At 63.4% G+C, this 56,159-nt stretch carries 52 protein-coding genes (2 of these 52 cut by a window edge); 31 read left to right on the forward strand and 21 right to left on the reverse strand.

Translation table 11 applies throughout. The annotated features are described in order from the left end of the window. Positions 1–155 carry the 5' portion of a protein-methionine-sulfoxide reductase catalytic subunit MsrP gene (msrP, locus tag BLW25_RS13735; protein ID WP_092899929.1) on the reverse strand. 757 nt of this gene lie to the left of the window's left edge, so only the first 155 of its 912 coding nucleotides appear in the window; it begins with the start codon at positions 153–155; its stop codon lies beyond the left edge, outside the window. Positions 156–331: 176 nt separating this feature from the next. Then, positions 332–2,947 carry an ATP-dependent chaperone ClpB gene (clpB, locus tag BLW25_RS13740; RefSeq protein ID WP_092902093.1) on the reverse strand — a complete coding sequence of 872 codons (2,616 nt, stop codon included), beginning with the start codon at positions 2,945–2,947 and terminating at the stop codon, positions 332–334. A 276-nt stretch (positions 2,948–3,223) separates the two neighbouring features. On the opposite strand from clpB, the gene BLW25_RS13745 reads away from it, so the two are divergent. Then, positions 3,224–3,658 carry a hypothetical protein gene (locus BLW25_RS13745; protein ID WP_092899931.1) on the forward strand — a complete coding sequence of 145 codons (435 nt, stop codon included), beginning with the start codon at positions 3,224–3,226 and terminating at the stop codon, positions 3,656–3,658. Between the two features lie 41 nt (positions 3,659–3,699). Here the strand turns inward: BLW25_RS13745 and BLW25_RS13750 are convergent, their stop codons facing one another. After that, positions 3,700–4,560: a TolB family protein gene (locus BLW25_RS13750; protein ID WP_092899933.1), complete on the reverse strand. Its 861-nt coding sequence runs from the start codon at positions 4,558–4,560 to the stop codon at positions 3,700–3,702. Continuing rightward, on the reverse strand, positions 4,557–5,330 hold the full coding sequence (locus tag BLW25_RS13755; protein WP_092899935.1) for a hypothetical protein: 774 nt from the start codon (positions 5,328–5,330) through the stop codon (positions 4,557–4,559). The genes BLW25_RS13750 and BLW25_RS13755 overlap by 4 nt, the downstream gene beginning before the upstream one ends. 165 nt (positions 5,331–5,495) lie before the next feature. Between BLW25_RS13755 and pyrF the strand changes: the two genes are divergently transcribed. Next, positions 5,496–6,182 (forward strand): orotidine-5'-phosphate decarboxylase, encoded by a 687-nt coding sequence (gene pyrF, locus BLW25_RS13760; protein ID WP_092899937.1) that lies wholly within the window; start codon positions 5,496–5,498, stop codon positions 6,180–6,182. Here pyrF and BLW25_RS13765 read toward each other — a convergent pair. Beyond that, complete coding sequence (locus BLW25_RS13765) at positions 6,163–6,831, reverse strand: TetR family transcriptional regulator (RefSeq protein WP_092899939.1); 669 nt, start codon at positions 6,829–6,831, stop codon at positions 6,163–6,165. The genes pyrF and BLW25_RS13765 overlap by 20 nt on opposite strands. A 130-nt stretch (positions 6,832–6,961) precedes the next feature. On the opposite strand from BLW25_RS13765, the gene BLW25_RS13770 reads away from it, so the two are divergent. From BLW25_RS13770 to BLW25_RS13860, 19 genes are all read left to right on the forward strand, one after another. Then, the gene (locus tag BLW25_RS13770; RefSeq protein WP_092899941.1) at positions 6,962–8,320 is read left to right on the forward strand and encodes an aspartate aminotransferase family protein; all 1,359 of its coding nucleotides are present in this window, start codon (positions 6,962–6,964) and stop codon (positions 8,318–8,320) included. Continuing rightward, positions 8,317–9,948 (forward strand): phytoene desaturase family protein, encoded by a 1,632-nt coding sequence (locus BLW25_RS13775; protein WP_092899943.1) that lies wholly within the window; start codon positions 8,317–8,319, stop codon positions 9,946–9,948. The genes BLW25_RS13770 and BLW25_RS13775 overlap by 4 nt, the downstream gene beginning before the upstream one ends. Continuing rightward, entirely contained in the window at positions 9,929–11,467 is a 1,539-nt protein-coding gene (locus tag BLW25_RS13780) for a phytoene desaturase family protein (protein ID WP_092899945.1), read from the forward strand. Before BLW25_RS13775 ends, BLW25_RS13780 begins: the two co-directional genes overlap by 20 nt. Further along, a complete protein-coding gene (locus tag BLW25_RS13785; protein ID WP_092899947.1) occupies positions 11,464–12,651 on the forward strand; it encodes an aminomethyl transferase family protein in 1,188 nt (395 codons plus the stop codon). The genes BLW25_RS13780 and BLW25_RS13785 overlap by 4 nt, the downstream gene beginning before the upstream one ends. Further along, positions 12,651–13,817, forward strand: a complete 1,167-nt coding sequence (locus BLW25_RS13790) for an aromatic ring-hydroxylating oxygenase subunit alpha (protein WP_092899949.1) — start codon at positions 12,651–12,653, stop codon at positions 13,815–13,817. The genes BLW25_RS13785 and BLW25_RS13790 overlap by 1 nt, the downstream gene beginning before the upstream one ends. Further along, positions 13,814–15,043, forward strand: coding sequence for an aromatic ring-hydroxylating oxygenase subunit alpha (locus tag BLW25_RS13795; RefSeq protein WP_092899951.1), 1,230 nt, complete (start codon positions 13,814–13,816; stop codon positions 15,041–15,043). The genes BLW25_RS13790 and BLW25_RS13795 overlap by 4 nt, the downstream gene beginning before the upstream one ends. 42 nt (positions 15,044–15,085) lie before the next feature. Continuing rightward, positions 15,086–16,204, forward strand: coding sequence for a polyamine ABC transporter substrate-binding protein (locus BLW25_RS13800; RefSeq protein WP_092899953.1), 1,119 nt, complete (start codon positions 15,086–15,088; stop codon positions 16,202–16,204). 13 nt (positions 16,205–16,217) lie between these two features. Further along, positions 16,218–17,333 (forward strand): ABC transporter ATP-binding protein, encoded by a 1,116-nt coding sequence (locus tag BLW25_RS13805; RefSeq protein ID WP_092899955.1) that lies wholly within the window; start codon positions 16,218–16,220, stop codon positions 17,331–17,333. A 116-nt stretch (positions 17,334–17,449) separates the two neighbouring features. Next, on the forward strand, positions 17,450–18,370 hold the full coding sequence (locus tag BLW25_RS13810) for an ABC transporter permease (RefSeq protein WP_092899957.1): 921 nt from the start codon (positions 17,450–17,452) through the stop codon (positions 18,368–18,370). Beyond that, positions 18,367–19,206 (forward strand): ABC transporter permease subunit, encoded by an 840-nt coding sequence (locus BLW25_RS13815; protein WP_092899959.1) that lies wholly within the window; start codon positions 18,367–18,369, stop codon positions 19,204–19,206. The genes BLW25_RS13810 and BLW25_RS13815 overlap by 4 nt, the downstream gene beginning before the upstream one ends. Continuing rightward, the gene (locus tag BLW25_RS13820; protein ID WP_092902095.1) at positions 19,203–20,063 is read left to right on the forward strand and encodes a dimethylsulfonioproprionate lyase family protein; all 861 of its coding nucleotides are present in this window, start codon (positions 19,203–19,205) and stop codon (positions 20,061–20,063) included. The genes BLW25_RS13815 and BLW25_RS13820 overlap by 4 nt, the downstream gene beginning before the upstream one ends. Further along, positions 20,056–21,678 carry an amidohydrolase gene (locus BLW25_RS13825; protein ID WP_171909557.1) on the forward strand — a complete coding sequence of 541 codons (1,623 nt, stop codon included), beginning with the start codon at positions 20,056–20,058 and terminating at the stop codon, positions 21,676–21,678. Before BLW25_RS13820 ends, BLW25_RS13825 begins: the two co-directional genes overlap by 8 nt. Before the next feature lie 79 nt (positions 21,679–21,757). After that, positions 21,758–21,994, forward strand: coding sequence for a hypothetical protein (locus BLW25_RS13830; RefSeq protein WP_092899963.1), 237 nt, complete (start codon positions 21,758–21,760; stop codon positions 21,992–21,994). Continuing rightward, positions 21,991–22,821 (forward strand): CpaB family protein, encoded by an 831-nt coding sequence (locus tag BLW25_RS13835; RefSeq protein ID WP_092899965.1) that lies wholly within the window; start codon positions 21,991–21,993, stop codon positions 22,819–22,821. The genes BLW25_RS13830 and BLW25_RS13835 overlap by 4 nt, the downstream gene beginning before the upstream one ends. Further along, positions 22,815–24,167, forward strand: a complete 1,353-nt coding sequence (locus tag BLW25_RS13840; protein WP_092899967.1) for a CpaE/TadZ family protein — start codon at positions 22,815–22,817, stop codon at positions 24,165–24,167. The genes BLW25_RS13835 and BLW25_RS13840 overlap by 7 nt, the downstream gene beginning before the upstream one ends. Further along, the gene (locus BLW25_RS13845) at positions 24,167–25,555 is read left to right on the forward strand and encodes a TadA family conjugal transfer-associated ATPase (RefSeq protein ID WP_092899969.1); all 1,389 of its coding nucleotides are present in this window, start codon (positions 24,167–24,169) and stop codon (positions 25,553–25,555) included. The genes BLW25_RS13840 and BLW25_RS13845 overlap by 1 nt, the downstream gene beginning before the upstream one ends. Positions 25,556–25,557: 2 nt before the next feature. After that, positions 25,558–26,508, forward strand: a complete 951-nt coding sequence (locus BLW25_RS13850; protein WP_092899971.1) for a type II secretion system F family protein — start codon at positions 25,558–25,560, stop codon at positions 26,506–26,508. Between the two features lie 37 nt (positions 26,509–26,545). Beyond that, positions 26,546–27,394, forward strand: coding sequence for a type II secretion system F family protein (locus tag BLW25_RS13855; protein ID WP_092899973.1), 849 nt, complete (start codon positions 26,546–26,548; stop codon positions 27,392–27,394). A 16-nt stretch (positions 27,395–27,410) separates the two neighbouring features. Further along, positions 27,411–29,903: an ATP-binding response regulator gene (locus BLW25_RS13860; protein ID WP_092899975.1), complete on the forward strand. Its 2,493-nt coding sequence runs from the start codon at positions 27,411–27,413 to the stop codon at positions 29,901–29,903. Positions 29,904–30,505: 602 nt separating this feature from the next. Here BLW25_RS13860 and BLW25_RS13865 read toward each other — a convergent pair. Beyond that, a complete protein-coding gene (locus BLW25_RS13865; RefSeq protein WP_092899977.1) occupies positions 30,506–32,818 on the reverse strand; it encodes a DEAD/DEAH box helicase in 2,313 nt (770 codons plus the stop codon). A gap of 248 nt (positions 32,819–33,066) precedes the next feature. On the opposite strand from BLW25_RS13865, the gene BLW25_RS13870 reads away from it, so the two are divergent. After that, positions 33,067–34,359, forward strand: coding sequence for a DNA polymerase IV (locus BLW25_RS13870; protein WP_092899979.1), 1,293 nt, complete (start codon positions 33,067–33,069; stop codon positions 34,357–34,359). 276 nt (positions 34,360–34,635) lie between these two features. Here the strand turns inward: BLW25_RS13870 and BLW25_RS13875 are convergent, their stop codons facing one another. Next, positions 34,636–34,977 carry a hypothetical protein gene (locus BLW25_RS13875; RefSeq protein ID WP_092899981.1) on the reverse strand — a complete coding sequence of 114 codons (342 nt, stop codon included), beginning with the start codon at positions 34,975–34,977 and terminating at the stop codon, positions 34,636–34,638. 78 nt (positions 34,978–35,055) lie between these two features. Next, positions 35,056–35,883 (reverse strand): 2,3,4,5-tetrahydropyridine-2,6-dicarboxylate N-succinyltransferase, encoded by an 828-nt coding sequence (dapD, locus tag BLW25_RS13880; RefSeq protein WP_092899983.1) that lies wholly within the window; start codon positions 35,881–35,883, stop codon positions 35,056–35,058. A gap of 139 nt (positions 35,884–36,022) precedes the next feature. Here dapD and BLW25_RS13885 point away from each other — a divergent pair, with 139 nt between their 5' ends. Further along, positions 36,023–36,844, forward strand: a complete 822-nt coding sequence (locus BLW25_RS13885) for an LOG family protein (protein WP_092899985.1) — start codon at positions 36,023–36,025, stop codon at positions 36,842–36,844. 34 nt (positions 36,845–36,878) lie between these two features. On the opposite strand, the gene BLW25_RS13890 is transcribed toward BLW25_RS13885, so the two are convergent. Beyond that, a complete protein-coding gene (locus tag BLW25_RS13890) occupies positions 36,879–37,574 on the reverse strand; it encodes a glutathione S-transferase N-terminal domain-containing protein (protein WP_092899987.1) in 696 nt (231 codons plus the stop codon). A 149-nt stretch (positions 37,575–37,723) separates the two neighbouring features. Here BLW25_RS13890 and mscL point away from each other — a divergent pair, with 149 nt between their 5' ends. Then, positions 37,724–38,110: a large conductance mechanosensitive channel protein MscL gene (mscL, locus tag BLW25_RS13895; RefSeq protein ID WP_092899989.1), complete on the forward strand. Its 387-nt coding sequence runs from the start codon at positions 37,724–37,726 to the stop codon at positions 38,108–38,110. A 455-nt stretch (positions 38,111–38,565) separates the two neighbouring features. Here mscL and rpsU read toward each other — a convergent pair whose 3' ends face one another. Continuing rightward, entirely contained in the window at positions 38,566–38,772 is a 207-nt protein-coding gene (gene rpsU, locus BLW25_RS13900) for a 30S ribosomal protein S21 (RefSeq protein ID WP_082400860.1), read from the reverse strand. A 107-nt stretch (positions 38,773–38,879) separates the two neighbouring features. On the opposite strand from rpsU, the gene BLW25_RS13905 reads away from it, so the two are divergent. Together BLW25_RS13905 and BLW25_RS13910 are read left to right on the forward strand one after the other, a co-directional pair. Further along, positions 38,880–39,578 carry a COQ9 family protein gene (locus BLW25_RS13905; protein ID WP_092899991.1) on the forward strand — a complete coding sequence of 233 codons (699 nt, stop codon included), beginning with the start codon at positions 38,880–38,882 and terminating at the stop codon, positions 39,576–39,578. A gap of 72 nt (positions 39,579–39,650) precedes the next feature. Continuing rightward, positions 39,651–40,658, forward strand: a complete 1,008-nt coding sequence (locus BLW25_RS13910; protein ID WP_092899993.1) for an NAD(P)H-quinone oxidoreductase — start codon at positions 39,651–39,653, stop codon at positions 40,656–40,658. 100 nt (positions 40,659–40,758) lie between these two features. Here the strand turns inward: BLW25_RS13910 and BLW25_RS13915 are convergent, their stop codons facing one another. After that, a complete protein-coding gene (locus BLW25_RS13915; RefSeq protein WP_366268137.1) occupies positions 40,759–41,400 on the reverse strand; it encodes a ribonuclease T2 family protein in 642 nt (213 codons plus the stop codon). Positions 41,401–41,554: 154 nt separating this feature from the next. Between BLW25_RS13915 and BLW25_RS13920 the strand changes: the two genes are divergently transcribed. Together BLW25_RS13920 and BLW25_RS13925 are read left to right on the forward strand one after the other, a co-directional pair. After that, entirely contained in the window at positions 41,555–42,322 is a 768-nt protein-coding gene (locus BLW25_RS13920; RefSeq protein WP_092899995.1) for a DUF1013 domain-containing protein, read from the forward strand. A gap of 168 nt (positions 42,323–42,490) precedes the next feature. Then, positions 42,491–42,973 (forward strand): CAP domain-containing protein, encoded by a 483-nt coding sequence (locus tag BLW25_RS13925; protein ID WP_171909558.1) that lies wholly within the window; start codon positions 42,491–42,493, stop codon positions 42,971–42,973. 3 nt (positions 42,974–42,976) lie between these two features. On the opposite strand, the gene BLW25_RS13930 is transcribed toward BLW25_RS13925, so the two are convergent. Further along, complete coding sequence (locus BLW25_RS13930) at positions 42,977–43,309, reverse strand: hypothetical protein (protein ID WP_143040515.1); 333 nt, start codon at positions 43,307–43,309, stop codon at positions 42,977–42,979. A 123-nt stretch (positions 43,310–43,432) separates the two neighbouring features. On the opposite strand from BLW25_RS13930, the gene rnr reads away from it, so the two are divergent. Together rnr and BLW25_RS13940 are read left to right on the forward strand one after the other, a co-directional pair. After that, positions 43,433–45,694, forward strand: coding sequence for a ribonuclease R (gene rnr / locus BLW25_RS13935; RefSeq protein WP_092900001.1), 2,262 nt, complete (start codon positions 43,433–43,435; stop codon positions 45,692–45,694). Next, a complete protein-coding gene (locus BLW25_RS13940; protein WP_092900003.1) occupies positions 45,691–46,935 on the forward strand; it encodes a lytic murein transglycosylase in 1,245 nt (414 codons plus the stop codon). The genes rnr and BLW25_RS13940 overlap by 4 nt, the downstream gene beginning before the upstream one ends. A gap of 58 nt (positions 46,936–46,993) precedes the next feature. Here BLW25_RS13940 and BLW25_RS13945 read toward each other — a convergent pair whose 3' ends face one another. The 3 genes from BLW25_RS13945 to BLW25_RS13955 all read right to left on the reverse strand — a co-directional run bounded on the left by BLW25_RS13945 (position 46,994) and on the right by BLW25_RS13955 (position 49,527). After that, positions 46,994–47,650, reverse strand: a complete 657-nt coding sequence (locus BLW25_RS13945) for an HAD family hydrolase (RefSeq protein ID WP_092900005.1) — start codon at positions 47,648–47,650, stop codon at positions 46,994–46,996. 114 nt (positions 47,651–47,764) lie between these two features. Continuing rightward, positions 47,765–48,334 (reverse strand): 16S rRNA (guanine(966)-N(2))-methyltransferase RsmD, encoded by a 570-nt coding sequence (gene rsmD, locus BLW25_RS13950; protein WP_092900007.1) that lies wholly within the window; start codon positions 48,332–48,334, stop codon positions 47,765–47,767. Beyond that, the gene (locus tag BLW25_RS13955; protein WP_092900010.1) at positions 48,334–49,527 is read right to left on the reverse strand and encodes an NAD(P)/FAD-dependent oxidoreductase; all 1,194 of its coding nucleotides are present in this window, start codon (positions 49,525–49,527) and stop codon (positions 48,334–48,336) included. Before BLW25_RS13955 ends, rsmD begins: the two co-directional genes overlap by 1 nt. Positions 49,528–49,606: 79 nt before the next feature. Between BLW25_RS13955 and BLW25_RS13960 the strand changes: the two genes are divergently transcribed. Further along, positions 49,607–50,098, forward strand: a complete 492-nt coding sequence (locus BLW25_RS13960; protein ID WP_092900012.1) for a peroxiredoxin — start codon at positions 49,607–49,609, stop codon at positions 50,096–50,098. Between the two features lie 76 nt (positions 50,099–50,174). Here BLW25_RS13960 and BLW25_RS13965 read toward each other — a convergent pair whose 3' ends face one another. From BLW25_RS13965 to BLW25_RS13990, 6 genes are all read right to left on the reverse strand, one after another. Next, positions 50,175–50,540: a 4a-hydroxytetrahydrobiopterin dehydratase gene (locus BLW25_RS13965; protein WP_092900014.1), complete on the reverse strand. Its 366-nt coding sequence runs from the start codon at positions 50,538–50,540 to the stop codon at positions 50,175–50,177. A gap of 42 nt (positions 50,541–50,582) precedes the next feature. Beyond that, positions 50,583–51,740, reverse strand: a complete 1,158-nt coding sequence (locus tag BLW25_RS13970) for a GNAT family N-acetyltransferase (RefSeq protein ID WP_092900016.1) — start codon at positions 51,738–51,740, stop codon at positions 50,583–50,585. Between the two features lie 63 nt (positions 51,741–51,803). Further along, positions 51,804–52,577 (reverse strand): glycerophosphodiester phosphodiesterase family protein, encoded by a 774-nt coding sequence (locus BLW25_RS13975; protein WP_092900018.1) that lies wholly within the window; start codon positions 52,575–52,577, stop codon positions 51,804–51,806. Between the two features lie 2 nt (positions 52,578–52,579). Next, a complete protein-coding gene (locus BLW25_RS13980; protein ID WP_092900020.1) occupies positions 52,580–53,038 on the reverse strand; it encodes a RidA family protein in 459 nt (152 codons plus the stop codon). A gap of 145 nt (positions 53,039–53,183) precedes the next feature. Then, complete coding sequence (locus tag BLW25_RS13985) at positions 53,184–54,509, reverse strand: HlyD family type I secretion periplasmic adaptor subunit (protein WP_253188460.1); 1,326 nt, start codon at positions 54,507–54,509, stop codon at positions 53,184–53,186. Continuing rightward, positions 54,506–56,159 carry the 3' portion of a type I secretion system permease/ATPase gene (locus BLW25_RS13990; protein WP_092900022.1) on the reverse strand. Its footprint extends 104 nt past the window's final position, so the window shows 1,654 of its 1,758 coding nt (coding positions 105–1,758); its start codon lies beyond the right edge, outside the window; the stop codon is at positions 54,506–54,508. The genes BLW25_RS13985 and BLW25_RS13990 overlap by 4 nt, the downstream gene beginning before the upstream one ends.

Here is a 56,159-nt window from a genome sequence, read left to right on the forward strand (position 1 = left end):
GCCGAATCCGTGGAATAGCGCCCAGTCTCCGCCCGCCCTGCCGCCGGCAGCACCAGCCCCGCCGCCGCGCCCGCCAGCAAAGCCCGCCTGTTGATCCAGGTTGCCTTCGGCGTGACATCCGACCAGCGCAGAGATTTCACAAATCGTCCGGCCATGGCACTCCTCCGTCACACCAACATCCGGCCCCACCCTGACACAGAACAGCCGAAGGTCCACACACAGTTAGGCGAGCATGAGACATCCGGCTTTCATCTGTCCCTAAATATCCCCGCCGGAGGCATCCGACAAAAGCAAGGAACGGCAGGGTTCCCCGCCGCCCCCGTCATTTCAATCAGTGAACCTGCGCCTCACTCGGGCGGGTGCGATGCGAGGCAACCACGCGGTCGCCCACCTGCAGGCCTTCATCCCCTGCGGTCACTGCCACCGCCGAGCCGTCAAGGATCTCGCCGCCCAAAAGCATCTCGGCCAGTGGATCCTGCAGCTGCCGCTGGATCACCCGTTTCAGCGGGCGGGCACCAAAGACCGGGTCATAGCCTTCCTCGGCCAGCCATTTCCGCGCCTTGTCGTCCAGCTCCAGCGTGATCTTGCGATCGGCCAGGCGTTTCTCCAGCCGTTTCAGCTGGATCGAGACGATGCCGGACATATCGGCACGGCCCAGGCGGTCAAAGATGATCATCTCATCCAGACGGTTCAGGAATTCCGGCCGGAAATGCGCCCTGACCGCCTCCATCACCTCGGCCTTCGCCCGGGTCGTATCCGCGCCATCTGGCAGTTCCGACAAAGCCCGCGCCCCAAGGTTCGAGGTCAGGATGATCAGCGTCTGTTTGAAATCGACCACACGCCCCTGACCATCGGTCAGCCGCCCGTCATCGAGCACCTGCAACAGCACGTTGAACACATCCGGATGCGCCTTCTCGACCTCGTCGAACAGGACAACCTGATAGGGCCGGCGCCGCACGGCTTCGGTCAGCACACCGCCCTCGTCATAACCGACATAGCCCGGAGGGGCGCCGATCAGCCGCGCGACCGAATGCTTCTCCATGAATTCAGACATATCGATGCGGACCATCGCATTGTCATCGTCAAAGAGATATTCGGCGAGCGCCTTGGTCAGCTCGGTTTTGCCCACGCCGGTCGGGCCAAGGAACAGGAACGAGCCCAAAGGCTTATTCTCATCCGACAGCCCCGCCCGTGCACGGCGCACGGCTTTCGAGACAGCTTCCACCGCCTGTCGCTGGCCGATCACCCGTTTCCCGAGCTCCTCTTCCATCTTCAGGAGTTTCTCTTTCTCGCCCTCGAGCATTTTCGAGGTCGGGATGCCGGTCCAGCGCTCGACCACTTCGGCGATCTGCTCGGGGCGCACCGATTCTGAAACCAGAGCCTCGCCTTCCCGGCCTTCCGCCTCGCCAAGCTGCTTTTCCAGCTCGGGGATGGTGCCATATTGCAGCTCGCCGGCTTTGGCGAAATTGCTTTCGCGCTTGGCCTGGTCAAGCTCGGCCCGGGCGCGGTCAAGCTGTTCCTTGAGATCGCGGGCCTTGTTCAGATTGTCGCGCTCGGCCTGCCATTTGGCAGTCAGCTCGGCGGAATGGTCTTTCAGATTGGCAAGTTCCAGCTCCAGCTTGTCCAGCCGGTCTTTCGACGCCACATCCTCTTCTTTCTTCAGCGCCTCGGCCTCGATGGTCAGCTGCAGGATCTGACGATCCAGCGCATCGAGTTCCTCGGGCTTGCTGTCGACTTCCATCCGCAGCCGCGCCGATGCCTCATCGACAAGGTCGATCGCCTTATCCGGCAGGAAACGGTCGGTGATATAGCGATGCGACAGCTGGGCCGCCGCCACCAGAGCCGAGTCGGTGATCTTCACCCCGTGATGGAGCTCGTATTTCTCCTTGATGCCGCGCAGGATCGAGATCGTATCCTCGACCGTCGGCTCTTTCACCAGCACCGGCTGGAAGCGCCGGGCCAGCGCCGCGTCTTTCTCGATATATTTGCGGTATTCATCAAGCGTGGTCGCGCCGACGCAATGCAGCTCACCCCGGGCAAGCGCAGGCTTGATCAGGTTGGCAGCATCCATCGCGCCGTCAGATTTACCGGCACCAACAAGCACATGCAGCTCGTCGATAAAAAGGATGATCTCACCGGCGGCGGCTTCGATCTCTTTCAGGATGGCTTTCAGCCGCTCCTCAAATTCACCGCGATATTTCGCGCCGGCGATCAGCGCCCCCATATCCAGCGCCATCAGCTTTTTGTTGCGCAGGGATTCGGGCACATCGCCGTCGATGATGCGCAAAGCGAGGCCCTCGGCGATGGCGGTCTTACCGACACCGGGCTCCCCGATCAGCACCGGGTTGTTTTTGGTGCGGCGCGACAGCACCTGCATGGCGCGGCGGATCTCGTCATCGCGACCGATGATCGGATCGATCTTTCCCTGGGCTGCGGCTTCGGTCAGATCCCGGGCATATTTCTTCAGCGCCTCCATCGTATCTTCCGACGAGGCACTGTCAGCCGTCCGGCCCTTGCGAATATCATTGATCGCAGCGTTCAGACCCTGCGCCGTCACGGCACCGGCCGTCAGCGCATCTTTCGCGCGGGTGTTCACCAGCGCAAGCGCGGTCAGCATCCGTTCGACCGGCACGAAACTGTCGCCCGCCTTTTTGGCAACCTCTTCCGCCTCGTCCAGCACGCGGACAAGTTGCGGGTCGATATAGGTCTGGCCGTCGCCGCCGGTCACTTTCGGCAACTTCGCGATGGCGGCATTCACCGCCTCATTGACGCGCTCAGGCGCGCCACCGGCACGGCGGATCAGATTGGATGCAAGGCCCTGGTCATCATCCATCAGGGCTTTCAACAGGTGATCGGGCAGCACACGCTGGTGGCTTTCCCGCATCGCAATGGTCTGGGCGGCCTGGATGAAGCCGCGCGACCGTTCCGTGAACTTTTCAATGTTCATCGGTCTCTCCTTTTCATAAGCGCCGATCTTTGCGGATGCCCTGAAAAGGCACATCCACCCCCGGCCTTCGCCTCTCAATCTGGGGCGGCGCAGGGCTGCGTTCAAGCCGTCCGGGGACATCCCGACGAAAAATTCCCACGCTCTGGCGGGGCCATTTTCCGCCGAAGCGCGGCAGAGATTTCGGCGGCTTTCGTCGCGCACTTCTGCGAGAGCGACGCCAGATCTTGTCCCCATGCGCCCGGCACAGGCACTGTTACAGCAAAAGAGGATAAGAGCATGACCGAGAGACTCGAAGCCATTCTGCCGCAGGTGCCCGTCGAAGGCATCGCCGTTCATATCGGCCGCGCCGGGATCTGCATGGGAGATATGGCCGAAGCGCGGCTTTTGCCCGATGGACGGGTCGGGATTTACGCGATGGTCCGGCGCCGGCTTATGGGGATCATTCCGGTCAGGCGGATGAGCTATCTCGGTCATCTCGGGCCGGTGGCCGAACGTATTCTGGCCCCGGCGCTGATCGAGGGGCTGATGTTGCGGCTGAGGATCGTGGTGCTGACGCCCGAGCACCTTGCCACATCCGGGCCGCCCGAGATCCATGTCTCGGTCTGGGCCGATCCCTACAGGCTCGCGCCCTGCCTGAGCGATGATGCGCTGATCATTCCCGAGCCCCCGCGCGCCTCCGACCGGGATGAAGACGCGCTGAGCCCGGCCTGAATCCCGGCGCGCGACTGTAGCGGCAGCACAGGATCAACCGCTCAGGGCTCGTAGCGGATATAGGCAAAGGCGCTGCCATCCGGCGCCCAGGATGGCACATTGATCGTCCCCTGGCCCCCGGTGATTTCACGCAGGACCCGACGATCCCCGCCACCTGCGTCAGAAATCATCAGCCGCACCGGCAGATCGGCCGGATGACCTTCGGTCCCGGGCGGATATGACAGCCAGCACAGCCAGCGCCCACAGGGCGAGGGATGCGGAAACCAGTTCACCCGGTCATCCCGGAAAAGCTGGCGCTGATCGCCGCCATCCGCCGCCATCACCCAGATCTGCGCATGGCCTGTGCGGTCGCTGTTCCAGTAAATCCGCGCTCCGTCATGGCTGAAATCCGGCCCGTCATTATGGCCTGCGGCTTCGGTCAGCCGGGTCTCGGGCCCGCCTGCCAGCGCGCGGCGATATATGTCGATCTGCCGCTTTTCGCCCCGCGCCGCCGGATAGGTCATGGTCAGACCATCGGGAGAAAGCCCGTGCCACCAGCTCGGGGTCGCGCAGGACACTTTCTCCGGCGCCTGACTGGCACCGATCCCGGCCACCGGCACCGCATAGATCTGTGCGCCTTCGGCCTCGTAATGGCTGCCAAACAGGATCCGGCCATCGCGGGTAAACCCGTGATCATTGTTGCAGCGCCCTGCAATCCCGGTGCTGATCGGTTCCAGCCGCGGCGCCTGCGCAGGCACACGCCAGAGACGCCCCCCGGCATTGACCAGAAACCAGGTTCCGCCAGTTAACCCATCGGGTGACCAGTTGGGCGCCTCCAGACGCTCCTGACCCTCACGGCCCTGATGGCGCAGCACCTCCGTCACCTGTCCGTCAGGGGTGACGGTTTCCAGAACCGAGATCACTCGCGCGCCTTTGGCGTCAGCAGCTTCTTCGGCCTGAGCGCCTCGGCGGCCTTAAACAGGCCAAAGGTCTGGTTGACGTAATTCACCGCGCCGCCGATCTGGTCGATATAAGTATCAAGCTCGGCCGTGCGCTCGGCTGCGATGACCTGCACCGCGCGGGACGGATCCATCCCCTCGAATTGCACATAGAACAGGGGCTCGCCCCGGCGCAGCACGAGGTCTTTCTGCGGTTCATGCCATTCGAACGCCCACATCAGCGGGCGTGGCCAGACCGAGATCGGGAACCGCCCGCCGAAGATCGTGCCCGGCAGCGGATCGGCGCGGTAATGCATGAAGGGGGAAAGCTGTGTCAGATAGACCAGCTCATCCGCGATGAAACAGTAGGGCAGCGAAAGCTGGATCGTCGGGCGGTCCGGATAGCGCCATTCTGCCTCATTCACGAGGGTCAGCATCTCATTAAGCTTGTTCCCCCGGACCGGGCTTGCGCTCCCAAGCCGGTTGATCAGCACCGCGCGGCCATCCTTGTCGCGGCCAAAGCCGATCTGCAGGTCAAACGGGCATTTCACCATGAAATACCGGCTTTCCAGCTGGATCACGCCCGGGCAGCGCGCGGCACTTTTGGCATGGCTGCGGTTTTGTTGGCGAAACATCACCCGCTCTGGCGGATCGTAAAGCACCGCATTCTTGTCTTTGGTCAGGAACCAGCCCACCTGGATCGGGCCCGAGCCCGGCCCGTCCTCGGGCCGCTCGACTGTAATCGTGATTTCCATATGCCTGCCTTCGGATATTTCCGCCAAAGTCGCGCCATTGCCCCGGTCTGTCAATCAACCCCCCGGCGGTGAACCGGGGCCTAACAGCGCCGCCCTTTCTCTTGTCAAACCCGCGCGCGCGTGACTATTGAGGCCAAATCCCTGCCCTGGACCCGGAGAAGCCCGATGGATGACCGCCTGATCGTCGCGATGGATGTGCCGAATGTGGTGGCGGGCCTCGCGCTGGCCGACCGGCTGGGCGAGGCGGTCGATTTCTACAAGATCGGGCTTGGAATGCTGACCGGCGGCGGCCTGGCGCTTGCGCTGGAACTGAAGAACGAGCGCGACAAGCGGGTATTCCTCGACCTCAAGCTTTTTGACATCGGCCAGACCATCGAGAATGCGGTGAAGGGGATTGCCGGGCTTGGCCTCGATTTCCTCACCGTGCATGGCGACCCGCAGGTGGTGCGGGCGGCAGCGGAAGGCAAATCAGGAAGCGATCTGAAGATCCTTGCGGTGACGGTGCTGACCTCGCTCGACCGGGCCGATCTGGATGCGAATATGATCCTGTCCGGCGATATCCATGACATCACTGTCGAACGGGCGGCGCGGGCGCTCGCCGCCGGCGCCGATGGCGTCATCGCCAGCCCGCAGGAGGCGGCGCGGATCCGTGCGCTGCCCGAGGCCGTTGGCAAGCTGATTGTCACCCCCGGCGTGCGTCCGGCAGGGGCTGCGACCGGCGATCAGAAGCGGATCGCCACGCCCGCCGCCGCGATCCGCGACGGTGCCGATCATATCGTGGTGGGTCGCCCGATCTGGGCCAGTGCCGATCCGGCAGCAGCGGCCCGTGCGATCATTGCGGAACTGCCCTGACCAGACCCTCCGCGCCAAAATGGCGGGGGAAGAATGCGGCGACGCAGACCATCAGCGTCGCCAGCGCCTCGCTTGAATCATAAGGTGACTGCATCGTCATCATATCGAGCCAGACGCCCTCGGTCGTGACCCTGAGAACCCGCGCCGTGCGGGTCGGATTGACCGCATAGCCGTGATCTTCATTCATCCGGCGGCAAAGCGCTTCCAGATAGTGGTTATACTGCTCGTCGTTTGACCCGCATTTCTCCTGGTAAAGCGGCCTCCCCGAGGTCTCGCCCCAGAACGAACACCAGGCCGCCAGCCGCCCCGGCGTGCAGATCTCGGGCCGGAAATCGGCGGCCAGCATCGCGTAAAGCTGCTCTGCCGCGCCTGCCCCCGCTGCCTCGACCGCCCCGGTCCAGTTCTGCCGGTATTCCTCGGACAGATAGAGCAGCGTTTCCGACAGCAGGTTCTCCTTGGTCTGGAAGTGGAAATTCACCAGCCCATGCGACAGCCCGGCCATCCGCGCCACCTCGGACATCGTCGTCCTGGAATAGCCGAAACGCGCGATGGTCTCGATCGTCGCCTCGATCAGCTGCACGCGCCGGGCATCGCGCGGCATCTTGCGGGGCTGGGAATCAGGGGTATCGGTCTGCTCGATTGCGGCCATCTGCGTCTCCGTTCGCGGCCAGTCTTGCCTGAAAACCCGCTGCGTTAAAAGCGGTTTCAGATTCTGATTGACAGTTCAGTCAAAATAATTCGACAGTTTGAAGAGCCGCAACAGGAACAGGTTTTACGCCATGACCACCGCGCCGCACCGCAAGCTGGAAAAGTCGAACACCCATTTCAAAAAGGCGCTGACGAAGCTGCCGCTGGGTGTGGCCTCGACCTTCCGATACTGGGGTGACGAGCGGACAATCTATGTCCATCACGGCAAAGGTGGCCGGACCTGGGATATCGACGGCAATAATTACGTCGATTACCGGCTGGGCTACGGTCCGGCGATCCTCGGCTATGCAGACGACCGGGTCGATGCCGCCGCCCGCCGCGGGATGGAGGTCGGCGGCGTCTTTGCCCTCTCGACCGAGCGCGAGCTTGCCGTGGCCGAACGCATCTCGAAAATGGTCCCGGCGGCAGAGCTGGTGCGGTTTTCCAATTCCGGCACCGAGGCGGTGATGTCGGCTTTGCGGCTGGGGCGCGCCTATACGGGGCGCGAGAGCTATCTGCTGGTCGAGGGCGGCTATCACGGGTTGTTCGATGCCGCCATGTGGATGGCGAATATGGATGAATGGGACGCGAAATCGAACAGCGACCCGGAGGTGGTGCCCTATGGTCAGGGCATCCCGAACACCGTCAAACAGCTCGCCCATCTGGTGCCGATGAACGATATGCAGCGGCTGGAGGACACCTTTCGCCGCCATGGCGACGATATGGCCGCGATGCTGATCGAGCCGATTCAAGGGAATTGCTGCGGCATTTCGGCCCGCAAGGATTACGTGCAGCTGGCCCGCAGACTCTGCGACCAATATGGTGTTCTGCTGATCATCGACGAGGTGAAGACCGGCTTTCGTGTGGGCAAGGGTGGCATCCAGGGCATCCTCGGCGTGAAGCCCGATATCACCACCTTCGCGAAAGCCGTCGGCAATGGCTACCCGATCTCGCTGGTCGCAGGCCGCGAGGATATCATGCGCACCTTCCGCTATGGCGGCGCATCGCATGGTGGCACCTATACCGCCCATTCCGTCAGCCTCGCCGCCGCCGAGGAAACGCTGCGCATCCTCGACGAGACCCCCGCGCTTGAGACGCTGGCGACTTACGGCAGCCGGCTGAAGGATGGCATCTCCGAGATCCTTTCGGCGCGCGACATCACGCATAGTTTCTCGGGCCATCCGTCGATGTTCGGCATCTTCTTCGCGCCCGAGCCGCCGGACAATTACCGTGCCTGGAAGACCTCGGATTATTCGTTCTACGACCGGATGGCCTGGTATCTGCACGATCTGAACATCATCGTTGAACCGGACAGCCGCGAGCCCTGGTTCATGTGTGAGGCGCATGGGCTGGATGAAAGCTGCTATACCGACACCATCCGCGCGGTCGAAACAGCGGTCGATCTGACGCTTCGGGACCAGGCCGAAGGCAAGCTGGACGCCGCCGAATGAGCTACGATGCTCTTATCCTCGGCGCGGGGCATAACGGGCTTGTCACCGCCTGCTACCTCGCCCGTGCCGGGATGAAGGTGCTGGTGATCGAGAAAAACGACTGGGTTGGCGGGGCCGCCGTGTCGCGGGAACTGACCCCCGGCTTCGCCTATTCCAACTGCTCATATGTCGCCTCGCTGTTCCGCCCCGAGATCATGCGCGACTTGGAGCTGCCGCGCCACGGCTTGCAGATCCTGCCCTATGAGGGCGGCGCCGTGTTCCAGGAGGGCGGCGGCTATCTCGGCATGTTTCGCGACCATGATGCGAACCGCCGCGAATTTGCCCGCCACGCGCCCCGCGATGCCGAAGCCTATGACACCTATTCCCGCGATGTGCTGCGCTATTGCCGTTTCATCCGCCCGATGCTTTTGCGCACGCCGCCCGATCCGGCGCGGTTCCGCCCGCGTGACATCGGCGAGCTGATATTCATCGGCAAACAGGTCTCGGGCCTGTCGGAACGCCAGATCGCTGAAATGGTCCGTTTCTGGACCATGTCGATCTCTGACTATCTCGACCACTATTTTGAAAGCCCGGTGATCAAGGCCTATCTCGCGGTTTCCGCAATCATCGGCACCGCGCTTGGGCCGATGTCGCCCGGATCGGCCTATGTTCTGCTGCACCATTACATGGGCGATGTGGATGGCAATATCGGCGCCTGGGGCTTTGCGCGCGGCGGTATGGGGTCAATCACCAAAGCACTGTCCTCATCGCTGCAGGCCTCGGGCGGCGAGATCCGCACCGGCGCTCCGGTCGCCCAGGTGCTGGTGAAAAACGGGCGCTCCGTCGGTGTCGTGCTGGAAAACGGCGACGAGATCCGGGCAAAGCGCGTGATTTCGAACATGGATGTCAAACGCACCATGCTGAAACATGTCGCCGAGGCCGAGCTTCCCGGCGACTATGTGGCGTCAGTGAAGAAGTTCAAAACGCGTGGCTCCTCGGGCAAGCTGAACATCGCGCTGGATGGGGTGCCGAAATTCGCCGCCCTGCCCGAGGGATCACCCGCGATCAAAGGCGATCTGCATTTCACCGATTCCATCGAAAAGATGGAGCGCGCCTATGACGACTGGAAGGCGGGTCACTTCAGCCGCGATCCGTTCCAGGATGTGATGATCCCCACCATGATTGATCCGACCATGACGCCGCCGGGCAAGCATTTCATGTCCTGTTTCGTGCAATATGCGCCGCCAAAGATCGGGGGCCTGGCAGAGGGGGGCCGCGACTGGACCGACGCTGACCGTGACGCTTTCGGCGAGGCCTGTCTGAACCAGATCGAACGCTACGCTCCGGGGTTCCGAAACCTCGTCCGTCATGTCGAGATCCGCACCCCGCGCGAGCTGGAGGCCGAGGTTGGTCTGACCGAGGGCAATATCTTCCAGGGGGAACTGACCTTCGACCAGCTTTTGTTCAACCGTCCGGTCCCCGGATATGCCAATTACCGAACGCCCGTTCGTGATCTGTGGATCTGCGGCTCTTCGACCCATCCCGGCGGCGGTGTGATGGGGGCGCCAGGCCGCAATGCGGCGGCGGAAATCCTGCGTGATGCGAAACTCTCACCAAAGGACATGAGCGATGCCTGGCCCGTCCTTTAGTCGCACTTCCTCTGATGTGATCGTCATCGGGGCCGGGCCGAATGGCCTCGCCTGCGCCCACCGCCTGGCCTCGAAAGGCCGCAAGGTGACGCTGATCGAGGCCGATGCCGAGCCCGGCGGCGGTATCCGTGCGCTGCCGGATCTGGCTCCCGGCCTGACGCCCTCGCTCGCGCATCTCGTCTGGCAGCTCGACCCGCGCGTCGAGGCGGCGATGGACCTGACCCGCCACGGGCTCAGCTGGGAGGCGACAGATATCCCGACCACGGTGATCGGGCGCGAGGGAAATCTGGTGATCCGGGGCGCGCTGACCGATGGCCCGGATGCCGCCGCCTGGAAGGCGCTACACCAGCGTCTGATGTCCTTTGCGGCGGCGCTGGAACCCTTCCGGCGCATGGCCCCGCCACGCCTGCAGGCGGGCGGCAATTCCTGGGGCAGGCTTGCGAAGAACCTGATCGGTATCCGCGCGCTTGGTACGAAGGATTTTCGCGAATTGCTGCGGGTCATCCTGATCAACGCCCATGATGTGGCGCAGGATGAACTGTCTGACCCCCGGTTGCGCGCCGCCCTGTGTTTCGATGCCGTGCTGGGCGCCTGGGCGGGCCCGCGCTCTCCCAATACGCTGATTTTGCTTCTGGACCGGCTGGCCGGAGAAATCACAGGACGCAAGGGTGCACTCGGGCTGCCCAAAGGTGGCATGCCCGCGCTGGCCCAGGCCATGACAAATGCTGCGACCGCAGCAGGTGTTTCGCTGCGCAGCAATTCCCGCGTCAGCCGAATCACCGTCGCCGATGACCGCGTCACAGGCGTCGCCCTGGCGAGCGGCGAAACCCTCGTCGCGCCGGTGGTGATCTCGGCGATCGGGCCAAAGGCAACGATCCTGTCCCTGGCTGGCCCGGAGCATTTCGACACCGGCCTTGTCACCGCTTTGCGCCATCAGAAATCGCGGGGCGGCACTGCAAAACTGCATCTCGCACTTTCCGCCCGCCCGGATTTTCAGGGTGCCGACCTGCGTTCCCGCCTGCTGCTGGCCGCAGATGAGCATGAGGTTGAAACCGCCTTCAACCCGGTCAAATATGGCGAGGTGCCTGACCGCCCGGTGATGGAAATCGTGATCCCCACGGCATTTTCCGGCGGCACTGGTCCGCATCTTCTGTCGGCCAATGTGCAATTCGCACCCCATGCGCCAAGGGCGGGCGAAGACGCGGCGCGTGAGGCGATGCTCAAAGCCTGCCTCGCGCGCCTGGAGGAGGCGTCGCCGGGGATCAGCGCACTGATCACCCGCGCCGGGATCCTGATGCCCTATGATATCGAACGACAGTTCGGCATGGCGGGGGGCAACTGGCATCATGGCGAGCTGGCGGTTGAACAGATGCTCTTCAACCGCCCTATCGCGCCGCTGTCGCGCTATGCAACACCGCTGAAAGGGCTCTGGCTTACCGGCGCAGGAACCCATCCGGGCGGCATGTCGGGCGCCGTCGGCTGGAACGCGGCTGACGCAGTACTGGAGGCGAGAACATGAGCGCATTGAGCCATTTCACCACCCCCCTTGCTCAGACCCCGTTCCACCCGCGCACCAAAGCCGCGAACCGCCTGCAGGGCTGGGCGCCCTGGGCCGGGTACATGGCCGCCACCTGTTTCGGCGACAGCACGATGGAGCATACGGCGATCCGCAACGCGGCAACGCTTTATGACATCTCGCCCATGGTGAAATACCGCATCACAGGCGCGGATGCGGTGGCTTATCTCAACCGTCTGACGCTGCGCGATGTGGGGCGGCTGGCAGTGGGTCAGATCCATTACACGGCCTGGAGCGATGATCTGGGCAGGGTGATGGATGATGGCACCGTCTTTCGCCTTGGGCCGGATGATTTCCGGCTGTGCTGCCAGGAACGCCACCTGCCCTGGCTGCTCGACAGTGCCTGGGGGCTGGATGTGCGGCTCCGGGACGAGACCGAAGATCTCGCCGCGCTGGCGCTGCAGGGGCCGGTCTCGGCGACGGTTCTGGCTCAGGCGGGGTTTGACATCCAGGCGCTGAAACCCTTCCGGCTGGCGATTTTCCCGTTCCGATCCGGCGAGGTGATGATTTCGCGCACCGGATTTACCGGCGATCTGGGCTATGAACTCTGGATCAGCCCCGATCTCGCCCTGCCGCTCTGGGATCACCTGATGCAGGCAGGCGCGCTTTACGGGCTGATGCCGGTCGGGTCCGAGGCGGTGATGCTTGCGCGGCTTGAAGCCGGGTTCATCACGACCGGCATGGATTTTGTCCCTGTTCAGCATGCGGTGCGCGAAGACCGGGCGCGTTCGCCCTTCGAAATCGGTCTGGACTGGATGATCGCCTGGGATAAGGGGCATTTCACCGGGCGCCGCGCCCTGATGGCCGAGCGCGACGGCAAATCATCGAAATGGGCGCTGGTCGGGCTCGACATCCCCGGCAATGTCAGTGCCGAGGGCGCGATCCTCTACTTCGACAAGCGCCGCGAGGCGGGGTTCATCACCGCCGCCTGCTGGTCTCCGACATTAAAACGCAACATCGCCATCGCCCAGGTCGAGGCTCGCCATGCCAGCTGCGATCAGCTCTGGGTCGAAATCTACGCGCTGCGCGAGCTTCAATATCAAAAGCTTATGCTGCCGGTCACAAAAACCACCCGGCCGTTTTTCGCCCCCGAACGCCGCCGTACCACCCCGCCGGGGAGGTTCTGATGCCACATGACATCGCCCAAAGCCCCCATCCTGACAGCCCCCGCCTCAGCCACTGCCCCGAAACGCTTCCCCGTGCGGCCTGGATCGCCCCCGAGTGGTTCGCCCGGGAAATGGAAACGATTTTCGCGCGGGAATGGGTGATGGTCGGGCGGCTGGCCGATCTGCCCGCCGGCACTATGCGCGGAACCAGAGTGGGAGCGGCCCCGGTTCTGCTTGCGCGGGCGCCTGACGGCAGCCTTTCGGCCTTTCACAACAGCTGCCGCCATCGCGGGTCTGAACTGTGTCGCGAGGGGGAAGAGCGCAGCCTCGGCAAGCTGATCACCTGCCCCTATCACGCCTGGGCCTTCGCCGCCAAAGACGGGCGGCTGGTCTCGACCGCCCATGCTGTGCCAACCGCTGACTTCCGCAAAGACGATCACGCGCTGAAGCCGGTCGCCACGCGCATCTGGAACGGGTTCATCTTTCTGAACCTTGCCTCTTCCCCCGGCCCGCTGACCGCCGATATGCCGCTGGAAACCTATGACAACTGGCCGATGGCGAGCCTTGTCACAGGGCATCGCTGGATCTCGGACCTCGACTGCAACTGGAAGGCATTCTGGGAGAATTACTCGGAATGCCTGCACTGCCCCGGCATCCATCCCGAACTGTGCGAGATGGTGCCGGTCTACCGGCAGGGCATCATGGGCGAGAATGAGGCGCAAGACTGGACTCCCGATCAGCCCACCGGCCCGAACCTCAAAGCAGGGGCCGAAAGCTGGACTCCTTCGGGTGCGCCCTGCGGTCCGTCCTTTCCCGGGCTGACGCCAGAGGAACGCGCGCGCGGCTATACATTCGTCACGCTCTGGCCTTCGACCTATATCGTCGCGCATGTCGATTATGTCCGCGCCGTCCGGCTGGAGCCGGTCTCGCCCACCCGTACAAGGCTGGTGGCGGAATGGTATTTTTCGCCCGAGACGCTGGCACAGCCCGGCTTTGACGCCGCCACCATCGCGGCCTTCGCGAAACTGGTGATGGAGCAGGACGGCGCCGCCTCCGAGATGAACCAGCGCGGCATCGCCTCGCCTGCCTTCACGCGCGGCACGCTGATGCCCGAAGAATATGAGATCCACCGTTTCCACCAATGGGTGCTGGCGGCCATGGCTGCCAGCAAGGGGGTGCCAGCATGACCATATTTCCCGATACTCCCTTGCGCTCTGACCCGATCCCGACAGGCTGGGACCGGCGCGGATTGCCCGCCTGGACCTATCATTCCCGGGCCCTGTTCGATCTGGAACGTGAAGAGGTTTTTCTGACCCATTGGCAGGTCGCAGGCCATATCTCCGACATTCCGGCGCCGGGCGACTGGCTGTCCTTTGACCTTCTGGGCGAGCGCGCGGTGATCCTCCGGGGCCAGGATGGCGAGATCCGCGCCTTCATGAATCTCTGTCGCCATCGCGGCGCGCGGGTGGTGGATGGCGCCCAGGGCAAATGCCGGGGCGCGCTGGTCTGCCCCTTCCATGGCTGGGTCTATAACCTTGACGGCACGCTTCGCGGCGTCTCGCGCCCTGAAACCTTCGGCGATGGCCTGGAGAAATCCGCCTTCGGGCTGAAACCGCTGGAGCTGGAGATTTTCGCGGGCTTCCTGTTCCTGCGCTTTCGCCCCGGGCCTCAGCCGGCGGTGCGTGACCTCCTTGCGCCCTATGCGCCCGATTTCACCGCCTGGAGCGGCGAGAGGCTGATGCCGCTCGATATCTCCGGCTGGTCGGCGGAGCTTGCAGTGAACTGGAAATCGGTGCGCGATGTGGACAATGAGGGCTATCACGTCGCCCTCGCCCATCCGTCTTTGCAGGATCTGTACGGCCGCGATTACCGCGACCTCTACCTGCCCGGTGGCCTGCATGTCAGCTACGGCTTTTACGGCGACCGCCCGGGGCGGAGCTGGTCGGTGAAGAACTATGTCAGGCATTCGCCGCAGCGCGCAGATCTGCCACCGCATCTGCAACGGAACTGGGCCTATTACGGCCTTTTTCCGAATACGGTGATCGCCTTCACGCCTGAAAGCGCGCAATTCTACCATGACCTGCCGCTGTCACCGGGCAAAACGCTCCTGACCGGCCGCCAGTATCGGCTGGCCGATGAAGACCGCCAGACCCGCGTCGCCCGCTATCTCGCGCAGCGGATCGACCGCGACACCTCGGCCGAAGATCAGCAGCTGTCGATCTGGTCGAACGAATCAATGCGGTCTGAAAATTTCGAAGGCTTCCACCTCTCGGACCTCGAATACGGGTTGCGCCGCCATCATGACCAGCTGCGCAGCCTGCTTCCGGTGATGTCCCGCTGCGCCGCACCCGCAGAGGGTGAAATGCGCGCCCTCAACAAGGATTTGCTTTGTGCAAAGGCAAGCCGGGCATAGGCTTTCTTAAAAATCAGACAATAAAACGCCAGGGAGACTAAGATGAAGCTGACCCGTCGCCACGCACTTACCGCCCTTTCCGGTGCCGTTCTCGCCGGACCGCTGTCTGCGCCCTTCATCCGCCCCGCCCGCGCAAGCGCCGGCTCGGTCAATGTCTATAACTGGTCGGATTATATCGGCGAGACCACAATTGCCGATTTCGAGGCCGAGACCGGAATCTCGGTCATCTATGACCTTTACGCCAGCTCCGAAGAGGTGGATGCCAAAATGCTGGTCAGCGGCACCGGTTATGACCTCGTACTGCAATCGGGCATGTCCTATCCGCGGATGGTGGCGGCTGGTGTCTATCAGAAACTCGATCGCTCCAGATTGCCGGGATGGAGCAATCTCGACCCCGATATCCTGAGGATCGTCGAAGATTATGATCCCGGCTCTGAACATGGCGCCCCCTATATGTGGGGCTCCGTTGGCATGGCCTACAATATGCAGATGGTACGCGCGCGGCTGCCTGATGCTGATCTGAACAGCCTTGATGTTCTGTTCAAGCCCGAGAATGCGTCGAAACTGGCAGATTGCGGGATATCGGTTCTCGATAGCCCGACTGATGCGGGCTATATGATGCTGAAATATCTGGGCCTCGACCCCAATACCGCCGGCGCCGCCGAATATGCGAAAATGGCCGAGGCTTTTGCGCCGATCCGGAAATATATCACCACCTTTGACAATGCGAATTACCTCAACGCGATCCCCAATGGCGAGCTTTGCGTGATCAATTCCTGGTCCGGTGATTACGGCGTCGCCAAGGCCCGCGCCGCTGAGGCCGGGATCGAGATGGAACTGGCCTATTTCGTCCCCGAAACCGGTGCGCCGGCCTGGTTCGATCTCTGGGGCATTCCGGCCGATGCGCCGAATCTGGAAAATGCCTACATATTTCTTGATTATCTGTTGCGGCCAGAAGTGGCAGCGGCCTGCACCAATTTCACCGGCTATGCCAATGCCAATAAGGCGGCGACCCCGCTGGTCGATCCGGAAATTGCCGGCGACCCCGCGATCTATCCCGATGACGAGACTCTGTCGCGTCTTTTCACCACGCGCCCGATGACCGAAGACCAGGAGCGTGACCTGAACCGCGCCTGGCAGGCGATCAAGAGTGGCAGCTGAAGCGAGGCCTGTCATGTCAGAGCCCGTCATGTCGGAAAATGCCTCTTTCATCCGTATCGAGGGCGTCTCCAAACGCTTTGGCCAGTTCGAGGCGGTTCGGGACGTCAACCTGACCATTGGCAAGGGCGAGATCTTCGCCCTGCTCGGCGGCTCAGGCTGCGGCAAGACCACGCTTTTGCGGATGCTGGCGGGCTTCGAGACCCCGACATCGGGGCGGATCTTCATCGACGGCCAGGACATGGCCGATACGCCCCCCTGGGATCGCCCGGTCCATATGATGTTCCAGAGCTATGCGATTTTTCCGCATATGAGCGTCGAGAAGAACATCGCCTATGGGCTGAAACATGAAAAGATGACCGCCGCCCAGCGCCGGGCCCGTGTCGAGGAAATGCTGGCCCTGGTGCAGCTGACCCAGTTCGCCAAAAGGAAACCGCATCAGATTTCCGGCGGGCAACGCCAGCGCGTGGCGCTCGCCCGGGCGCTGGCCCGGCAACCCAAGGTGCTGCTGCTGGACGAACCGCTTGCGGCGCTCGACAAGAAACTGCGCGAACATACCCAGTTCGAACTGATGTCCATTCAACAGCGCACCGGCGTCACCTTTGTCGTGGTCACGCATGACCAGGAAGAGGCCATGACCCTCGCCGACCGCATCGCCGTGATGGACAAGGGCGAGGTCAGACAGGTCGGCCCCGCAACCGAGATTTACGAATACCCCAATTCCCGCTTTGTCGCGGGCTTTATCGGCGCGATCTCGACCTATCCGGCCCGCGTCATCCGCCTGACCGGAGATCTCGCAGAAGTCGACATCCCCGCGATGGGCGGCACCTTCGCCGCCCGCAAATCCTCCGGCCTGGTCGAGGGCCAGCAGATCACCATCGCCCTGCGCCCCGAAAAGATCACCATCTCGAAAACCTGCCCCGATGCAGTGAATGTGGTCGAAGGCCAGGTGAAAGACCTCGCCTATTTCGGCAAAGACAGCCTCTACCGAGTCACCCTGCCCGGCGGCGATCTGATTTCCGTCCATGCCGTCAACGCGCGGCGCGCCTCGGAATCCGGCCGCCCCGCCGATTGGGACGACCGTGTCTGGCTCTCCTTCGAGCCCGCCTCAGCCATAATCCTCACGGATTAAGGAGGCATGACCATGCCCATCAGAACCAAAGCCCTCTTCCTCCTGACACAAATACTCCCGGGGGGTGCAGAAGGCAGGCAGCTCTGCGCACCCCGCCCCAACACACGAGGCCAGCCATGAAAACGCTCGCCTCCTGGTTCCATCGCCGCGGCTGGCGCGATCTGATCATCGGGATCCCCTATCTCTGGCTGATCGTCTTCTTTCTGATCCCCTTCCTCATCGTCGTGGCGATGAGCCTCGCGACCCGCACCCCCACCGCGCCGCCCTTTGGTTATGGCGGCGAGAACCCGATCCTGAATTTCGAAGGCTATGGCCGCCTTTTCACCGAGACCCTCTATATCCGCGCCTTTATCACCTCGCTGATGAATGCGGCCGTCGCCACGGTGATCTGCCTGCTGATCGGCTATCCGATGGCGCTCGGCCTTACCCGGGTTTCGAAATCCTGGCGCAATATCCTCCTCATGCTGGTGATCCTGCCCTTCTGGACCTCGTTCCTTCTGCGCGTCTACGCCTGGATGGGGATGATGGGGCGGAACTCCTGGTTCAACGGGCTGCTCACAGACATCTGGAATTTCCTCACCCCGCAATCTTACGCGCTGACCTCGATCCCGATGATGAACAGCAACTTCGCGGTGGTCCTCGTCATGGTCTATTGCTACCTGCCCTTCATGATCCTGCCGCTTTACGCCAATCTCGAACGGCTCGATCCGGTGCTGGACGAGGCCGCGATGGATCTCGGCTCAAGGCCTTTCCAGGTCTTCCGCGATGTCACCCTGCCGCAATCGATACCGGGCATCATCGCGGGCGCCATGCTCGTCTTCATCCCGGCAGCGGGAGAGCTGGTGATCCCCGCCCTCGTCGGCAATCCCTCTTCGCCGATGATCGGCCGCATCATCTCGGATGAATTCGCGCAGGTCAGGGACTGGCCCATGGCCTCGACCGTCGCAGTGGCGCTTCTGATCCTGATGGTTGGACCGACCATGCTCTATTCGCGATATCAGCAAAAAGCCGAGGGCCGGGCGGAGGAGCGCCCATGACCCGCCGCCCCGTCTTTCTGATCACCGTGATGTGCTTTGGTTTCGCCTTTTTCTACATCCCGATCCTTTCGATGATCATCTATTCCTTCAACGAAAGCCGGCTGGTGACGGTCTGGGGCGGGTTCTCAACCAAATGGTATGCCTCTCTGTTTTCCAACCGCCAGATTGGCGCGGCGCTCTGGCTTTCGTTGCAGATCGCGCTGATCTCGGCCTCGGTCGCGACGGTGCTTGGCGCCATGGCCGGGATCACGCTGGCGCGGTTTCGCAAATTCCGGGGCCGCACCGCCTTTTCCGGCATGGTCACAGCACCGCTGATCATGCCCGAGGTGATCACAGGCATCTCGCTGCTGATCTTCTTCACGCTGCTTGCGAACTGGATCGGCTGGCCCGGGCAGCGCGGTTTCACCACGATCACGCTGGCGCATATCACCTTCTCGATGGTGTTCGTCACTACCGTGGTCCATTCGCGGATGATCCAGATGGACCGCTCGATCGAAGAGGCCGCGATGGATCTCGGCTCGCGGCCCTGGCAGGTGCTGAAGGACGTGACCCTGCCGGTGATCTCGCCCGCGCTGCTGTCGGGCTGGCTGCTGGCCTTCACCATCTCGCTTGATGATGTGGTGATCACCACCTTCGTGATGGGGCCGGGATCGACCACGCTTCCCTTGCTGATCTGGTCCAAGGTCAAGCTGGGCGTCACGCCCGATATCAACGCGCTCGCCACGCTGATCGTGGTGATTGTGGGGATCTGCGTTGCCATTGCCGGCTGGCTGATGAGCCGGGCCGAAAGGCGCCGCCTCGCCGAAGAACGCCTCGCTTACCGGAGCAACGGATGACGGATCTCAGAACCGGCGCGCTATGGCTTGCCCTGGCTGAGCCCGTCGGCCCGCCCGGCTCCGGGCGTCGCCGCTACGGCGCGGCAATGGCGCTCCACGCAACGGGCGCGCTGAGCACCGCCCAGCTTGAGGCTTACCGCGAGGCGGCCACCGCCGATGCCGTCGAGCCATTCCGCGTCATGGCGGATCGCGGGCTCGCGCCGCCCGCTCCGCCCACGCCCGATGCCGCCGCCCGCCTCGCGCATCTCATGGCCGAGACCGACCGCTGCCTTGCCGCCCATTTCGGCCCGGGGATTGCCGAGACCCGCACGCTTCTCGCCCCCGCCCTGTTGCAAAGGCCAGCCCCACGCCCCGGGCTTGCGAACCCGGTGGTCGAAACCCATATGGCAACGGCATTGGAGGCCGTGAAAACAATCGACCCGACACTGGCCGCCGCCATCGCCGCCGTGACCGAAGATCTGACCTGGATCACCTATGACGCCTATCCGCCCGATCAGATCGGGCCGCATTTCGCCCGTTCTCACGCTTTTTGCTCGCTGATCGGCGATGGCGCACCCTGGGCAGCACAGGATTTCGACCTTGGGCTTTTCCTCGTCGCGCCAGGCATTCTCTACCGCGACCATGCCCATCCCGCGCCCGAGCTTTACCTGCCGCTCACCGGCCCGCATCGCTGGCGTTTCACCCCTGGCGGAGCCTTTCGCACGCTCCCCGCGCTGCAGCCGGTCTCGAACCCGGCGCTAAAGCCACATGCGACCCTGACAGGGGCCGTGCCCTTCCTCAGCCTCTTCGCCTGGACCCGCGATGTCGACCAGCCCGCCCATGTTCTGCCGGCCAGCGACTGGAACCTTTATGAGTGACCACCTGCTGATCAATGGCCGCGTCCATACGATGGATCCGGCTTTGCCGCAGGCCCGCGCGATCCTGATCCGCGACGGCATTATCGCGGCGGTCGGTGGCGATGATATCCCCGCGCTGGCCAAACCCGGCGCACGGATCACCGATCTTGGCGGGCGGCTCGTCCTGCCGGGGTTTCAGGATGCCCATACCCATCTTCTCTCGGGCGGCACCGATCTCGCCACCGCCGCACAGCTTTACGAGGCCGAAGATTCCGACAGGCTGGCGCAGCTGATCCGCAGCCATGCCGCAGCTCATCCCGACCTGCCTTTGCTGGTCGGTGCCGGCTGGCAGCCGGGGATTTTCGGCGACCATAACCTCACTGCCGCCTGGCTTGATCCGCTGACCGGTTCCCGCCCGGCGCTGATCTATGATTCCAGCTTCCACTCTGCCTGTTTCAACACGGCGGCACTGGCGATGGCCGGGATCACCGCTGACACGCATGCCCCGCCCAATGGTCATATCCTGAGGGATACTGCCGGCCAGGCCACCGGCATGTTGCATGAAGACGCGATCCCCTGGGCGCTGGAACGCCTGCCCGGTTTCACCGATGACCAGTTGCTTGCGGGGCTGATGGCAGGCCAGGCCCATGCCAATCGCCATGGCATCACCGGCGTGATCGACGCAAAAATCACCGCGACAGAGGCGCGGATCTATGCCCGTGCCGCGCGCGAAAACCTACTCACCCTGCGCGTCGCCGGGGCGGCGCATGTGTCCGAGGCCGATACTCCGGAAACCGCACTGGCACGGCTTAGCGCGCTTCGCACCGCCCATCTGGGCCCGGATTTCCATATCAATGCCGCGAAATTTTTCATGGATGGTGTGTTCGAGAACCGCAGCGCCGCCTGCCTCGCGCCCTATGCCGACGAAGCGGGCGGCAACGCGCCCTGCATGTTCCGCCATGATCAGACGCTGGCGCTGATGACCGCGCTGGATGCCGCGCGGTTCCAGATCCATGTCCATGTGATCGGCGATGCCGCCTGCTCCCGCGCGCTGGACGGGCTGGAGGCGGCGCTGGCCGCCAATGGCCCCTGGCCCGCCAGCCATCAGATCACTCATCTGCAACTGGTCGCCCCCGCCGATTTTCCCCGCCTCGCGCGGCTCGCAATGGCGAATATTCAGCCGCTCTGGGCGCGATTCGACCCGAAGATCCCCGATATCGCGCTCGACATGATCGGGCCCGCCCGCCTGCCCACGACCTACGCGTTTCGTGACCTGCTGAAACTCGGAGCCGGTTTCGCCCTTTCGTCTGACTGGCCGGTCTCGACCCTGAACCCGTTCGAGATCATCGAAACCGCCATTACCCGCCAGGCACGCACCAAAGATCATCCCGGCCCGCCCTTTCTGCCCGATCAGGCACTGAGTGTGACCGAATGTGTGGCAGGCTATACGATTAACGCCGCCCGCGCCTCGTGGCGTGACGGCTATAGCGGCCGGCTCTCTCCCGGTTTTTCTGCCGATCTGATCGTGACGGATCAGGATATTTTCAGCTGCGCCCCCGCGCAGATTTCTGCCACCCGCGTCCTTCTGACCCTGTTCCGGGGCCAGGAGGTCTGGCGTGATCCGTATTTCCGCTGAAAGAACGGAATCCGCATAAACCCATTCTAAACGCTCTGTCTTGCAGAATGCCCCTGAATTTCAGCAAGGGCCGGCAGGCATGTATCCGCTCCATCTCTTTCTCCGGCTCGAAACCGGCACCGGACGGGACGACTGGCTTCTCCTCAGCGTGGCGGCGGCGGCGCTGACAACCTTTATAGGCATCTGGCTGAGTTCGGGCGGCGCGGAACAGATCACGCTCGGTCTGCGCGGCGTCATCTCGGCCGCGGTGAATGAAATCGGCCGCGAGGAAGGGCCAGTGCCCGACCTGCCGCCAGGAGGGGAGGACATACCGTGAAAGTCAGGATTCTGATGCTTATCCTGTTTGGCATCCTGCTCTCTGTCGCCGCGGGTTTCGGGACATTTCAGTATTCGCGCGCGCTGGAAACGGAACTCGCCGCCGCCAGGGTCAGCCTGCGCGCCTTTGGTGAGACCGTGCTGGTGCCGGTACCGGTCCGCGACCTCGCCCCGGGCAGTATCCTCAGCCATGAAGATTTCCTGGGGGTCAGGATCCCGGGCAGCTACCTTCCGGCCAATGTGTTGCAAAACCTCCCTCCCCCGAGCGGGGGCGGCTTTATCGCGCTGGCCGCATTGCGTCAGGGGGCGCTCGTACTGAATGGCGATATTGCCACATCTGCCGGGGGCCCTGACTACGGGTTTATTCTCTCCGGCGATGCCAGGGCCATTGCCATCAAGGCACAAAATCTGTTGGATTTTATTGATCGCCTGAAACCGGGCGATCCGGTCGACCTTCTGTGGACCCATAATATCGGTGGCGGCACGACCGAGACGCGGATGATCGGCTCGGCGTTGCGGATCCTCGCGCTTCCGGGCAATAGCAGCGAGGGGCCGCTGGCCGACAAAATGATGCTCGAAGGCGCCTCGCAGGACGCGATGCGTGTGGTGGAAGCATCGTCTTCGGGCCTGTTCAGCATCCTGCCCGCAGCGCGCAAGCTGAGCCTTGAGCACGAAGAATTTGTGGTCGGCCCGGCCGATCTGGCAACTTTGCCGCTGGTGGTACGCGGGGGACAGACCGACGGGATCGCACAGGCCTCGGCCCGCGCCAGGTGCCAGACCGCTATCGTGCGTGGCGGAGCACGGTCGGTGATGGATGTGCCATGCTGACAGAGGATCCGGTCCCAACAGCTGAAAGCGACGCGCCGCTCAGGATCTGTGCGATATGCGACGGGTTCGATGCGCTTTTGCGGATGTCGGCCTGGCTTGCGCATCTGCCGGCGAATGCCAGCCGTTCCGACCTGAGCCTGACCGAGGCGCTGGATATACTGCATCAACCAGAAGCGCAGGATTTCGACCAGATCATCCTCGCCCCGGATACCGGAAAATCGGTCGCGCCAAAGCTGGTGACCGGCGTTTTGCAGGCAGCGGCCAGCCTCAACTGCGACCTCATGCTGCTGCTGCCACCCGGCGCGAGACTGACCCTGCCGCAAATTCCAGGGATGCAAATCCATTACGGTCCACCCTTCGCCCTGCCGGACCCCCGCGCTGACCACGAAGCTGACCGTCCGGGCATCGCGCGCGATGAGGCCTTACCTGCGCCAGATGCGGCCCCGCGCCCGGGTGAGGTCGCGCCCCAGACCGGCCGCCCCCTGCTGACCCGCCTGTTGCGCCGGCGGTCGGTGAATGCCGCACCGCAGACCAGGGCATTCACGGCGCCCGAGCTGCCGCAGCAGCCCTGCCGGATTCTGGCCTTTCAGCCGGTTGCCGGTGGCGTCGGCGCCACTACGATAGCCGTCAACCTTGCGGTCGAGCTCTCCCGCCTGTCACCGCCTTCAGACATTTGTCTGATTGACCTCAATCCGCAATTCGGAAACGCTGGCACCTATCTTGATCTGCCGGTAAATTCGCGGGTGACCGACGCTTATCGGCAGCTCTCGGCGCTGGACTATGACTCCTTTCAGTCCTGTCTGCTCCGGCTCTCTGACCATTTACGGGTCTTCACGGCCCCTGCGGAAATTCTGCCGGTCGACGGGATTTCCGAACGGGATCTGCGCCGCATTATCGCACTTGCCCGCGACAGTGCCGATCTCGTCCTTCTCGATCTGCCACATCTGATCACCGACTGGAGCGGAACCGCCTGGGCCGAGGCCGACGCCATTTTCACCACCAGCCGGGCCGATGTGCGCTCGGCCCAGAATATGGCGCGACTGCTCGCATTGCTGCGCTCCGAAAGACTCGCCGATGGCCGGCTCTTTCATCTCCTGAACATGGTCCCGGCCCGGCCCGATGCGGGCTGGACCGCCTCGCGATACGGGTTTGAAACCGGTCTCGGTGCAGGTTTCTTCCGCCTTCTGCCGGATGGCGGTCCTGAGGTCGGGGCGGCCTGCAATTCCGGCACTCCCCTGTGGCGGGCGGCTCCTGACAATCCGCTGCGCAAGGGGATCCTCGGCCTCGGTGAACTCCTGGCGCCAAAGATCGGGCGCCGTCATCTGAATGAAACGGGAACCGCCTGATGTTTGACAAATTCCGCCAGAGCAAATTCGGCGAGGCCACGCCGGTCGCCGCACAGGATCTTCCCCTGCCAGCAATGGAAGAAGGCGAGCCCATCCCCTCGCCTGACCTTGCCACAGCCAGGCAACGGCGCCGCAAGCTGGCCGAAATCCGGCAGCAGGCACATCAGCAACTATTGGAAATCCTGAACCTTTCCGCGCTGGTGCAGGCCTCTGAGACCGACATTAAGACGGAAATTGCTGCGGTCCTCAAGGCACTGATCCCGTCACAAAGCGTCGCCGTCAGCCGCTCGGAACGGGATGGGCTGGTCGAAGACCTCTATTATGAGGTGATGGGCCTTGGCCCGCTCGAGATCCTGATCAATGACGAGACGGTTTCCGACATTCTGATTAATGGGCCAGAACAGGTTTTCGTAGAACAAAGTGGTCTGCTCGAGATCACCGATGTGCAATTCCAGGATGAGGCGCATCTGCGGCGCATCCTGCAAAAGATTGTCGGCATGGCAGGGCGGCGGCTCGACGAATCGACGCCCTATGTCGATTCCCGCCTGCCTGACGGGTCGCGGCTCAATGCGGTCATCGCGCCGATCGCACTGGACGGCACGCTGGTCTCGATCCGCAAATTCCGCAAAGACAAGCTCAGCCTCGAACAACTGACCTTTCTTGGCGCCATGAGCGAGAAGATGGCCATATACCTGCGGGCCGCCGTCGCCTGCCGGCTGAATATCGTAATCTCGGGCGGCACGGGATCGGGAAAAACCACGCTGATGAACGCGCTTTCGGCCTTTATCGGCAAACGGGAGCGGATCATCACCGTTGAAGACACCGCCGAGTTGCAATTGCAGCAGGCGCATGTCGGCCGGATGGAAAGCCGGCCCGCGAATATCGAAGGCAAAGGCGCCATCACCCAGCGGGACTGCCTGAGGAATGCCCTGCGGATGCGCCCCGACCGGATCATCGTGGGCGAAACCCGCGGCGATGAGGTGATCGACATGCTGCAGGCGATGAACACCGGTCATGACGGCTCGATGACCACGATCCACGCCAACTCCGCCCGCGACGCCACCAGCCGACTGGAGAACATGGTCGCGATGTCGGGCGTTGAGATCCCGCTCGGCGCGTTGCGGCGCCAGGTCGCAAGCGCTGTCAATCTGATCGTGCAGGTCAACCGGCTGCAAGACGGCAGCCGCAAAGTGACCTCGATCACAGAAGTCACCGGCTGCGAAGGCGAGGTTCTGACCATGCAGGAGCTTTTCTTCTTTGAGCATACCGGCGTCACGCCGGATGGCAGGGTCGAGGGCGGGTACGGCACGTCAGGGGTGCGCTCGGCCTGGTCCGATCGCTTCCGACGCTGGGGGATTTCCCTTCCCCCCGATCTCTACGGGGTGTGACCATGTCGCTTTCCCTGACCTTCGGCCTGATCCTGACCCTCGGCTGCGGCCTCTTCCTGCTGGCCCTTTGGCAGATCTCAGAGCTTGGCCCACGGCGCAGGCGGCTTATGGCGATCCGGCGTTTCTCGGGGCAGGTGCGGAGCGAGGACCCGCTGCTGGAAGCGGCTGATGCCATCGCACTCCGCCGGGACGGGTTGCACAAAAGCTGGCTGAGCCTGTCCGGTGCGGTCGCCGGCGGGCGGGCAGATGTGTTGCCCCGCCACCTCGTCCTGATCCTCGTTCTCACAGTTACCACAGTTGTGACATTGCTGGCGCATGTCATTCTTGGTCTCGGACTGGCGATCGGGGTTGCCTGCGGCCTGATCCTCGCCGTGACCATCTGGATCCTGCAGGTCCGGCGACTGATCCACCGTCGCGCCCTGTCCATCGAAGAATCCCTTCCCGAAGCTATGGATCTGATCGTGCGTTCGCTCAGGGTGGGGCAGCCGGTGGGTCCGGCCGTTCAGACCGCCGGGAAAGAGCTCAGCGGCCCGATTGCGGAAGAATTCTCTGAAACCTCGGCGCGGATCAGCTATGGCCAGGAGCCGGTCTGCGCATTGCGCGACATGGCAAACCGAACGGACAGCCAGGGATTGCGCTTTTTCGCGGCCGCAGTAGCGATTCAGTCCAGCACCGGCGGCAATCTCGCCGAAGTGCTGGACCGCCTCTCCGCCATCGCGCGCGGGCGACAGCAATTGCACCGCAAGGTGCGCTCCATCACTTCGGAAGCGAAATGGTCCGGGCGGTTTCTGTCTTTTTTCCCGCTGGGCGCAACAGGGATGCTCCTTATGGTAAACCCCGAATATTTCTCAGAAATATCTGACAAGCCTTTCTTTTTGCCAATGCTGGGTCTGGTGGGAACTTTGCTCATTCTCAACATTCTCTTCATGCGCTGGCTGGTCAAAGTGGAATGACACGGCAGTTCAGACATCTGGCAGGCGGATACCGGCAATGACCTCATCCCTGTTTTTCCTCGGCGCCTTCACACTCGGCGGATCGCTTTTCTCACTGGCCATGCTGGTGGTCAGCCGCCTGCCGGAAAGCGCCTTCCGCGCCAGGGTGCCGAGCGATCCGGCCGCCCCCGCGCCACTCTCCGGCAATGCGGCCGAGCTGCGCCGTCAGCTCTTCCAAGCCGGCTTCAGCCATCCCGAGGCGGCGCGCTATTTCACTATGGTTAAAATCGGGCTGTCGGTCCTGCTGGTCGCCCTGGTTGCAGCGGCTCTGGTCCTTATCGGGCCTCTCGGCGAACTCACCCCGGTGAAAAAGGTGATCGCTTTGGTGGGCGCCTTTCTTACTGGCTATTTTCTGCCCACCCTCATCGTCGACAAAAGGCGCAAGGCCTGGAAAAAGCGGATCGCCATCGCGCTGCCCGATGCGCTGGATTTCATGCTCGTCTGCGTGGAGGCAGGGCAAACTACCGATCTCGCATTGCTGCGCGTGGCCGAAGAACTGGAACCGGTACATCCCGATCTTTCCGCCCGTCTCCAGGCGCTGACCGAGGCGCTGACCGCAGGCGCTGAGAGACAAGATGCCTGGAGCCGGCTTGCCCTCGAGACCGGCAATGATGATCTGCGTCAGCTCGCCACCATCATCGTGCAATCCGGGACGATGGGCACGCCGGTCGCCCATACGTTGCGGGTATTCAGCGCCGATCTGCGCGACCGCCGGGTGCGCCAGATCGAAGAGCGCGCAAATGTGCTGCCGACCAAGATGACGCTCGGGACAATGATCTTCACTGTACCCCCGCTGCTGATCCTGCTGCTCGCGCCCGCGATCTACCGTCTGATCACCACCAGCTGACGGCGAGGCCCCCGCAATGGAACAGAAACGCAAACACAGTGAGGGAGAAGGGGGCTGGCGCCCGGCCACGGTCTTCTGCCTGACCCTCATACCCGCGGCGGGTCAGATCCTGACCCCGCTCGCCACGCAACCAACCGTGCAGCCACTCGCAACCGCAGTTTTTGCCGCTGTCCTGACAGGTACCCTCGCGATCCTCCTGCCGATGGACAGACTTGGCGGCCGGATCACCCTGGTGCTCGTCCTCATAGCTGCGTTGCTCTTGCAACCGGCATTCGGGTTCAGCAGTCTCTTTCTGCCCGCTGGCACCAGTATCGGCGAGCCCGTTGCCATGACGTCACTCTGCTGGGGGGGCGGCGCCCTGCTCGCCTTGCTGGCCCGCGCCTCGCGACAGGTGCTCAGCTGGCAGCTGGTCGCGACTTCAAAGGCACTGATCCATCCTATTCATCTGATTTTCGCCTGTTCGGTCTATATGACCGGGTTCTGGCTTATCGCAACCATGGTGCTGCCGGGCCTCAGCTCCCCGTTCTCGGTCGAACGCGCCCTGCTGCCCGCAGCGCTCGCCGCCCTCACGACCGGCATCACGCTCCTCTTCGGACTTGCCGTCACCATCGCGAGTGACCGCAAGGAAATGGCGCCCTCTGAACTGACGCCGGTTCTGCTCGCCATTGCTGCCACCCTGGGCTACGGGATCATTACCGGCACCCGTGTCACTGCCGAACCTGGCTCCGGCTTCCTCACCCTGTTGCTGGTGCCCGCGCTGCTCACGGTTTTTCTGATGCGGCGTTTCACGGCACTGACCCTTATGGGAATGCTGCTCTGCCTCTCGACACCGCTGTTTTGCGGATGGTTGCTCAGCGATCCGACAGGCGACCCGGGCCTCCTTGCGCTTCTGCTGGCGCTTCCTTTCAGCATCATGCGCACCAGTCGGCTCAGCGGCGGCACTCTCGTGCGCCGCGCCGGCGACCCTCCGCCTGCGGTGATCTCAGCCTTCAGCCGCGATTCGACCAGCTGGCTCGTTCTGCTCAACCTGGAAAAGCAGACAGTGCATTTCCCCTTCGGATCCGCCTTTTCGGCAGAGCGCGGGCCGCCGGTCAGCTTCAATCGCATCTTCCAGGAAAGCGCCTCGAGCGGGCTGCTCGATTTGCTGCGCGAGCTGCAGAAACCAGAGGCAAAGCAGACCGCGCCCGTCAGAATTCGCCTGCAGATGAAACCCGCTGGGGAAACCCGCCGCGAGCTCAGCGGGCCGCAGCTTTTCGAGGCGCGGGTGCTGGAGAAGACCCTTCCAACCGCCTGGCTCGCGCTTTTCAGCCTTTCGCATGAAAAAGAACTGGCCGAACGCGCAGAAAGGCTGCTGGCAGATGCCGTCCTGCGCGAGGAAAGGCTGCTCTCCTTTGCCGCACATGAACTGCGCACTCCCATAGCCATCCTCTCGATGCTCGCCGAAGAGCTGCGCAGCGGCGCGCTCTGGGCAGATATTCGCGAAGGGTTCGAACAGACGATGGACCGCATCAACGCGATCGTCGAAGGCCTCAGGGCAGATTCCGGCGCCTCGGCCCTTCCTGCCGGGCAGAGCTTTACGCCCATCGACCTGATATCCCAACTGCTTGAGATTTTCTCGCCGGTCGCCACCACCCATGGTATCACCATCGAGGCCAGCCGGACCGACAGCGCCGATCTGCAGTTTCGCGGCGATTTCGCGCGGGTCTTCATCGCCCTTTCAAAATTGCTTCACAACGCGATCCTGCATTCGAAAGGCTCGGCAATCCGCCTCAGCGTGATTGCAGGTCGCGGGTCTGGTGCCGAGGTCATGCTCACCTGGCATGTCGCCGATAATGGCATCGGCATCCCTGAAGCGGAACGCGCGCGGATGTTCGAACCCTTCAGCCTCCCCCCCGAACACCGCCCGGGGCGTGGCGGCGCAGGGCTTGGCCTTTATACCGCACGCAAGGCCATCACTCTGCTCGGAGGCGAGCTGAACCTGCTTGAAACACCAAAGGGCGCGCATTTCGTGCTGAGCCACCCGGTGCGCAGTATCACGACCCCCATCCCGACCCCAATGCCAGAGATATTTCTTGAAGAAGACATGGCCCATTCTGCCGTCGCACCGCGCTGGTTTGCCCGGCAGGTGCTGCTGATCGAGGATAACCGCCTTGTCGGCGAGTTCACCCGCACGAGGCTGCGGAGGCTGTTTCACCGGGTCGACAGGGCCGAGACCGGACCAGCCGGTCTGGATATGTGGGCGCGCGGGAATTACGATCTGATCCTCGTCGACCAGCTGCTGCCGGGCAGTACCGGTTGCGAAATCGTGCGCGAAATCCGCAAGACTGACAAAAATGTTCCGATCATCGGCATCACCGCCTCGACGCTGGGGTCCGAATGTCGGGACCTCGAAGCCGCAGGTGTCACCCTCGCGCTGGAGAAACCCCTTAGCTACACCCAGTTGCTGGGCCTGGCCGAGGAATGGTTTCCCGCCGAAGATGCATACCTGGGCTCGCGGATGAGCGGATGACAAAAATTCTGCTCCGCAGATCCGGGCAAACGGCACACAGCCCGAAGTCCCAAGCAGGATCTCCGTGAAGGCAGCAGGCATATGACAGCAAAAGCGATCCTCGACAGTTCACCCGTTTTCTCCAGAACTCAGGGGCGGGAGATCCAACCACCTCGGCCCCTCAGGGGGCGGCAGACCTTTTCGCGACAAGTATCACTATCAGGAAATCGATGTCCGCTCGGGGCCACGGCCCTGAGCTGCTCCCCGATTTTCGGATAGTTTTCCGGCTGATTTAAGCTGGGGCCTGCGTCTGCTGATCGGTTTCGGTGCCGTTGAAGCAGGCCACGGCGAGCGACTTTCCGTCATGGACGGTGTGGGCTCGTCGGTGATTATAGAAGGCAATCCATCGGACGATGGCAGCCCTGGCCCGCGATCCGGTGTCCCAGGCGTGCAGATATCTGGTTATCTCAATTGTGGCAGGGCGCGCTCAAACCGGATTGGCCCCAGACGGAGACGTCACCAGCTGCCGGTTGCGGACAGGTGAAAAAGAACCGGCCCCCGGCTGAGAGAGCCGGGGGCCGTGATTTCATATTGCCCTACCGGGGAAGCGGTCCGCGCTGCGCTCAGCTGCGCGGGCGTTTCGGCGGGGTGAAACGCTTTGAGGTATCGCTGGCATCTGCCGGCCGCGCCGCAGGCTTGCGCGGCGCAAAGCCTTTTCCTGCCTCAGCTTTCGCCCCAAAGGTCTTGCCGCCGGCCGCACGCGGAGCGCCCTTGCCATAGGCCGGTTTCGCATCACCCGATTTCGCCGCTGCGGATTTCCCGGCATAAGGCTTGCTGCCGTCGCGTTTCTCGAACGGCCGGCCCTCGGCGCCCCCTTCGGCGCGCGGTTTGCGCGGCGCCTCATCGCGACCCGCATAAGAGTCGCGGCCCTTCGGCGCGCCGGTATGGCTCTTGAATCCCGTCGAGCGCGCCGGACGATCCGGGCTGCCACCATGCGATTTGAACCCGGTCGAGCGCGGTGCTGGCTTTGACGGCCGGTCATCGCGCATCGGGCGCTCGCCCTCGGTCGGGGTCCAGCGCGGTTTGGCCGGCGCGTCGTCGTCGCGGCGCGTATAGGGTTTACGTGGTGCATCGCTGTCTTCACGGCGCGCATAGGGCTTGCGCGGGGCATCGCCATCTTCACGCTTTGCCCAGGGCTTGCGCGCCTCGCCGCTTTCAGCTGCCTCTCGCGGGGCGCGCGGACGGCGCGGAGCCTCCTCTTCACCCTCGCCACGCGACGGGCGCGGCGACCAGGCCGGTTTGCCTTCACGCGGGGTACGTTCGGGCCGGCCACCGGTCACCCGGCCCTTCGGCCCGAATTCCGGTGCCTCAGCGACACGCTCCATCGTAAGACCCGGCTCGATCTCGGTCATTTCTTTGAACCGCCCGGCCAACTGCTCGGCGATCTGCACATAGGTCACGTCCTGCTGCACCCGGATCGCGCCGATCCCGTCTTTAGAAATGCCGCCGGCATCGCAGATTTTCGGCAGGAGCCAGCGCGCTTCGGCCCGGCCCTCATGCCCGACCGAAAGCTTGTACCAGACCGACGGCCCGAATTCGCCCCGTTCGCGCGGCGGCAGGGCAGCGGGCGGCGGCAGGTCTTCGACCAGCTCTTCCGGGGCCGAACGCTTGGCGCGCCACAGCCGTACAAAGGCCGCCGCAATCGCCTCGCCGCCATGCGCTTCCAGAAGCTCATTCGCGATGCCAGCTTCTTCGCCCAGGGCTTCCGTCAGCGACGGGTCCGAGATCAGCCGTTCATCTTCGCGCGACTGCACCTCATCAGCGCCCGGCGCCTTGCCCCATTCGGCGACCAGTTTGGCGCCTTGCAGGATGCGGTTCGCTTTGCGGAATTCAGCCTGCGGCACCACAAGGACCGAAGTCCCTTTGCGCCCGGCGCGGCCCGTCCGGCCCGAACGGTGCAGGAGCGTTTCCGGATTGGTCGGCAAATCGGCATGGATCACGAGATCCAGCCCAGGCAGGTCGATGCCGCGCGCGGCCACATCGGTCGCGATGCAGACGCGGGCGCGCCCGTCGCGCAGCGCCTGGAGCGCATGCAGACGTTCGCTTTGCGACAGCTCGCCCGAAAGCGCCACCACCGGGAAGCCCCGGTTCACCATCCGCGCATGCAGGTGGTTCACGTTGGCCCTGGTCTTGGCGAAGACAATCGCCACCTGCGCATCATACCAGCGCAACAGGTTGAAAATGGCCGGTTCCTTGTCGCGATTCGACACCGAGATCGCGCGATATTCGATATCAGCATGCTGGCTGGCCGAGGATTTCACCTCGATCCGGCGCGCGTCGCGCTGATAGGTCGCGGCAAGCGAGGCGATCTCTTTCGGCACGGTGGCCGAGAACATCAGCACCCGCTTTTCTTCGGGGGCGCCACCAAGCAGGAATTCCAGATCCTCGGCAAAGCCCATATCCAGCATCTCATCGGCCTCATCGAGGACGACCGCCGCCAGTTCCGACAGATCAAGCGACTTGCGCTCGACATGGTCGCGCAACCGGCCCGGCGTGCCGACCACGATATGCGCGCCGCGATCCAGCGCGCGGCGTTCGGTGCGGTAATCCATGCCGCCGACGCAAGAGGCCACGACCGCGCCTTCATACAGCCAGACCAGCTCGCGCTGCACCTGGAGCGCCAGTTCGCGGGTCGGCGCGATCACGAGGGCCAGCGGCTTTTCCGCCGGCAGAAGCTGGTCGATGCCACCGAGAACCTCGGGCGCGATGGCCAGACCAAAGGCCACCGTCTTGCCCGATCCGGTCTGCGCCGAAACCAGCAGATCGCGCCCGAGCAGCTCGGGGGCCAGCACGGCCTCCTGCACCGGGGTCAGCGAGGAATAGCCCTTGGCTGCCAGCGCCGCCTGAAGCGGGCCCGCGAGAGAATCAATCGTCATTATTTGTCCTGTCAGGGGGCCAGTTGCCCCCGCATATGAGCCAGAGAGAAGGCCCAGAGCACCGCCGCAACCCTCCCGGTCGCGGCCCGGAGCAGACAGGCCTGGGGGCGCCATACAGTGTTTTCCCGCCACTGTCCATCGATCACCGCCCATCAGGCCCCAGACAGCAAATCCCCCTGTCCGCCAAGGCCCGACCGGGCCCGCCACCCCTGTTCGCAGCCCGATGTTCCGGTTATGATCCTGCCATCATGCCAGCCCTCTGCCGCGATTGCCTGACCCGATTCGAACCAGGACAGCCAGGTATCGGCCAGCCGGGCACGATGGGGCGTGGCCGCCGCTGCCCCTCCTGCCGGTCACCCCGGGTGATCGCCCATGCCGAGCTTGACAGCCTCTCCATCGCCCATATGGATTGCGACGCCTTTTACGCCAGTGTTGAAAAGCGCGACAATCCGGCCCTTCGGGACCAGCCGCTGATCGTCGGCGGCGGCCGGCGTGGCGTGGTTTCGACCTGTTGCTATCTCGCCCGGATTAAGGGCGTGCGCTCGGCCATGCCGATGTTCCAGGCAATGAAGCTCTGCCCCGAAGCCGTGGTTGTGCCGCCCCGCATCAGCCATTACGCCGAAGCGTCGCGGCAGATCCGCGCCATGATGGAAGAACTGACCCCCGATATTGAACCCCTGTCGCTGGATGAGGCCTTTCTCGACCTCTCCGGCACCGCGCGGCTGCATGGCGCGCCGCCTGCCGTGCTGCTCGCGCGGCTGACAAAGCGGATGGAGGACGAGATCGGTGTTTCCGGCTCGATCGGCCTGTCGCATAATAAATTCCTGGCCAAGATTGCCTCGGATCTCGACAAGCCGCGCGGTTTTTCGGTGATCGGGCGGGCCGAGACCCAGGCTTTCCTGACGCCAAAGCCGGTTGGCATCATCTGGGGTGTCGGCGCCGCGAGCCGGACCGCGCTTGAGGCCGCCGGGGTCAGAACCATTGCCGATCTCCTCCGCTGGGACCGCCGCGATCTGGCATTGCGATTTGGCCAGATGGGCGAACGCCTCTGGCACCTGGCGCGGGGCGAAGACCATCGCCGCGTCAGCCGCGATACCGGTCTGAAATCCATCTCAAAGGAAACCACGTTTTTTGAGGACACCACCGATGCCGATCTGCTCGACGGCCATCTCTGGCGGCTTGCCGAACAGGTCTCGGACCGCGCGAAAGCCAAGGATCTCGCCGGCCGCACCATAACGCTCAAGCTGAGAAAAGGTGACTTCCAGATTGTCACCCGCCGCCAGGCATTGTCAGACCCGACCCAGCTTGCCGACCGCATCTACCGCACTGCGCGCGATATGCTCGACCGCTCGGGCATCCGGGGCCCCTTTCGCCTGATCGGCACCGGCCTTGCCGATCTCTGCCCCGGCACAGAGGCCGACCGCAGCCCCGACCTTCTCGACCCGGCTGCCGCCCAGCGCGCAAAGGCGGAACAGGCCGCCGATGCCATCCGCGCCCGTTTCGGCAAAGACGCCATTATCAAAGGCCGGGCCTTGCGCTGAGCCCGTTCCTTGTGGCGTTGTATTCCCGCCAGCGGCGTCTTGAGCCTCCCCGGAGACAGAACAGAGACGGGCATTGCGATCTGACCCTTGCTGATCTTCAGAGAGGGGGAAAGCGCTGCTGTGCTCAGCAAGGCGAGACGGCACTGACCTGCCACGACCCCGGATCCAGCGCGCGGCAAGCCAGGTCAGTGGGTTGCGACATTTCCCCTTCCACAGCCACGCCCGGAAGGCACCTCTTCTGCCCCCGCAATTGTGCTTTCAACCGGGAGAATAAGGTCAGTCGAAAAATGGCGTCATCTGCGCCACGATCACCGAATTCTCGGCCAGAGCGCGCTCCATCAGCACAACCTCGTCTTCGCCGATCTCGTCCCCGGCGGCCCGGCGCTCTTCAAGCGTGCCAAGCCCCTGGACTTCCAGCGGTGAAAGATCGGCTTCCTTCAGAATCGCCACCGTCTCACGCACCGCTTCGGCCTCATCCACGCCCGAGGCATAACACAGCAATGCCGCTCCGGTTGCTTTCTCCGGGAGACCATCGCCGGCCTTGCGACCGACCTCGACCACCAGCGAATAGACCTGCTGCGGACGCTTTTCTTTTACCGGCTTCTCAACATCTTCCATGTCGCGCCCCCAAATCCTTCAAAGGATTTGGGCCGGTTTCTGATCAGAAACCGACCCGCGCCCCTGTTCACCTGCGGCTCAGTCGCGCAGAAGCTCGTTGATCGAGGTCTTGGACCGCGTCTGCGCATCGACCCGTTTCACAATCACCGCGCAGTAAAGGTTCACCCCGTTCTTCGAGGGCAGCGAGCCCGCGACAACGACCGATCCTGCCGGCACTTCGCCATACATCACTTCGCCGGTCTCGCGGTCGACGATCTTGGTCGATTTCCCGATGAACACACCCATGCCCAGAACCGAGCCCTCGCGCACGATGCAGCCTTCGACCACTTCCGACCGCGCGCCGATAAAGCAGTTATCCTCGATGATGGTCGGGCCGGCCTGCATCGGTTCCAGCACGCCTCCGATGCCAACGCCGCCGGAAAGATGCACGTTCTTGCCGATCTGCGCACAGGAGCCAACGGTCGCCCAGGTGTCGACCATGGTGCCCTCATCGACATGCGCGCCGAGATTGACGAAAGACGGCATCAGCACCACGCCTTTCGCGATATAGGCCGAGCGGCGGACGATGCAGTTCGGCACCGCGCGGAAACCAGCGGTTTTCCATTCGGCTTCGCCCCAGCCGTTGAACTTGCTGTCGACCTTGTCCCACCAGGTGCCGCCCTGCGAGCCGCCCTCATGGATCTCCATATCTTTCAGCCGGAAGCCCAGCAGGACCGCCTTTTTCGCCCATTGGTTCACATGCCAGACACCATCTGCCTGGCGCTCGGCCACCCGCAGCTGGCCTTTGTCGAGCGATTCCAGTGTCGCCTCGATCGCATCACGCGCCTCGCCTTTCGTGGCCGGGGTGATGGTATCGCGCGCCTCCCAGGCGGCCTCGATTGCGGTTTCCAGCGCGGCGTTCGACATGTGGATCTCCTCGGGCAGATTTATTCGGACAGTTTTGTTCTGGCAGGCTTCGTTCGTGACAGGGTTTTGTTCAGGTCCATGGGGCTATAAGGCTTGTATCCGGGTCACGCAATCGGCCCGGTGACTGGTGGGAGGTATCATGAACGACGAGTCGCGCAATCATCCGTTCCGGGACAGTGGCCAGGATCTGGTCGCGGCAGATAAATGCCCCGATACGCTGCAGACCCGCGCCCCGGCTTATCGGCTGGCCTTTGCCGACCAGGATTTTCTGACGCGTGAGGATCTGCGCCCGGTAAGGCTGCAGCTGGAACTGCTGAAGCCGCAGCTGATCATGGATGAACGCGGGATCGAGACCACCATCGTCCTGTTCGGCGGGGCCCGCATTCCCGCGCCGGAACATCGCGATCAGGCAAAAACCAAAGCGCTGGCCGATCTCTCGCCCTATTACGATGAGGCGCGCCGCTTCGCGAAGATCATGACCGAACGCAGCCTGGGGTCTTACGGGCGCAAAGGCGTGATCGTGACCGGCGGCGGGCCGGGTGTGATGGAGGCAGGAAATCGCGGCGCAGCAGATGCCGGGGGCCATTCCATCGGCCTCAATATCGTGCTGCCGCATGAACAGGCGCCGAATGCTTATGTTTCACCGGATCTGTGCTTCAACTTCCACTATTTCGCGATCCGCAAGATGCATTTCCTGATGCGGGCCGAGGCCATCGTGGTCTTCCCCGGAGGCTTTGGCACGCTCGACGAGATGTTCGAGGCGCTGACCCTGATCCAGACCCATCGGATGAAGCCCGTACCCTTCCTGCTCTTTGGCAAGAGCTGGTGGGAAAGTGTGGTTAACTGGAGCCAACTGGCGGATGCGGGGGTGATTTCCCCGGAAGATCTCGACCTCTTCCGCATGGTCGAGACCGCAGAAGAGGCGATTTCGGTGATCGACGGCTGGAAAAAGCCCTGCTGAATGCACGGGCGGGGGTAACCCCGCCCGCAGCTCCTTACCCGCGGGCGGGGATATTCATGGCGCGCTGCATGGCCGGGCGCGCAAGGATCCGGTCCAGATAGGCCGGCACGTTTTTCAGATCCGCCCAGCCTGCGATCTCTGCGGCTTTGTAAAACCCCTTCAGCGTATTGAGCCAGGGGCCGATTGCCATATCGGCAATGGTATATTCGCCAACCAGCCAGTCCTGCCCCTCAAGCGCCTGATCCAGCACCTTCAGCAGCCGCTCTGCCTCGGCACGGTAACGTTCCTTCGGGCGCGGATCTTCGATCTCTTTGCCCGCGAAATGATGAAAAAAGCCAAGCTGGCCGAACATCGGACCAAGCCCACCCATCTGGAACATCAGCCACTGGATCACCTGCCAGCGTTTGGCCTCGGGCAGAAACTTCCCGCTTTTCTCGGCCAGATAGAGCAGGATCGCCCCGCTCTCGAACAAGGGCAGCGGCTTATCCCCCGGCCCATGCGGGTCAATCATCGCCGGGATCTTGTTATTCGGGTTCAGCGACAGGAATTCCGGGCTGAGCTGGTCATTTTTCCCGAAATCGACCAGATGCGCCTCATAGGGAAGGCCGGTCTCCTCCAGCATCAGGGACACTTTGATCCCATTGGGCGTGGGCAGCGAATAAAGCTGGATCACCCCGGGATTGAGCGCGGGCCAGCGCGCCGTCACCGGAAAAGCTGAAAGTGTGGACAATATGGCCTCCTGCGGCTGTTTTGCTAAGAGATAGGCAATTTTTCCCAGTGGGTAAGCCCCAATTTATGTGCGATATTCCTGCGGTAACTGTGCGTGAAGCGCAGAGAAGCGGACCGGCGCAAGAGCCGGAGGAAACAAGGGACAGTCAGATGCTCAATGAGTTCAAGGCCTTTATCTCGCGCGGCAATGTCATCGACATGGCCGTCGGTATCATCATCGGCGCAGCCTTCACCGCCATCGTCACGTCGCTGGTCGATGACCTCGTCAATCCGCTGATCGGTCTGATCGTCGGCGGCATCGATTTTTCGAATGTCAGCTTCGGCCTTGGCGAAGCACAGTTCAAAATCGGCAGCTTCATCAATGCCGTGATCAAGTTCCTGATCATCGCCTGGGTGGTCTTCCTGCTGGTCAAAGGGATCAACCGCGTCTCGCAACTTGGCAAGAAGAAAGAAGAAGCGGCCCCGGATGCGCCGGCCGCCCCGACCGAGGCAGAGCTGCTTCAGGCGATCCTGGTCGAGCTGAAATCGAAAGCCTGATCTGACAGAACGGCCCGCCTCTCGCGGGCCGTTTTCGATTGCGCAGGCGGTTGCACCCCGTCGCCGCTGCATGTCAGCCGGGCGACCAGGGTGACGCCACCCTCAGAGCTCCGGTCATTGGCCGATATGACATTGCCTTATAAGCGGGGGCCAGCATCCGGAGAAACAACGCGATACACCTGCCGCCCGGTGCGGGGCGGGGGAGATCTGGCGCACAGGCAGCGGCGCCGCTGTCCGTGGCAACCCGCTGATGGCCACGCTCCGGCCCGGCGGCGCCGTAACTGCGGCGGATTTCATGGTTTTCAGAAGCACGACAAAGGAAAACCCCCAACCACGAGGGCGGGGGTTGACCTTGTAAGGACCGAACGGCCCCAGTGTTCACGTCCCTGTCTGATCCCCTGGAAAACCCGAAGGACCAGATCGGGAAACGCCTCAAAGCTACCTCGCGGTAAGGCTCAGAGTGCGCCTTCGCGTTGCGCTTTCTTGCGCGCGAGTTTACGCGCACGGCGGATCGCTTCGGCTTGCTCGCGAGCTTTCTTAACCGACGGTTTCTCGAAATGTTGCTTAAGCTTCATTTCACGGAAAACGCCTTCGCGCTGCAGCTTCTTTTTCAGAGCACGGAGTGCCTGTTCGACGTTATTGTCGCGGACGCTGACCTGCATGTGGTTGTCACCACCTTCCTAAGCTAGAGTTGCACATATTTGTGCAGGCCCGGCGCGCATAACAGATGCAGGGGCTCCTGTCCACCTTTCGACCTGCGGAGACGATGATGGAAGCGGCAATTGCAAGGGAAAAACTGCTGGATGCGGCCCTGGCGCATGTGGCGTTCGATGGCTGGTCCGAGACCACGCTGAAGGCGGCGGCGGCTGATTCGGGGGTGGCGCCAGGCCTTGCGGCTGCGCTCTTCCCGCGCGGCGGGATCGATCTGGCGCTGGCCTGGCATATGCGGGGCGACCGCGAGATGGCGCGGATCCTTGCCGAAGAGGATCTGGCCGCGCTGCGCTTTCGCGACCGGGTGGCGCGGGCGGTGCTCCTGCGGCTGGAAATCGCGGATCGCGAAGCGGTGCGGCGGGGCACCACGCTTTTCGCGCTGCCCCAGCACAGTGCCGAGGGAAGCCGTGCCATCTGGGGCACCGCAGATGCGATCTGGACCGCGCTTGGCGATACATCGGATGATCTGAACTGGTACACGAAACGCCTCAGCCTCTCGGCTGTCTATGGTGCCACGGTTCTGTTCTGGCTGGGCGATGACAGTACCGGCCTTCAGGCAACGCGCGACTTCCTCGACCGCCGCATTGAAAATGTGATGCAGTTCGAGAAAGCGAAAGCAGCCCTTGCCAGCAACCCGATCGGCAAGGCACTGATGGGGCGACCGCTGAAATTCCTCGGCCGGATCCGCCCTCCCGTCCTGCCCGATGATCTGCCGGGCCAGGAGGCCAGGGGCGGCAAAGGCCCCCGCCCGTTCTGATCCGCCCTCCGCCCCCTTTCCGCGTCACTGACCCGCCCCCCGCATCCCTGCCCGCAAAGACAAAGCAAGCCCATGCCCCTTTCCGACAAACTCTCTGATTCCATGCAGGCCATCGAGATCGTCGCCCCCGGCGGCCCGGATGTGCTGCAACCCTGTACTCTGCCGGTGCCAGTGCCGGGCCATGGCCAGATCGTGATCCGGGTGGCCTATGCCGGGGTGAACCGCCCCGATGCGCTGCAACGCGCCGGCGCCTATGCGCCGCCCGCGAATGCCTCGCCACTGCCCGGGCTGGAATGTTCCGGCACGGTGGTCGAGACCGGCCCCGGCGTCTCGCGTTGGAAGATCGGCGAGACGGTCTGCGCGCTGCTCCCGGGGGGTGGTTACGCGGAATATGCGCTGTGCCACGAGACCCATGCGCTGCCGGTGCCCCAGGGCATGTCGATGAAAATGGCCGCCTGCCTGCCCGAGACCTGCTTCACCGTCTGGTCGAATATCGTGATGCGCGGCGGGCTGCAGGCGGGCGAGAAATTCCTTGTTCACGGTGGCACTTCGGGGATCGGCACCACGGCGATCCAGATTGCCAGAGCACTCGGAGCACGGGTCTTCGCAACCGCTGGCAGCGATGAGAAAGCCCAGGTCTGCCTCGATCTTGGCGCAGAAGCCGCTTTCAACTATCGCACCCGTGATTTCGTGACAGAAATGCGCAAGCTGGGCGGCGCGGATCTGATCCTAGACATGGTTGGTGGCAGCTATATCCCAAGGAATATCAAAGCCCTCGCCGATGATGGCCGCATCGTGCAGATCGCCTTCCTGCAAGGCGCCAAAGCCGAAGTGAATTTCGCCGAGGTGATGATGCGCCGCCTGACCATCACCGGCTCGACCCTTCGCCCGCAAAGCGACATCGCCAAGGCCCGGATCGCGCGCGACCTGGAACGCGAGGTCTGGCCGATGATCGCCCGGGGCGCGCTGAAAGTGGTGCTCGACAGCGAATTCACACTTGGCGACGCAGCCAAGGCGCATGAGCGGATCGAATCCCCCGGCCATATCGGCAAGATCGTGATGAAGGTAGAGAATTCCTGATCCGGGCGCGGGCTGCCCCCTGCATCTGCGGCGGGAGTATCCCGATCAGGGGAATGCAACTTCCTCCTGACCTCCGCCGGAGGCTTCCGGAGTGTGGCTTTCAGCGCACCGCGTCGAGCACCGCGTCTTTCAGCCGGCAGTCGCGGATCGCGCCCTCCCCACAGCGGCGCGGCGCGAGATCTTTGGTCAGACAGATCCGAACCTCGCGAATGGCACCGCCCTGGCAGATGATGGTGACCTGATCGGGTTTCAGCCCCGGATTTGCCTCAAGAAAAGCGCCCTCGATCACTTCGGCGGGCACTTTAAGTGTCTTGGACATGCGGGCAAAGACCGGCGGGATTTCGACTTTTTCATAGGCCTCGCGTGCCTTTGCGTAATAGTCCCCCGGCGCGAGACCCGAACAGCGCCCATGCTTTTTCCACTGGTAAAAGGCATAGCCCGCGCCCCCCATCACATCCGCAATTGCGGCCGATTCAGAACGGGTCGGATCGCGCTCCACCGTGCGACAGTAAGATGGCCAGCCCTTTTCCTTTTGCGGCCAGAGCCCATGCAGCACAAAGGTCAGCCCGCGCCCGATATCGCATTGCGGATCGCGGCGCGCATCGCCTTCGGCCTCGCACCAGCCCGCGGACCAGGACAGCGCCATGACGTAATAGTCGAAATCGCCCGCCCTCTCACCCTCGGCTTTCGCCGGAAAGACAGTCAGCAGGCACAAGGTGACGAGCGACAGGATCCGCAGCAATTTTACTTTCCCTCAGGCAGGAATCGCACTATACGGCAGGGTAATTCCCCGACATCGGAGAACGTGAACCAAAGGTTCACAGCCGTTTTCCCGGCGCGGGAGAGATTTGTAAAGGCCAACCCTGCTAGCAGGGCAACAGCTGAAAGGAAGTCCTATGTCGAAGCCGATTATGGCCCGCGCGACCGCCGTCTGGCTGGTGGACAACACGACCCTGACCTTCAGACAGATCGCCGATTTCTGCGGCATGCATGAGCTTGAGGTCCAGGGCATTGCCGATGGTGATGTCGGTGGTGGCGTCAAAGGGTTTGACCCGATCGCCAATAACCAGCTTGAACAGGTCGAGATCGACCGTGGCGAGAAAGACCCGCTCTACAAGCTCAAGCTCAAGTTCAACGCCGCCGCTCTGGGCGAGGAAAAGCGCCGTGGCCCGCGCTATACCCCGCTCTCGAAACGCCAGGACCGCCCGGCGGCGATCCTCTGGCTGGTCAAGTTCCACCCGGAGCTGTCGGATGGCGCCATTGGCAAACTTGTCGGCACCACCAAGCCGACGATCCAGTCGATCCGCGAACGCACCCATTGGAATATCCAGCATATCACCCCGGTTGACCCGGTCGCGCTTGGTCTGTGCCGCCAGTCTGAGCTGGATGCCGCCGTGCAGCAGGCCGTTCGCCGCAAGGCAGCCGAAGGCGGCGTGATGTCGGATGACGAGCGTCGCAAACTGGTTTCGACCGAGCAGAGCCTCGGCATGGAGCCGGTGGCGCGTGTCGAGACCGCTCTCACCGGGCTTGAGGTCTTTGGCGAGGAGCAGCCTGTCGAAGAGGAAGAAGCGGAAGAGAAGGACTTCTCGGATGCCGACAGCTTCTTCTCGCTGCCCTCCGGCGACAAGGATGAGGACGAGGACGACGAGTCTGACCGTCGCTGAGCCACGATCCGCGCAGCAACTGACATGAACCGAGCAAAAAACCGGGCCCTGCGCCCGGTTTTTTTCTTTGTCTCGCCTTAGTTCAGCGATCTTTGCCATAGATGACAAAAGCGGATCAGCGGGGGCTGATCCAGTCTGATGTTTCTCTGGAACGTGGATGCTGCTGCCATGAAGCTGTCTCTGTTGCCGTCTCTGACGGCCGCCTTTCTTGCTCTGTCCTTACCCGCGCTCGCCTGCACGGCTGCTTCCGAGCGGCAGCAGATCCGCCAGGAATTCGCGCAATGGGTCAATGGATTGCGCGCGGAACGGGGCCTTGGGCCGCTACGCCTCAACGGAACCCTTGACCGTGCCGCAAGGGGTCACGCCTGTGACATGGCGGTGAATGCCTTCATGAGCCATAGCGGCTCGAACGGCTCGTCGCTGAAGACGCGGCTGAAACGGGCGGGCTACGGGCTTAAGACCGCGACCGAGAACCTCGCGACCAGCAGTTCCGCGCCCAATTCGGCGACGCCGGCGCGGCTCTGGCTGAATTCGCCCTCGCATCTGGTCAATCTGCTCAATCCCAATATCACCGAGATGGGGCTTGAGATCACCGTGGCGCGCGGCAAGACCTATTACGTCTTTGTCGGCGGCCATCCGCGCCGCAGCTGAGCCCTATGCGGGCCAGCGCGCCCGGGCCAGGATCGGGGCGTCGCCTTCGGGCGGTGCCTCGCCTGTTTCCCAGGCGTAAAGGCGGATGTGATCCGGGCGGATGCCATCCGGCCCGGCAATCACCTGCCATTCAAGGTGAAACCCCTCGGGGATCAGCCCTTCGGCCCAGAAAGTGATCTCTTCACTGTCCAGCGCCTCAGACGGCAGCGCCGGCCAGCCATCAGCATCGCCCCAGAAAACCAGCGCCTCGATCTCCGGATCCTCACCCGCAAGACGTGCCAGCGGCTGCAGAAACAGCTCTTCCGGTGTCTTTTCCTGCGGCTTTTTCGGCGCCATATCGGCCTCCTGCGGGGTGGCCCGCATAAGCGGGGGCTGCGGACGACCCCGCATAAGCGCGTGAAAGCGCAGCCTGTCAAGCATCCGCTTCCCGGCTGGCAAGGCGCGTGCTAGGTCTGAGACATGAGCCAGATCCCGTCCAAAGAGCAGATCCGTCAATGGATCACCGATAATCCCGGCCTGTCGTCAAAGCGCGACATCGCGAAAGCCTTCGGCGTGAAGTCCGATGAGCGGAGCGAGCTGAAACGCGTGCTGCGCGAGATGGAGGCCGAAGGGGATCTCGCGAAACGCGCGCGACGGTTCCTGCCGAAAGGCGAGCTGCCGCCGGTCGCGCTGCTGAAGGTGCTGCCGCCCGATGCGGCGGGCGATCTTTTCGCCGAAGCGATGGAGGAAGGCGTCGATCCCGATGCCGGCCGTATCCTGATCATCGCGAAAAAGGACGATCCCACTCTGGGCGTCGGCGACCGGATTCTGGCCCGGCTCGCGAAGGTCGATCTGGACGATTACGTCTGGGAGGCGCGGCTGATCCGGCGGATCGGGTCGAACCCGCTGAAAGTGCTGGGCGTGTTCCGCAAAGGATCCGAAGGCGGGCGGATCGTGCCGATCGACAAGGGCCAGGACAAGGAGTGGCGGGTCCTGCCCGATGGCGATATGGGCGCGAAAGATGGCGAACTGGTCGAGGGCGAGGCCGTCGGAAATCGCCGCATGGGCCTGCCGCAGGCCAAAATCGTGGCGCGGCTGGGCGATCCGGCGGGTCCGCGCGCGGTCTCGCTGATCGCGATCCATCAGCATGGCATCCCCGACCAGTTCCCCGACAAGGCAGTAGAAGAGGCCGATAACGCGCCGCCCTTTACCATGGCGCATCGCGAAGATCTGCGGGATCTTGACCTTGTCACCATCGACCCCCAGGACGCGCGCGACCGTGATGATGCGGTGCTGGCGCTGGTTGATGACGAGCCGGGCAATCCGGACGGCTTTGTCCTTTGGGTCGCGATTGCCGATGTGGCGAATTATGTCCGCCCGGGCTCGGCCCTGGACCGCGAGGCGCGGCGCAGAGGCAATTCCACCTATTTCCCCGATCGCGTGGTGCCGATGCTGCCCGATACATTGTCGGGCGATCTGTGTTCGCTGCACGAGCATGTCGACCGCCCCTGTATGGCGGTCAGAATGCGGATCAATTCCTCGGGGCAGAAGATCGCGCATCGCTTTACGCGGGGCGTGATGCGGTCAAAGGGCAGCCTGGAATATGGCCAGGTTCAGCGCGCAATCGACGGCCAGCCCGACGCGGCGACGGGCGCGCTCCTGCCGCAGCTTAAAGTGCTTTACGCCTGCTATGACGCGCTGAAACGCGGACGGGCTTTGCGCCAGCCGCTGGATCTGGATCTGCCCGAACGCCAGATCGTTCTGTCAGATGAGGGCAAGGTTTTGTCGGTCGATTTCAAGGACCGGCTCGACGCGCATAAGCTGATCGAAGAATGCATGGTGATGGCGAATGTCGCCGCCGCCGAGGAATTGCAGCGGGTAAAGCAGCCTTTGCTGTACCGCGTTCATGAGGAACCCTCGCCCGACAAGCTGGAAAGCCTTCGCGAAGTGGCGGAGGGCTCCGGCTTTACGCTGGCTAAGGGTCAGGTGCTGAAAACCTCGCATCTGAACCAGCTGTTGAAACAGGCCGAAGGCTCGGAATTTGACGAGCTGATCAATATCTCGACGCTGCGCTCGATGACCCAGGCCTATTACGCGCCCGAGAATTTCGGCCATTTCGGGCTGGCACTGAAGAATTACGCGCATTTCACCTCGCCCATCCGCCGATATGCCGACCTGATCGTGCATCGCGCGCTGATCCGGGGGCTGGGGCTTGGCCCAAAGGACACACCGGATGGCCTGTCGGATTTCGACATGGAGAACCTCGCCGAGACCGGCAAGCTGATCTCGGATGCCGAGCGTCGGTCCATGGCCGCCGAGCGTGACACGGTCGACCGCTATCTGGCCGCCTATCTTTCGGACCGGGTCGGTGCGGTGTTTACCGGCCGCGTCGCCGGGGTGCAGCGCTTCGGGCTTTTCGTGAAACTTGACGAGACCGGGGCCGACGGGCTGGTGCCGATCCGCGAGGTCGGGCGCGAATTCTTCCATTTCGACCCCGACAGCCAGACCCTGATGGGGGCCGACACCGGTCTGACCATCGGCATTGGCCAGAAGGTCAAGGTGCGCCTCGCCGAGGCCGTGCCGGTGACCGGCGGGCTGATCCTGGAACTTGTCGAGCTGGAAGACCGCGCTTTGCCTTCGGGGCGTGCCGCAAAGGGCCGGGGCCGCGCGCCAAAACGCGCGCTTGGCAAAGCACGGGCGGCCGAGGCCGCGAAACGCCGGGTGGTGAGGCGGCGGAAATGAAACGGCTTGCCCTTGCGGCGGCGGTGATACTGGCGGCTGCCGCCATGGGGCCGGCGGTTCAGGCCCAGACCATCGAAGACACAGAGGGCAGCACTGCCGTGGGGCGCGAGGTCGAAACTGCAGCGGGGTTCCGCACCTGGATTGGCGAGTATCGCGGCAAGGCGCTGGAAGCCGGTGTGCCGGCAGCGGTCTGGGACCGCGAAATGCGCGCGGCAGAGTTCCTGCCCGATGTCGTGCGCCGCGACCGCAACCAGAATGAATTCACCCGCACGATCTGGGATTATCTCGACATCGCCGTTTCCGACGAGCGGGTGGCGATGGGCCGGGCGGCGGCTGAGAAACATGCGGACCTGCTGGCCCGGATCGAAGCGAAATACGGCGTACGCAAAGAGATTGTGCTGGCGGTCTGGGGACTTGAGACCTCTTACGGCACCTTTCGCGGCAGGACCGACACCATCTCGGCACTGGCGACGCTGACCTATGACGGGCGGCGCGAGGCGTTTTTCGGCGCGCAGCTGATTGAGGCGCTGAAGATCCTTGAGGCGGGCGAGGTCTCCCGCCCCGATATGCAGGGCAGCTGGGCGGGCGCGATGGGGCATACCCAGTTCATGCCGACCTCCTGGCGCGATTATGCGGTGGATTTCGATGGCGACGGGCGGCGGAACCTGTGGTCGGATGATCCCGCCGACGCCCTGGCCTCGGCGGCGCATTACCTCAGCCGGCATGGCTGGGCGCCGGGCGTCCCCTGGGGGATGGAGGTGCAGCTGCCCGAGGGGTTCGATTACGACCTGACCTCAGAGCGGGTGGTGAAGCCGGCAGCGGACTGGGCGGCGCTTGGGGTGAAGCCGGTGGCGGGGCCCTGGCCAGAGGGCGCGCGGGTGTCAATCCTGGTGCCTGCGGGAGCCAGGGGCGCGGCTTTCGCGATCTGGCCGAATTTCCAGGCGATCGAAAGCTACAACCCGGCCGATGCCTATGTGATCGCGATTGGCCATCTGGCGGACCGGATCGCGGGCGGCCCGCCCATTGCGACCACCTGGCCACGTCACTGGAAGGCGCTGACACTGGACGAGCGCAAAGAGGTCCAGCAGCTTTTGACTGCTGCCGGCTATGACGCGGGCGGTGTTGACGGACGGATCGGGCCAAAGACCGTGGCCGCGGTCAAGGCCTGGCAAAAGGCAGGCGGGATGGTCGCGGATGGCTATGCCAGCCCGGATGTGCTGCGCGATTTGCGGGCGCAGTAACGGGTCGGGGCGCAGCCCCCACACTGCCGGACCATTTCGGACAGGGGGAAGCCGGGGGTTAAAGCCCGAGAAGGCCGGGCAGATCTTTCATGGAATGAAAAAGCGGCACATTCAGGGCTTTGAGACCTCTGGCGGGGGGCTTGTCTTCGCCATGCGCGGCAAAGCCGAGGCAGGGGATGCCTGCGGCGATGGCGGCGCGGGCGCCGGCCGGGCTGTCTTCGATCACAACACAGGCCTCTGGCGCCACGCCGCAGGCTTTTGCACAGGCGAGGTAAAGATCGGGCAGTGGTTTCGGCCTGCCGATGGCCTGGCCTGACAGCACGGTGCGGAACCTTGGGATAAGGCCACGTGCACCCAGAGTGATCTGCATCTTTTCGGGCGATCCGTTGGAGCCGACCGCATAGGGAATGCCCGCCGCATCCAGCCGGTCGAAGACCTGGAGAATATCCGGGATCAGCGGCACCCCGGCTTCGAGCATGGCATACATATTGGCATAGAGATCGGCGACCCAGCTTTCCGGCAGATCGGCCCCATTGGCACGGGCACGACTTGCGACATCCTCGACCGTTCCGCCGATATAATCGCGCTCAAGCTCTTCCAGTGTCAGATGAAAGCCGCAGCTGGCAAATTCAGCCAGCATGATCTGGAATGTCGGGCCTTCGCTGTCGACGATCACGCCGTCACAATCGAAGAGTACAGCAGCGGGAGGTGTCATGTCGTGATCCGGTTCTGGCGGGGGCGGCAATCTCTGCCCGGCGCTATCACCCATGGCCCCGGGCGAACAGCGCCCGGGCAGCATCAGATCGGCATTGTGTGATAGCGGTAACGCTCAGGCCAGGCCGGGCGCGCGCAGCAATGTGATCCAGGTCTCGCCATAGCGGCGCTGGTCGAGCAGATCGAATGCCTCGGGCGGGGCGGGGGCGGTGCCCTCTTCCCAGACGATGATCGCGCCCGGGGTCAGCCAGTCGCCTGCCAGTGCCGAGGCGAGCGCGGCCTCGCCAAGCGCTTTGCCATAGGGCGGATCGAGAAAGACGAGGTCGTAGCCTGGCCCGCGATTGGGGCCGAGCTTTGTCGCATCGCGGCGCCAGACATCGGTGACGCCCATCGCCTGCATCTTTTCGATATTCTTGCGCAAAAGCGCGCGCGACGCCGCGCCGTCATCGACAAAAGCCACCCGCGTGGCCCCGCGCGACAAAGCCTCTAGCCCAAGCGCGCCAGTGCCTGCGAAAAGATCCAGCACCCGTGCCTCCTGGACCGGATTGCCATAGCCGCCATTCAGAAGCAGGTTGAAGATCGCCTCGCGGACGCGGTCGGATGTCGGGCGCAGATGCGCCTCGACATCCCCCTGCCCGACATCCGCGAGTTGCAGGCCACGCCGCGCGCCTCCGATGATACGCATTATTTCAGCAAGGCCTTCAGATCGGGTGCGGAGATGATGACCTCTGGCGCCGGTGACTTTCCGGCTTCGATCAGCCGCTTGCCGACCATATAGGCCCGCGCATCGCTCATCGCATCAACCGCGAGCAGGTCATCGCCCCGGTAATACCAGTGCGAGACGCCGCCGATTTCACGGGTGATCACGCGGTCATAGCCGATATTCAGCCCGGCGATCTGCAGTTTCAGATCATACTGATCCGACCAGAACCAGGGTTTCGCCTGATAGGCCTTTGCCGCACCGAGCATATTCTCCGCGACGATCTCGCCCTGGTCGATGGCATTGCCGACCGATTCCATCCGGATCCGGCCGCCCTTCCACGGAAAGGACGCGCAATCGCCCGCCGCCCAGATCGCCGGATCAGAGGTGCGGCCCTGCTCGTCCGTTGCGATGCCGTTATCCAGCGCGATGCCGCTGGCATCGGCCAGTTCCGCGCCCGGCGAGACGCCAACCCCCACCACAACGAAATCAGCCGCGATCTCGCGCCCGTCTTTCAACAGGACACCGGTGACCGCCCTGTCCCCGAGAATGCGGTCGAGCGCGGTTTCCTCAAGGATCGTAACGCCCTGCTCGCTATGGGTTTTGCGAACGAAATCAGCGGTCTCGGCGGCGGCGACTCGGCCCAGGATGCGCGGTGCTGCCTCGATCAGGGTGACGGTGAGGCCGAGTTTTTTGGCAACCGCCGCCGCTTCCAGACCGATATAGCCGCCGCCGATCACGACGAGGCTGCGGCCAGCGGTGAATTCCGCGCGCATCCGGTCGACATCGCGCAGATTGCGCACGGTGAAGACGCCGTCCAGATCACCGCCGATGGCAGCGGGCAGGCGGCGCGGGCTTGATCCGGTAGTCAGCGCCAGCTGATCATAGGGGATGGTCTCGGCCCCGACCGTCACGGTTTTCGCGGCGCGGTCGATGGCGGTCACGGGCGCCCCCAGACGCAGGGTGATGTTGTTTTCTTCCCAGAATTCCGGGCCGCGCAGCCAGAGACGTTCCTGCTCCATCTCGCCCATCAGATAGGCCTTGGACAGCGGCGGGCGCTGATAGGGCGGCGCGGCTTCGTCGCCGATCATGGTGATCGGACCATCGGCGCCAAGGTTGCGCAATTTTGCCGCCAGCGCCGCTCCGGCCTGACCGGCGCCCACTATCACCACCCTCATCTTCCGCCCCCTCTGGAATGTTACGCGACACAGCCTATAACTTCCCGGGCAACAGGCGCAACGCGCGAGGAGACACGTAATGTCGCAAATCACTGTCGGGGCGAAACTGCCCGAAGCGAAGCTCTTGAAACTGGGTGCCAACGGACCGGAAGCGGTGGATCTGGGCGAAAAGCTCAAGGGCCGCAAAGTGGTGATTTTCGGTCTGCCCGGCGCCTTTACCGGCACCTGCACCACCGCCCATGTGCCGAGCTTTATCCGCACCGCCGAAAAATTCGCGGCCAAAGGCGTGGCAGAAATCATCTGCGTCTCGGTCAATGATCCTTTCGTGATGGATGCCTGGGCGAAATCGACCGGGGCGGACAAAGCGGGGCTGAGCTTCCTCGGCGATGCGGATGGCTCTTTCACCAAGGCGATCGGTCTGGAATTCGACGCACCGCCCGCCGGTCTGCTGGGGCGTTCCAAACGCTACGCGCTGCTGGCCGAAGATGGTGTGGTCAGGGTGCTGCATCTTGAGGCCTCGCCGGGGCAATGCGAGATCTCGGGCGGCGAAGCGCTGCTGGCAGAGGTCTGATCCCTAACGCGGGTGCCTTTCAGGGGCACCCGCCCGCCCCGACAAAGATCGGACGGGGATCAAAAGGGACCGGGCTTCAGCGGCCCTGCGCCCTCATCTCGCAAAGGCAGAGGATCGGCGCGCCATGGTCTTCTATAATCACGGCTCCTGGGGCGATCCGGTCGAGCCGCTTTGCCAGGTCGATATCCAGAGCGCTCAGGCCATTGACGTCATGGGTCGTCAGGGTGACATCGACAATATTATAGCGATTTGACCAGTCGGGATGGTGGTTCGCGCGTTCCGCCGCAAGCGCCACGCGGGTCATGAAGCCCCAGGCCTCGGAAAAGCTGCGGAATTTCCATATCTTGCGGATCGCATCCTTGTCCGGCGCCGCCTTCCAGCCCGTCGCATCCAGATCAGGAAGCAGCGTCTGGCGTTCTTCCCGGGTGAGCAATGCGGTCATGGTAAAGGGCCCCTCAGCCTGTAACAGAAGATCAATGGCGGGCTATTCGTCCCCGGTGCTGCGACGGAAGGGGCCGTATTCCGTAAGGATCCCGATCTCTTCATCCAGCGCAAGCGATTCGCGGCTGACGAAATCGGCGACCGCCCGGCGAAATCCGGGATCGGTGATCCAGTGCAGTGACCAGGTTTCCTGGGGCAGATACCCCCGCGCAAGCTTGTGTTCGCCCTGGGCACCGGCCTCGACCCGTTGCAGCCCCTGCGCGATGGCATAATCGATGGCCTGATAGTAACAGAGTTCGAAATGCAGCGCCGGATATTCCGCGAGCGCCCCCCAATAGCGCCCGAACAACGCGTCCCGCCCGATGAAATTCAGCGCGCCGGCCACCGGTGTCGCGCCATCGAAGGCAAGGACCAGCAACATGTCGTCGCGCATCGTCTCGTGAAGGGCGGTAAAGGCGGCGCGGGTCAGATAGGGACGGCCCCATTTGCGCGCGCCGGTATCCTGGTAAAAGGCCCAGAAAGCGCTCCAGTGTTCGGGCAGGATCTGATCGCCGCTGAGCGCGTGAATGGTGAGGCCATGGGCGCGCGCCGCCTCGCGTTCCTTGCGGATCATCTTGCGCTTGCGCGAGGACAGATCAGCAAGGAAGTCGTCAAATCTGGCATAGCCACGATTAAACCAATGGAATTGCTGGCTCTTGCGGGGGATGAGGCCCTGAAATCCGCTCAGCGCCTGCGCCTCTTCAGGCGTGCAGAAGGTGACATGCAGCGAAGAAATCTGATTGCCGGCGGTGATCGAAATGGCGGCTTCGGCCAGCGCCTCGCGGTGTTGGTCGGGGCCAAGAAACCGGCGGCCGCTGACCGGGGTGAAGGGCACCGCCGCCTGGAGCTTGGGGTAATAGCGGCCGCCGGCACGCTCATAGGCCTCGGCCCAGCCATGATCGAAGATATATTCCCCCTGGCTGTGGGTCTTGAGCCAGAGCGGCAACAGTGCTGCCGGACGCCCCGCATCAGACAGAATCAAGGGCTTTGGCAGCCAGCCGGTCTTTCCCCCGGTCGAGCCCGAAGCCTCCAGCGCCATCAGAAAACGATGCGTGGTGAAAGGGTCGATGGGCCGGCCATCTGCCTGTTCCGGCGCAGCAATCGCATCCCAGGTGGCAGCAGGGACTTCGGTCAGGCTTTCGGCGAGGGTAATATCGGCCATCGCGATCCTGTTTGCGGCGCGGGGAGCAGGTGTCTGGTTTAGATGGGTCGCCCCGGGGGCTGATCAAGCCGGAAGCGGCGCGGAATAGCCTTCAAAGGTGACATTCTGCGCGATTTCACGGGCCTTTGCCTCGGCCTCGGGTGACCGGATGGTCCAGCACAGGATCGCCGCGCCCTGGGCTTTCAACGCTGCCACGCGCGGGCGGGGCAGGTCTGCGGCCTCATGGCTGATAAAGGACGCATCGGTGCGGGCAAAATCCGGGATCTCGCGCAGATGGTCGCAAATGGCAGGGTCCAGCGGCGCCCAGTCCTCAGCCTCATAGGCCGAGGTGGTGATCCCCCGCGCGATCCCCGGCGCGAGCCGTGCCATATGGGCGATGGAATGCGGGTTGAAGGACATCACCGCAACATCACCCCGGTAATCGGCCAGCAGCCGCGCCGTCTCGGCCTCCAGCCGCCCGTCAGTGGCGGACATGGTCAGGGTCTGGTCCTTGATCTCAACCAGGAGCGGCACCTGACCCGCGACAAGATCAAGCACTTCAGCAAAGGTCGGGATCCGGTCCTCGCTGTCTTTCAGTGTGATCCGGGACAGATCAGCCGCGTTGCGAGCATTCAGCGGCCCGGTCTCATGCGTCAGACGGTCAAGGTCTTCATCATGAAACACCATCGCCACGCCATCCTGCGACAGCTGGAGGTCGATCTCGATGGCATAGCCGGCGCTTATGGCCGCCCTTATGGCGGCGGGAGAGTTCTCGATGATCCCCCTGCTGCGGTCATGCAAGGCACGATGCGCGACCGGCAGGCAAAGCAAAGACGGCGGCAGAGGGACCCGGGTCATGATCAGGCGATCTCGAAAATCGCGTCGATCTCGACCGCCACGCCCAGCGGCAGCGAGTTTGACGAGACGGCGGCCCGGGCATGGCGCCCTTTGTCACCCAGCACGTCAACCATGAAATCCGAGGCGCCGTTGATCACCTTTGGCTGATCGGTGAAATCGGCGGTGGAATTGACGAAACCTGTCAGTTTCACCAGCCGGGTGATACGGCTCAGATCGCCACCACAGGCCACTTTGACCTGCGACAGGAGCGAAATCGCGCAGCGACGCGCTGCAGCCGCACCCTGTTCGACCGAAAGCTCGCTGCCCAGTTTGCCTTTGATCGGGCCGTGTTCATCGGCGCTGATCTGGCCCGAAATATGGACGAGATTTCCGGTCTGGACGAAACCCACGTAATTCGCGACCGGGGCAGGCGCGTCAGGAAGGATAACGCCAAGCTCTTTCAGGCGGGCTTCGATGGACATGGGATTCTCCGCTGATCAATGTCGCGGCAGAGCCTATCCGCAGGCCGCCCGGGCGACAAGCCGGGCGCGTCGGAAACGATTTCTTTCAAGAAATCGTGCCGGAGCCTCTGCAGGCTCCGGTCCGGAGTTTTTATAAAACTCCGGCTCAGCTCTCGCGGAACGCGCGATTGAAATAGTCCATGAAGGGTTTGACCAGATAGCCGATCGGGGTGCGGGGATCGGTCTGGATAAAAGCTTCGACCGGCATCCCGGGCATCAGCTGCAGATCCCCCAGTTTGTCAATTTCCCCGATATCCAGCACGATTTCGACCCGGTAGAAACTGGCACGGGTCGTCTGGTCGCTGAAAGCATCGGCCGATACAACCGTCACCTTGCCCAGAAGATGCGGCGTTGTGCGCGACGAAAAGGCCGAAAAGACCAGCTCCACCGGCTGGCCGACATGGACCTGGTCGATATCAATCGGCGAGACCTGGGCCGCGATCACCAGCGGGCGATCCTGCGGCACGATATAGAGCAGCGGATCCGCCGCCCGGATGACCGCCCGCGGCGTGGTTACGCCAAGACCCAGCACAATCCCCGAGACCGGCGTGCGGATATCGAGCCGTGCCACCTGTTCGCGCAGCGCGCGGCGGCGTTCGGCCAGTTCCAGCTCCATCGGGGCGATCTCGCGCAGCCGGTCGGTCGCCTCTTCCCGGCGACGGATGTCGATACTGCCGATCACCACATTGATTTCGGTGATCCGTTCCTCAGCCTGAGCGCGGGTCGAGATCAGATCCCCGGTCTGACCCAGAAGCCGCGCCTCTTCGCGTTGCAGCGCCAGCACCGAAGCCATCTGGGTCAGCCCGCGTTCCAGCAGGCTCTTCTGGCTGGTCAGCTCCTGGCGGATCAGATCAAGCTGGATCCGGATCGCCTCGGATTGTGCGTCGATTCCGGTGATCCGCGCCTGAATCTGGCCGATCTGACGCCCCAGCTGCTCGGCCTCTTTCGCCGAAGTCGCAAGCCGCGCCTCGAACAGGCTGATCTGACCGTCGATCTGACCCTGGACCTCGGGGCGGGCCTTTGCCTCTTCCCGCAGCGCCTCGGGGAAATCGAGCACCGGGATATTGTCGCGCTCCGCCTCCAGCCGCACCCGTTGTGAGATCACCTCGGTGAGCTGACCTTCAACAATCGCCAGTTCACTGTGCAAAAGCGTACCGTCCAGCCGGATCAGTATATCGCCAGCCTCGACCCGCTTGCCCTCATTCACCTCGATCGAGGCCACAACCCCGCCATCGGGATGCTGGATCACCTGACGGTTCTGCTCTACCTCGATCTGGCCACTGGCCACGATGGCGCCCGAAAGGCTTGCCATTGCGCCCCAGATGCCGAAGCCGCCGATCAGGGCTAAAAGGGCTGCGAAACCGATGATCAGCGGGCGGTGCATGGGCCATTGCCGCAGGCCGGGGGCGCTGCCGGGGTCAGAGCGGCTCATTGCACACCTCCCTGGCTGGCCGGGATCTGCGCACCCTGCCCCGGGCGGACGATATCGCCGGCATTTTTCACCGCCTCGCGCAGCACCTGGTCACGCGGGCCGAAATTCTGCACCATCCCGTCTTTCATCAGCAGCAACAGGTCACATTCCTGGATCGCCGCCGGACGGTGCGCCATGATGAACACCGCGCAGCCATCGGTTTTTGCCTGGCGGATCGCCTGGTTCAGCGCCAGTGAACCATCATTGTCGAGGTTGGAATTCGGCTCATCCAGCACCAGCATCACCGGATTGCCGTAAAAGGCCCGTGCGAGGCCAATGCGCTGGATCTGCCCGCCAGACAGCTGGCCGCCCATGCTGGTCACCTGGGTGTCATAGCCCTTTGGCAGATGCAGGATCAGATCATGCACCGCTGCCTTCTTCGCCGCTTCGACGATCCCGGCGGGATCGGCATTCTCATCGAGCCGCGAGATATTTTCGGCAATGGTGCCATCAAACAGCGTTACCCGCTGCGGCAGATAGCCGATGTAACTGCCCAGCAGATCGGGATCATATTGATCCAGCGTCGCCCCATCGAGCCTGACCGTCCCTGCCGCAGGTGGCCAGACCCCGCAAAGTGCGCGCGCCAGCGAGGATTTCCCCGAGCCCGAAAGGCCGATCACTCCGATGGCCTGACCGGGATCGACCCGGAAAGACACGCTCCGCAGAACCGGCCGCGGATCACCAGGCGGCAGAACCGCAAGACCCGAAACCTCGATCCGGCCGGTCGGGCGCGGCAAGGCGGTGCGGTTCACCTCACGTGGCACTTCGGATAAAAGCTTGCCCAGACGATCCCGCGCCGCCCGCGTTCTGGCCAGCATCGGCCATTGCCCGATGGTCTGTTCAATCGGCTGCAAAGCCCGCCCCAACAGGATCGAACCCGCAATCATCGCCCCAGGCGACAGCGCATTTTTCAGCACGAGCCAGGCGCCAAGACCCAGGATTGCCGATTGCAGGAACAGCCGCAACGTCTTGGTCAGAACCGAATAGCCACCCGACCGGTCCGCCAGCTCCATCCCCCGGATCAGCGCGCGGCTGCGCAGGTGATACCAGCGGGTAAAGGCATTGCCGCTCATCCCGAGGGACCGCACCAGTTCGGATTCGGATTTAAGGTTCTCGGCCTGGCGGTCGGCGGCGAAACTGGCCAGCGTGGCCTGTTGGGTGATGGTATCGGTGGCGCGCTGATTGGCCCAGGCCAGCAAGAGCAAAAGAAGCGCCGCGCCAACCGCAAACCAGCCCAGCACCGGATGGAAGATGAACAGGGCCGCGATGAAGATCGGGGTCCAGGGCAGATCCAGCAGCCCCTGCAGCAGGGGCGAGGCCCAGAAGCGCGCAATCGCCTCCAGATCCGACTGGGCGGCGCGAGCCTCGGTATCCATCGGCGCAACCGAGAGCCTGCGAAACGAGGCCGCCAGCACCCGCTTGTCCAGCGCCTCCTGGAACCGCGCCCCTATCCGGGCCAGGATGCGCGCGCGGGCATGGTCCAGAAGCCCCATCACCGCGAAGAGGAAGACCATCAGCACCGTCAGCGCGATCAGCGTCGGCTCGGATCTCGACAGCAGCACGCGGTCATAGATCTGCAACATGTAAAGCGGCGAGGTCAGCATCAGAAGA

It is taken from the genome of Rhodobacter sp. 24-YEA-8, from assembly GCF_900105075.1.
Taxonomy (GTDB): domain Bacteria; phylum Pseudomonadota; class Alphaproteobacteria; order Rhodobacterales; family Rhodobacteraceae; genus Pseudogemmobacter.

What these genes read in the sequence shown, in the direction of transcription:
- clpB (WP_092902093.1), bottom strand. Translation starts at nt 2,947, where the DNA reads ATGAACATTGAAAAGTTCACGGAACGGTCGCGCGGCTTCATCCAGGCC.
- BLW25_RS13745 (WP_092899931.1), top strand. Translation starts at nt 3,224, where the DNA reads ATGACCGAGAGACTCGAAGCCATTCTGCCGCAGGTGCCCGTCGAAGGC.
- BLW25_RS13755 (WP_092899935.1), bottom strand. Translation starts at nt 5,330, where the DNA reads ATGGAAATCACGATTACAGTCGAGCGGCCCGAGGACGGGCCGGGCTCG.
- pyrF (WP_092899937.1), top strand. Translation starts at nt 5,496, where the DNA reads ATGGATGACCGCCTGATCGTCGCGATGGATGTGCCGAATGTGGTGGCG.
- BLW25_RS13765 (WP_092899939.1), bottom strand. Translation starts at nt 6,831, where the DNA reads ATGGCCGCAATCGAGCAGACCGATACCCCTGATTCCCAGCCCCGCAAG.
- BLW25_RS13770 (WP_092899941.1), top strand. Translation starts at nt 6,962, where the DNA reads ATGACCACCGCGCCGCACCGCAAGCTGGAAAAGTCGAACACCCATTTC.
- BLW25_RS13775 (WP_092899943.1), top strand. Translation starts at nt 8,317, where the DNA reads ATGAGCTACGATGCTCTTATCCTCGGCGCGGGGCATAACGGGCTTGTC.
- BLW25_RS13780 (WP_092899945.1), top strand. Translation starts at nt 9,929, where the DNA reads ATGCCTGGCCCGTCCTTTAGTCGCACTTCCTCTGATGTGATCGTCATC.
- BLW25_RS13785 (WP_092899947.1), top strand. Translation starts at nt 11,464, where the DNA reads ATGAGCGCATTGAGCCATTTCACCACCCCCCTTGCTCAGACCCCGTTC.
- BLW25_RS13790 (WP_092899949.1), top strand. Translation starts at nt 12,651, where the DNA reads ATGCCACATGACATCGCCCAAAGCCCCCATCCTGACAGCCCCCGCCTC.
- BLW25_RS13795 (WP_092899951.1), top strand. Translation starts at nt 13,814, where the DNA reads ATGACCATATTTCCCGATACTCCCTTGCGCTCTGACCCGATCCCGACA.
- BLW25_RS13800 (WP_092899953.1), top strand. Translation starts at nt 15,086, where the DNA reads ATGAAGCTGACCCGTCGCCACGCACTTACCGCCCTTTCCGGTGCCGTT.
- BLW25_RS13805 (WP_092899955.1), top strand. Translation starts at nt 16,218, where the DNA reads ATGTCAGAGCCCGTCATGTCGGAAAATGCCTCTTTCATCCGTATCGAG.
- BLW25_RS13810 (WP_092899957.1), top strand. Translation starts at nt 17,450, where the DNA reads ATGAAAACGCTCGCCTCCTGGTTCCATCGCCGCGGCTGGCGCGATCTG.
- BLW25_RS13815 (WP_092899959.1), top strand. Translation starts at nt 18,367, where the DNA reads ATGACCCGCCGCCCCGTCTTTCTGATCACCGTGATGTGCTTTGGTTTC.
- BLW25_RS13820 (WP_092902095.1), top strand. Translation starts at nt 19,203, where the DNA reads ATGACGGATCTCAGAACCGGCGCGCTATGGCTTGCCCTGGCTGAGCCC.
- BLW25_RS13825 (WP_171909557.1), top strand. Translation starts at nt 20,056, where the DNA reads ATGAGTGACCACCTGCTGATCAATGGCCGCGTCCATACGATGGATCCG.
- BLW25_RS13830 (WP_092899963.1), top strand. Translation starts at nt 21,758, where the DNA reads ATGTATCCGCTCCATCTCTTTCTCCGGCTCGAAACCGGCACCGGACGG.
- BLW25_RS13840 (WP_092899967.1), top strand. Translation starts at nt 22,815, where the DNA reads ATGCTGACAGAGGATCCGGTCCCAACAGCTGAAAGCGACGCGCCGCTC.
- BLW25_RS13845 (WP_092899969.1), top strand. Translation starts at nt 24,167, where the DNA reads ATGTTTGACAAATTCCGCCAGAGCAAATTCGGCGAGGCCACGCCGGTC.
- BLW25_RS13850 (WP_092899971.1), top strand. Translation starts at nt 25,558, where the DNA reads ATGTCGCTTTCCCTGACCTTCGGCCTGATCCTGACCCTCGGCTGCGGC.
- BLW25_RS13855 (WP_092899973.1), top strand. Translation starts at nt 26,546, where the DNA reads ATGACCTCATCCCTGTTTTTCCTCGGCGCCTTCACACTCGGCGGATCG.
- BLW25_RS13860 (WP_092899975.1), top strand. Translation starts at nt 27,411, where the DNA reads ATGGAACAGAAACGCAAACACAGTGAGGGAGAAGGGGGCTGGCGCCCG.
- BLW25_RS13865 (WP_092899977.1), bottom strand. Translation starts at nt 32,818, where the DNA reads ATGACGATTGATTCTCTCGCGGGCCCGCTTCAGGCGGCGCTGGCAGCC.
- BLW25_RS13870 (WP_092899979.1), top strand. Translation starts at nt 33,067, where the DNA reads ATGCCAGCCCTCTGCCGCGATTGCCTGACCCGATTCGAACCAGGACAG.
- BLW25_RS13875 (WP_092899981.1), bottom strand. Translation starts at nt 34,977, where the DNA reads ATGGAAGATGTTGAGAAGCCGGTAAAAGAAAAGCGTCCGCAGCAGGTC.
- dapD (WP_092899983.1), bottom strand. Translation starts at nt 35,883, where the DNA reads ATGTCGAACGCCGCGCTGGAAACCGCAATCGAGGCCGCCTGGGAGGCG.
- BLW25_RS13885 (WP_092899985.1), top strand. Translation starts at nt 36,023, where the DNA reads ATGAACGACGAGTCGCGCAATCATCCGTTCCGGGACAGTGGCCAGGAT.
- mscL (WP_092899989.1), top strand. Translation starts at nt 37,724, where the DNA reads ATGCTCAATGAGTTCAAGGCCTTTATCTCGCGCGGCAATGTCATCGAC.
- rpsU (WP_082400860.1), bottom strand. Translation starts at nt 38,772, where the DNA reads ATGCAGGTCAGCGTCCGCGACAATAACGTCGAACAGGCACTCCGTGCT.
- BLW25_RS13905 (WP_092899991.1), top strand. Translation starts at nt 38,880, where the DNA reads ATGGAAGCGGCAATTGCAAGGGAAAAACTGCTGGATGCGGCCCTGGCG.
- BLW25_RS13910 (WP_092899993.1), top strand. Translation starts at nt 39,651, where the DNA reads ATGCCCCTTTCCGACAAACTCTCTGATTCCATGCAGGCCATCGAGATC.
- BLW25_RS13920 (WP_092899995.1), top strand. Translation starts at nt 41,555, where the DNA reads ATGTCGAAGCCGATTATGGCCCGCGCGACCGCCGTCTGGCTGGTGGAC.
- BLW25_RS13925 (WP_171909558.1), top strand. Translation starts at nt 42,491, where the DNA reads ATGAAGCTGTCTCTGTTGCCGTCTCTGACGGCCGCCTTTCTTGCTCTG.
- BLW25_RS13930 (WP_143040515.1), bottom strand. Translation starts at nt 43,309, where the DNA reads ATGGCGCCGAAAAAGCCGCAGGAAAAGACACCGGAAGAGCTGTTTCTG.
- rnr (WP_092900001.1), top strand. Translation starts at nt 43,433, where the DNA reads ATGAGCCAGATCCCGTCCAAAGAGCAGATCCGTCAATGGATCACCGAT.
- BLW25_RS13940 (WP_092900003.1), top strand. Translation starts at nt 45,691, where the DNA reads ATGAAACGGCTTGCCCTTGCGGCGGCGGTGATACTGGCGGCTGCCGCC.
- BLW25_RS13945 (WP_092900005.1), bottom strand. Translation starts at nt 47,650, where the DNA reads ATGACACCTCCCGCTGCTGTACTCTTCGATTGTGACGGCGTGATCGTC.
- rsmD (WP_092900007.1), bottom strand. Translation starts at nt 48,334, where the DNA reads ATGCGTATCATCGGAGGCGCGCGGCGTGGCCTGCAACTCGCGGATGTC.
- BLW25_RS13955 (WP_092900010.1), bottom strand. Translation starts at nt 49,527, where the DNA reads ATGAGGGTGGTGATAGTGGGCGCCGGTCAGGCCGGAGCGGCGCTGGCG.
- BLW25_RS13960 (WP_092900012.1), top strand. Translation starts at nt 49,607, where the DNA reads ATGTCGCAAATCACTGTCGGGGCGAAACTGCCCGAAGCGAAGCTCTTG.
- BLW25_RS13965 (WP_092900014.1), bottom strand. Translation starts at nt 50,540, where the DNA reads ATGACCGCATTGCTCACCCGGGAAGAACGCCAGACGCTGCTTCCTGAT.
- BLW25_RS13970 (WP_092900016.1), bottom strand. Translation starts at nt 51,740, where the DNA reads ATGGCCGATATTACCCTCGCCGAAAGCCTGACCGAAGTCCCTGCTGCC.
- BLW25_RS13975 (WP_092900018.1), bottom strand. Translation starts at nt 52,577, where the DNA reads ATGACCCGGGTCCCTCTGCCGCCGTCTTTGCTTTGCCTGCCGGTCGCG.
- BLW25_RS13980 (WP_092900020.1), bottom strand. Translation starts at nt 53,038, where the DNA reads ATGTCCATCGAAGCCCGCCTGAAAGAGCTTGGCGTTATCCTTCCTGAC.
- BLW25_RS13985 (WP_253188460.1), bottom strand. Translation starts at nt 54,509, where the DNA reads ATGAGCCGCTCTGACCCCGGCAGCGCCCCCGGCCTGCGGCAATGGCCC.